Source organism: Halomonas sp. ISL-56, from assembly GCF_018612805.1.
Taxonomy (GTDB): Bacteria; Pseudomonadota; Gammaproteobacteria; order Pseudomonadales; family Halomonadaceae; genus Vreelandella.
In genome coordinates this window covers 398,852-455,107 of the sequence record NZ_JAGGRO010000011.1, presented here as the reverse complement: position 1 = coordinate 455,107, position 56,256 = coordinate 398,852, and the positions used below count along the sequence as shown (strand labels likewise).

Genomic DNA, 56,256 nt, shown 5'->3' with positions numbered 1-56,256 from the left:
GCGAGTGACAGCCCACGCAACCTTCGCGGCGATAGATGTCTCGTCCTTCCAATTCCAGCGCCGAAAGTGGCTCCAAACCTTCAACCGGCTCGGTAGTCTGCTTCTGGAAAAACAGTGGGACGACCTCAGCCAAGCCGCCGAAACTGATCGCAACCAGGATCAACACGGCAAGCAGGCCAACGTTCTTTTCGACAATCTCGTGTTTCATTGGTCTCAACTTCCCCGGTTTAGGCAGCTTGTGGCGCTGAATGGCTGATGGCCTCACGACGCTTAACGGTCATGTACACATTGAACGCCATGATCAGCATGCCGGTGACCCAGAAGAGGCCGCCGATTAAGCGAACAAAGTAGCCCGGTGCGCTGGCTTCAACGGATTCAACAAAAGTGTACATCAAGGTGCCGTCAGGGTTGATCGCACGCCACATCAGGCCCTGTAAAATACCGTTAACCCACATGGAGGCGATGTACAGCACGGTGCCGATCGTGGCTAGCCAGAAGTGCACGGCAATCAGGTTGACCGAGTACATTTCCGTGCGACCAAAGACGCGTGGGATCAAGTGATACATCGAGCCGATGGTGATCATCGCTACCCAGCCCAGCGCGCCGGAGTGAACGTGGCCAATCGTCCAGTCAGTGTAGTGCGACAGCGCGTTGACGGTCTTAATCGCCATCATCGGACCTTCAAAGGTGGACATGCCGTAGAACGACAGCGCCACCACCAAAAAGCGTAGCGTGGGATCCGTGCGCAGTTTATGCCAAGCCCCTGACAGGGTCATCATGCCGTTGATCATGCCGCCCCAGGAGGGTGCCAGCAGAATAATCGACATAATCATACCCAGCGACTGTGCCCAGTTAGGCAGCGCGGTGTAGTGCAGGTGGTGAGGGCCTGCCCACATGTAGATCATGATCAATGCCCAGAAATGGACGATTGAGAGGCGGTAAGAGTAGATCGGACGCTCAGCCTGCTTCGGCACGAAGTAGTACATCATGCCCAGGAAGCCTGCGGTCAGGAAGAAGCCCACCGCGTTGTGTCCATACCACCACTGCACCATCGCATCCACCGCACCGGCGTAGATCGAGGTGGAGTACATCGGGGTCACAGGGATCGCCGCGTTGTTGACGATATGCAGCACCGCAACGGTCAAAATAAACGCTGCAAAGAACCAGTTCGCCACATAAATGTGCGGCGTAGTGCGTTTTTTGATCGTCATTAGGAACACGATGGCATAGCTGATCCATACGACCGCGATCAAAATGTTGATCGGCCACTCCAGCTCAGCGTACTCCTTAGTCGTGGTGTAGCCCATTGGCAGCGACACGACTGCTGAAATGATGACCGCCTGCCAGCCCCAGAACGTAAAGGCCGCTAACTTGTCAGAGAAAAGCCGTGTCTGACAGGTGCGCTGGACAACGTAGTACGACGTGGCAAAGAGCGCCGAACCGCCAAAGGCGAAAATTACGGCGTTAGTGTGCAACGGACGCAGGCGCCCAAAGCTAGTCCAAGGTAGGCCAAGGTTTAGTTGCGGCCAAACCAGTTGCGAGGCGAGGATGACACCCACTGTCATTCCCACAATGCCCCACACAACGGTCATAATCGCGAACTGCCGAACTACCTTGTAGTTGTAGGTCGGGTGTTCAAATGCTGTGCTCATGTCATGTTCCCATCGAACGCGGTTAGGGGGTAACCCGTGGCATTTTGCACGGGTGCGGCCACCCGCTTGATGATGCAGGTCAAGATCCGGTCAAGATTCTAGCGCAGCAGAGGCTTAACCTGAACACACCAATTGGTTAAAGACTGAATTATTAGGAGCGGTGGGTGTCACATTACGCTTTGTCTGGATATATCGAAGTGCCTCCCCAGGCATTAAAAGAGGCCCTTAAGCGCCAGCCAAATGGCGCTTTCCTGGTGCAGGGCATGGGGCCGTTGGCCGTCCATGGTCAAGCCAGGCTAGGGCGATTGCTGTTTGCCCATGGCGCAGGGGCGGGTCAGCAGTCTCCCTTCATGCGTCAATTTGTCACCTCGCTGGCTGGTCGGGGTGTTCAGGTTTTATGTGTTGATTTGCCCTATATGCAACAAATGCAGGAAACCGGCAAACGCCGACCACCGCCTCCTATCGCCCAGACCCTTGACCAGTTTTCTCAGTGGTACGCACTGCTGAATTCTCTGTTTGAAGGGCCGTTATGGGTTGGTGGCAAATCGATGGGTGGCCGCGTGGCGACCCTATTGGCCAGTCAACCGCTAGCCAGTCAGCAGTTAGCGAGTCAACAACTAGCCAATCAACAGCGAGCCAGCAAAGAGCCATGCCCGGGTGGAGTGCCCGGCGTAGTCGTCGCTGGTTACCCGTTTCATCCCACCAAAGCGCCGGACAAGCTGCGCCTGGATCACTGGCCTGCGATTGCTTGCCCTATGCTGATTTTACAAGGCGAGCGTGACCCCTTTGGTACCCGGGAAGAGGTGGCTGGCTATGCGTTGCCGCCAAACGCACAGCTCAGTTGGTTAAAAGATGGTGACCACGATTTTAAGCCGCGGCGCTCTTCTGGACTAAATCAAACGGTTTTGATTGACGAAGCTACCCAGATTGCGGCATCCTTCGTCCGCGCTCAAACGCCAGACGCTGAGTGAAGAGCTTCGCAACTTGGATTAAAGCAACACACTGGTTTAAATAGCTGATTTTAGAAGTAGTTCTTAAAACCAGTTTTAAACACAGTTTTTGATCCAAGCAGGTTGACTTCCCTCAAGTATTCGGTAGAATGCAGCGCCACGTGACCAGCGGGTGGTTAGCTCAGTTGGGAGAGCACCAGCCTTACAAGCTGGGGGTCACTGGTTCGAACCCAGTACCACCCACCATGTTTAGTAATGACTAAAATGGGTTGGAAGCGTGTAGTGGAAAGTATGATTAAGCTTTGATGTGCATAACGGACCGGTAGTTCAGTCGGTTAGAATGCCGGCCTGTCACGCCGGAGGTCGCGAGTTCGAGTCTCGTCCGGTCCGCCAACATCAATTCATATCTGCTTAAGCTAGCTGTTTAAATGCGGTTGTTTGAAAAAGCTGTTATCGCAATTCGGACCGGTAGTTCAGTCGGTTAGAATGCCGGCCTGTCACGCCGGAGGTCGCGAGTTCGAGTCTCGTCCGGTCCGCCACGATAACTGCTAAGTTAGATTAACAAGTGCCAGCAGGCACATGTTAATAGATGGGTGGTTAGCTCAGTTGGGAGAGCACCAGCCTTACAAGCTGGGGGTCACTGGTTCGAACCCAGTACCACCCACCATCACCTACCTTTAGAAGCGCCTCTGAACCGCTTATAAATGTTAGCCTTGATGGTTGTTGTAGAAGTGCTTTTAAGTGGACCGGTAGTTCAGTCGGTTAGAATGCCGGCCTGTCACGCCGGAGGTCGCGAGTTCGAGTCTCGTCCGGTCCGCCATTAAGCATCTGGGTTGTTAGCTATTCTTATCGTTAGCAACTTATCGGCATTAGCCGAACGAATCCTAAAAAGCCCGGATCATTGATCCGGGTTTTTTCGTATGTCTGCGCTTTAATTTGCCGCTTTTAGCCGGTGATAGCGGCAACGCCTGCTTTAGCAACCTGCACATCCTGGTCGGGCTTTACGCCGGAAATGCCCACCGCGCCGACCACATGGCCGTCAACAGTGATCGGGACGCCGCCAGAAAGCAGGCCTTGCAGCGGTGCGGTTACAAACGCCGTGCGTCCGCCATTGATCATCTCTTCAAATACCTGGGTTTCCTTACGACCTAGCGCTGCACTGCGCGCCTTGTGCGTCGCGACTTCGGCACTGAAAGGGGCGGCGCCATCCAAACGACGAAGCGCCAGCAGATGACCGCCATCGTCGGTCACTGCGATGGTCACCGGCCAGCTATTGCTGTCAGCCTCTTTCTGCGCAGCGTCTAGAACGTTGATCACATCGGCTTGAGCAAGAATAGCTTTTGTTTGCATGTTTAATTCCTTGTTAAGGGGGGAGTAAAGTGGCCGCGCTATTAAAAGTCAGCGTGGCCTAGCGTTAAATTTCAATGCTAAGTGAGCGCTGCATCGACGATCTCTACCCAGTGACGTACCGGCGTGCGATGGGCGCCTGCCAAGTGGGTCTGGCAACCGATATTTGCCGTTACGATCACCTCGGGGTCACCGGCTTCCAGTGCATTGAGCTTATTGTCACGTAGTTGGGTGGCCAGTTCAGGCTGGGTGATCGAGTAGGTGCCCGCCGAGCCGCAGCATAGATGAGCATCTTGCACCGGGGTTAATGAAAAACCAAGCTTGCTCAGGACGCCTTCAACCGCTCCGTTAAGCTTTTGAGCGTGCTGCAGCGTACAAGGGCAGTGGAACGCCAGGCGTTGTGAGGCGGTGACATTCAATGTGTCTAGCGGCTCATCGCGCAAAATCTCGACAATATCTTTGGCCAGAGCGCTAACTTTCTGCGCTTTTGCGGCGTAAGCGGGATCATCTTTGAGCATGTCGCCATACTCTTTGACAAAAGCGCCGCAGCCGCTGGCGGTTTGAACAATGGCTTCGGTGCCTTGTTCGACATACGGCCACCAGGCATCAATATTGGCGCGCATACGCGCCCGCCCATCGTCCTGGGCGTTAAGGTGGAAGTCAACGGCGCCGCAGCAGCCCGCTTCAGCCACTGGTGTTACGCTAATACCGAGCCGGTCAAGAATCCGTGCGGTGGCAGCATTGGTATTGGGTGAGAGGCCCGGCTGTACGCAGCCTTCCAAAATTAACACTTGCCGGGTATGGCGGTTGGTGTCAGGGCGCTTGCCTGCATCCACAGGAGCGGCAGGCATTTTGCTGCGCAGCTTGTCAGGCACCAGCGGCTTAAAGGTTTGCCCTAACGTTAGCAGCGCCTTAAAGCGTTTGGGGTCGACCAGCATCTTGCGTAGCGCATAGCGCTGGGCCCGTTCGCCAGCCGGGCGGGGCACGCGGCGCTCTATTTCGGCGCGGCCAATGTTGAGCAGCTTGTGGTACTCCACGCCCGAGGGGCAGGTGGTTTCACAGTTAAGGCAGGTCAAGCAACGATCAAGATGCAGGCGCGTCTCGTCGGTGACCTGATCGTCATCGTCGCGGCTCTCCAGCAGCTCCTTCATTAGATAGATACGCCCGCGGGGGCCATCGCGCTCATCGCCCAATAGCTGGTAAGTCGGGCAGGTGGCATTACAGAATCCGCAGTGAACGCAGGTGCGCAAAATGCGCTCCGCTTCCTGGATATGCGGCTTCTGAAGGTCGGCATCGGTAAAGTGCGTCTGCATGTCAGCTCTCCTGATTAAAACGCCGCATAAAGACGACCGGGGTTAAAAATGCCATGGGCATCCAGCTCCGCCTTTAGATTTCGATGATATTTTTCCACCACGGCATTGAGCGGTGTGAACGGCTCTATGGCGCCCCCTTGCGCCTGTGGGGTATAGCAAGTGGCATGACCACCCACTGCAGCACAGGCGGCGCGGAGAGTGTCGGCATCCAGGACTGTTTTCACCCAGCGCTGACTGCCCGCCCAATCGTAAAAAATATCGGTTTCGGGAATATCCAGCGCCAGCGGTGCGGTGTTAGGCGGTAGTGACAACCGCCACAGCGCTTGACCGTCGTTACAGGCAAAGAAAGCGTGAGAATGGTCGCGCAGCTCGCGCCAGAAATCGGCGCTAAGCGGTTCGCCGCCTAGGCTTGCCTGAGTCGCGCTGACAGAGCTTTTGCCGCCTTCCAAGCGCAAAAACAGTTCACCGTGGTGCCAAGCGGCAGCGGTAATCGGTAGCGGCTTTCTACCCAGCTCGGCGAGTTTTTTGAGTGCCTCATCCAGCCCCACGGCTAAGCGAAGGCTGTGAGTCGCGGTGGGAATAGGCAGCACTTTAAACGAGATGTCGGTCAATACGCCGAGCGTGCCCTGGGCGCCTGCCATCAGACGCGACAGGTCGTAACCGGCGACATTTTTCATTACTTCGCCGCCAAAGCGGAGCAGCTTGCCCTCTTGGGTGATGATTCGCGTGCCCAGCACAAAGTCACGCGCAGCACCTGCCCAGGGGCGGCGTGGGCCGGAGAGGCCGGTGGCCACAGCGCCGCCAATGGTAGACGCTTCACCAAACATGGGCGGCTCAAAGCCCAGCATTTGGTGCTTCTCCGCCAGTACTTCCTGCAAGTCACTAAGCCGCGTGCCAGCGCGCACGGTGACCACCAGCTCCACCGGGTCGTAGCTGACAATGCCACTGTGTCCGGCCATCTGTAGTGCTTGACCTTCTACCGGTCGGCCATAAAAGGCGCGGGTATCGCCACCTACAATGCGTAGCGGTGTGCGTGCGTCATAGGCGCTGCGGACCTGTTCACACAAGGCGTCAGCGATATCGCGGTCGGCAATCGCTCGTTCGGTCATGGTCTTTCCCACTATTGGTCTTTTCCATTATTCGTTTTGGCTAATTATTATCTTGGCTAGGCTGACTGCTAGAAGCGCGGCAGCTCTGGGTGCGGTAGTTCGTTGTTATGCACATGCATAGCGCCAAACTCGGCGCAGCGCGCCAGCGTCGGGATATTTTTGCCGGGGTTGAGCAGTCGCTGTGGATCAAAGGCGGCTTTCAAAGCATGAAAAACGCTGATTTCATCCGCCTGGAATTGGCTGCACATTTGATTGATCTTTTCGCGCCCAACGCCATGCTCGCCGGTGATCGAGCCGCCCGCGGCCACGCAGAGCTCTAGAATCTTGCCGCCCACCTCTTCGGCAAGCGCCAGCTGACCCTCTTTGTTGGCATCAAAAAGAATTAGCGGGTGCATATTGCCATCGCCGGCGTGGAACACGTTGGCTACCGACAGACCGCTCTCCTCGGAAAGCGCAGCAATGCCTTTAAGCACGCGGGGCAGCTCGCGGCGGGGGATGGTGCCATCCATACAGTAGTAATCTGGCGACATACGACCCACCGCAGGGAAGGCGTTCTTACGCCCGGCCCAGAACTTGGCGCGCTCGGCTTCATCGCGAGCCTGCTGAATATCGGTGGCGCCCGCGGCTTCCAGTACGCGGCGTACGGTAGCGCAGTCATCATCCACGTCGGCTTCAACGCCGTCTAACTCGCAAAGCAGAATTGCTTCGGCTTCCACTGGGTAGCCTGCTTTGATGAAATCTTCTGCAGCTTTGATAGCGAGTTTGTCCATCATCTCCAGGCCACCGGGAATAATGCCTGCGGCAATAATATCGCCGACCGCACGCCCGGCTTTCTCTATATCGTCGAAGCTCGCCATCAATACTTTGGCAGTTTCCGGCTTGGGCAGCAGCTTGACGGTAATTTCGGTGACCACGCCGAGCATACCCTCCGAGCCGTTCATCAAGGCCAGCAGGTCAAAGCCAGGCGCATCAAAAGACTCAGCGCCCAGCGTCATGTGCTCACCCTCAATCGTGAGCACATCGACGCGCATCACGTTGTGAACGGTTAGCCCGTATTTTAAGCAGTGTACGCCGCCAGCATTCTCGGCCACGTTACCGCCAATGGAGCAGGCAATTTGCGACGAAGGATCCGGTGCGTAGTAAAGCCCATAAGGCGCAGCGGCTTCGGAAATCGCTAAGTTACGCACGCCCGGTTGAACCCGCGCCAGGCGGGCATCCGGGTCGACTTTGAGAATTTGATTAAAGCGCGACATGACCAGCAGCACGCCCTGTTCCAGCGGCAGCGCACCGCCGGAAAGCCCGGTGCCTGCGCCACGGGTGACCACAGGCACGCTAAGCGCATGGCAGCGCTTGAGCAGCGCTTGAACCTGGTCAAAGGTTTCAGGCAGCGCTACCAGCATCGGTAGCACGCGATAGGCCGCCAGCCCATCGCACTCGAAGGGGCGCAGGTCTTCTTCGCGATGCAGTAGCGTCATCTCAGGGATGGCTTGCTGCAGGTCGGTTAAGACCTCGTTTTTATCGCGCTGAACCAGTTTGCCGTCCAGGCGCTCATCAAAGAGGATATTCATTACGACATCCCATGCTTATTATCATTAAGGGTAAAGGCTGAAACGGTCTATGTGCCTGTGCTTCACGCGTCAATTCTTTCCACGTGTTTATTTTTCGCAACGTTAGCTCAATTTGGGCTTTTTTTGCTCGCCTGTCTAGATCGTGGTGCATTGGTCTGACCAGTAATTAGTCGACTCCGTACGTTGGGAGCGAAACATAGATGTCTTCTACTGTGAGTAGTGGCAAGCTGTTAAAACAGTTTAACGAGAGTGATTGTCATGCCAGCGGAGAATCAAGCGTTGACACCCGGCCAGCGAATGCCTGAACACGTGGCCACCCGGCTTGAGCAACTGATTCTTGATGGGGTTTTTCGCCCAGGCCAATTGCTGCCTTCTGAGCGGCGACTGTGTGACCGGCTGGGCGTCTCCCGCGCGTCGCTGCGTGAGGGGTTAAGAATCCTGCGCAGCAAGGGCATTATCGATACCCGCCAGGGCCACGGCTCGACGGTCGCCACGCTTTTGCCGGTAGGCAACCAGAGCCCGTTGATGCATCTGTTTAAAGACCATCCACGCACGCTGTTTGATCTGTTAGAGGTACGCGCCCTGCTGGAGGGGGAGTCGGCGCGGTTGGCGGCAAGCCGTGGCACCTCCGCTGACCGGGTGCTGATCACCCGGCGCTATCGCGAAATGGCCGACTATGCGGAAAGCACTGAAACCATTGATGTCGAACGTCTAGCGCGACTGGATCACGCCTTCCACCTGGCGGTTTCCCAGGCGTCCCATAATCCAGTGCTGGTGCACACGCTGCAGAGCCTTACCGATTTACTGCTGAGCTCGGTATTTGCCTCGGTCAAACACCTCTATCACTTGCCAGCACCCAGGGCGATGATCAACCAGCAGCATGCGCAATTGCATGCTGCGGTCGTCAGTGGCGACACCGCGCAGGCGGAGCAGGTGGCGCTGGAGCACCTCACCAGTATTACTCAACTGCTGCGCGATTTAGAGGAGGAGCACGAACGGCTAGAGCGTTCATCCATGCGCCTTGAAGAGTGGCAGTAGTTCAAGCACTAATACATCAACAACGACCATTAATGCACCAACAACAACCATTAACCAACAACAACCATTAATAGTTCAACAACAACCCAGGAGATCAGCGTGGCCATTTACCAATACGGCGAGTACCAGCCCAACATCCATAGCGATGTCTATATTGCCGAAACCGCGGATGTGATCGGCCAGGTAACGTTACAAGCGCGCTCAAGCGTCTGGTATCAAGCGGTACTGCGCGGTGATACCGATCACTTGGAAATTGGCGAAGAGAGCAACATTCAGGATGGCGCGGTACTGCATGCCGACCCCGGTTTTCCGCTCAAAGTCGGTAAAGGCGTGACGGTCGGGCATCAAGCCATGTTGCATGGCTGCACCGTTGGTGATGGCTGCTTAATCGGTATTCAAGCGGTGGTGCTTAACGGTGCGGTGATCGGCGAAAACAGCTTAGTGGGCGCGGGGGCTTTTATTAAGGAGGGTGCGGTATTTCCGCCCAATTCGTTAATTGTTGGTTCTCCTGCCCGCGTGGTACGTGAACTTTCCGAAGACGCGGTGGCGGGTTTGAAGCAGAACGCCCAAAGCTACGTAGAGCGCGGCAAGCTCCACAGCCAAGAACTTAAACGCATCGGCTAATGCTTAAACAATCAATAAGCAGGGCTTGAACATTGAGCTAAAAGCACAAACCCCCGGGCTAACAGCCTGGGGGTTTGCGTTTGAACACTCGCTAACGAGCTTTACGGCTACATCAATGGATCCGTTACGCCAATCACGTAGAACGCCACCAGCGCGATAATGCCGGTAAAGACGAGATAGTAGATCGTCGGCAGGATCGTTTTCCGGATTGTCGCCCCTTCACGACCCAGCAGACCCACCGTGGCGGAGGCCGCGACCACGTTGTGAATGGCGATCATGTTACCCGCCGCCGCACCGACTGCCTGGAGTGCAATCATCATGGCCGTTGATAGGCCGAGCGTTTCCGCAACGCTGAACTGGAACTCTGCCAGCATCAGGTTAGAAACCGTGTTCGAGCCTGCAATAAAGGCACCCATCGCGCCAACTGCAGGAGCAAAGAACGGATAGATGCCGCCCACGCTATCAGCTACCGCCTGCGCCATCATCACCGGCATTGAGACCAGGTCAGCACCGTTAACGCCGGAGTTGATCAGTATGCGTACCATCGGCACGGTAAAGATCAACACAAAGCCAGCGCCAAAGATCGTTTTGGTCGATTCTGAAACGGCCGCGCTGATTTTTTGTGGGTTCATGCGGTGCAGGAAGTAGGTGACGATGACCACGGCAATGATAATACCGCCCGGCAGATAGAGCGGCTGAACGCCACCGCTGACGCCCGCTTCGCCAAGAATATTATTCCAACTCAGGTTAATCGAAGTAAGCGCTGCTTTAAGAGGCTCTATAGTGCGAGAAGCCACCAAGAACAGGGCGAGCAGCACATAGGGTACCCAGCCTTTAAAGGTCGACATTGGGGCTCTGCCCACCACGTCATCAAGTTTGATCTGCAGGTTGCCGATCCACTCGTCGGGCCAAGCGCTCTCTGCTGGAAAATCCCAGGTGTCTTTAGGCATGAGGAAGCCACGTTTGGCGGCAGGAACAACAATCGCCAGACCCACCATAGCGCCGATCATAGACGGGAACTCTGGCCCCAGCAGCACGCCGACCAGCATGTAAGGCACGACGAAGCAGATACCGGTAAAGATGGCGAAAGGAGTAATCGACAGCCCTTCTTTCCAAGACTTATTGGCACCGAAGAAGCGCACCATAACGGTCACCAAAATCAGCGGCATTAAAATACCCACGATGCCATGAGTAATCGCCACTTCGCTGGTGACTAGCTGGAAGAACACGTCCCAGCTTGAACCGACTGAATCAAGCTGAGCAGTGATGCCTGCGCGATCCACGCCGCTCCCGACGCCAACCACAATAGGCGTACCCACGGCGCCGAAGGAGACCGGTGTAGATTGAATCATCATGCCCACGACCACCGCCGCAAGCGCTGGGAAGCCAAGCGCCACCATTAGCGGTGCAGCAACTGCGGCTGGCGTACCGAAGCCTGACGCGCCTTCGATAAAGCAACCGAACAGCCAGGCAACAATCAATGCCTGTACGCGGCGGTCAGGGCTAATGCCTGAAAAGCCGTTACGAATAGCGGTAATACCACCGGAGTGCTTGAGCGTGTTAAGCAACAGGATGGCGCCAAAGATGATCCATAAAAGACCGGCGGTCTGGATCAAGCCCTGAATAGTCGACGCCGCTACGCGACTAAATGACATGTCCCAAGCGGTTAAGCCAATAATAGCGGCGGTCAGGAAGACAATCGGCATCGCTATCTTGGCCGGTATTTTAAACCCTATGAGCAAAATACCGGCCAGCAACAGCGGCAAAAAGGCCAGAAGTGCAAGTGTCGTTTCGTTCATGGAAGGAACTGCCCCTTGTTATTGATTTGGTATGCTCCGCAATAACCGTCTGACAGTCGTACCGCCAGTCGGGTGTAGGTGAAAGATACGATTAGGCTAACCATATGACTACATTGGAAAATTGGTCTTACCAGTGTAACGCTTGTTTGGCGTATCGACTTATGCCGATTTTGTTTTGGTAGGTATTTGTTTTTTAAAAAATTTCATGCGGTTTTGTAAAAGAGCTAGCAAGCAGTGCCATTAGACTAATAGACAGTACAGATGCCATTGGAAGGATAAGTACAGCGCTGGCTAGTTGCGTCGTAGCTGGCTTACGCTCATTGTTAGCGGCAGAAGTATTTTTTTACTCACTATGCTCAACCACACGGAGGTTATGACAGTGGCAATGACTCTTTATGATCTGTGCGGCCGGGATGAACGGCTACGCTTCTCACCCTACTGCTGGCGCGTGCGCATGGCGCTTGCCCATAAAGGTTTGGAATTCACCACCGTGGCATGGCGATTCCTCGATAAGAAAGCGCTTGAATTTGCCGACTACGACAAAGTACCGGTGCTGTGCGATGGGGATCAGGTGGTTACCGATAGTTTCGAGATTCTGCGCTACTTGGATAAGGCGTACCCCGAGGCCCCCGTATTGGGCGAAGGCATCAGCTATCAACGGGCATTGTTGTTCAAATACTACGTCGAGCGAAGCGTAAATCCGGCGCTATTCCGCATTATCGCCATGGATTTATTCGCGGCCGTGCACCCAGACGACCGTGCCTATTTCCGTGAAACTCGTGAGGCGCGGTTTGGTTGCACGCTGGAAGAGTTCCACCAACCCGAACAGGGTATGCAGCAGCTTAAACAGGCGCTGGCGCCAGTGCGTGATTTACTGCGTGACAGCCGCTTTTTAGATGGTGACTCTCCCAGCGGCTCAGATTACCTGCTGTTCGGCAGTATGATGTGGGTTCATGTTGTATCTACTCAGGCAGTGGTCGACCCCGGCGACCCGGTAGATGAGTGGTTTAAGCGTATGCTGAACGTCCACAATGGTGCTGCAAGCAGTGCGCTGACTGTGCGCGATATATAGTATTTAGTGATAGTAATTAGTGATAGTAATTTGTGATAGGTACGTAGTGCTAGAAGACAGTGTTAGTACATAGTGTTAATAGCTAGTGTTAATAGAAAGTGGCGGCACAACGATGTGCCGCCTGATGTAATGCGAAAACATTGATAAGCTCACGAGTGAATCAACGTTTTCCTAAAGGAGATGGCAATGATTGACCTGTATTACTGGACAACCCCCAACGGCCATAAAATCTCCATCATGCTCGAAGAAGCCAACCTGGCGTACCGAGTGAAGCCGATTAACATTGGCCGAGGCGAGCAGTTTGACCCTGAGTTTCTCACTATCGCCCCCAATAACCGTATTCCCGCCATTGTCGACCACGCCCCGCAAGACGGCGGCCAGCCGCTGTCGATGTTTGAGTCGGGTGCGATCCTGGAGTATCTGGCCGATAAGAGCGGGCTATTTTTGCCTTCAGCAGGACGCGAACGCTATATCGTATTGCAGTGGCTGCACTGGCAAATGGGCGGGCTAGGGCCGATGGCAGGTCAGAACCACCACTTTTGCCACTATGCGCCGCAAAAGATTGAGTATGCCATTGAGCGCTACGTGCGCGAAACAAATCGGCTTTACAGCGTCTTGGATCAACGTTTGGCCCATCATACTTATGTGGGTGGCGATGACTACTCGATTGCCGATATGGCGATCTACCCCTGGATTGTGCCTTGGGAAAAGCAGCGTCAAACGTTAGAAGAGTTCCCAGACCTAGAGCGCTGGTTTGACATGATCAAAGCACGCCCTGCGGTGCGCCGAGCTTACGCATTGGTCGAAGATGTTAATCCCCAGGCGGGCGTAGAAATGGACGAACAGGCGCGTAAGCACTTGTTCGGTAACCGCTAATAATTGGTGGCGATTGGCCGTTCTAACGACCTGCGAGTGAGCATGCGCAGCATGAGAAAAAATCATGTTGCGCTGCACAAAAAGCACTGCTAGCTTTAAGTACAGCAGAGGTAAAAGCCTGACTAAGAACCGCCTAACCGAGGCGCGTTTATGTACTAGCTCACACCTGGAGATATACTGATGAACAGCAGTGCTAACAAAGCCAGTACCGAAAAAACCAAGCAACAGCTTGAGTCCGTTTTTGTATCACCCATGCGTTCCTACACGCTTACCGCGCTTGATTACTACGACCAGATGTTCAGTGCTCAACTGGATGCTTTCCGTGCCTACTCGGACATGGCGATTGCACAAGCGCGTACTTGGCTTGACGTAAAAGACGCCGACAGCTTCAAAAAAGCCATGGATAGTCAGCAAAAAACGGCTAGTGAATTTATGGAGCGAGTGAAGGGCGACACAGAAAAAGTCACCTCCATCAGCAAAAGCTTTGCTGAAGAGAGCCAGCAGCAAGTAGAAGAAACCACTAAGAAAGCGGTAGAGACTGCCAAGCAGTAATCGAGCAGGCCGTCATCGAAAAGTAATACCGCTTAACAGCGCCGCGCTCCCAAGGACGCGGCGTTTTTGTATACAAAAATAGTGTTTTATAGTGTGTTGTTTTAAAGCTAGGATTTTGTCGCCCGGTCAATTAAACGAAAGCGCGCAATGCGAATAATTTGTTCAATGGCCGTTTGCCGTTCGATGGCTGCGTCGTTGTTCAGGCGCTCCTCGAAGGCGGCTAATATGGCATGGCGATCCAGCCCTTTAACGGCAATGACAAAGGGAAAGCCAAATTTCCCCTTGTACGCCGTATTAAGCGTCTCAAAACGCGCAAACTCCTCGGGGCTGCACTGATCAAGCCCAGCGCCTGCCTGTTCGCTGGTTGAATCTTGCGTAAGTTCACCCGCCATAGCCGCTTTACCCGCCAGATCTGGGTGCGCTTGGATCACCTTGATTTGCTGTTCGCTGCTTGCCTGCTGCAGCATAAGCCCCATAAGCTCGGCAAGTGCCTCCGGGGTATCGTGAATTTCAGTTAGGCCGTGCTGCCAAGCGGCTTCGGCCACCCAGGGCGAATGTTCATACACATCCCCATAGTGATGGGTAAGCATTTCCAGGCTGCACTTGCTAGGCGCGGGTGAAAGCAGTAACGGATTAGATGTGGGCACTGAAATCTCTCCAAAGCGTAAGGCGAGTTAAAGCCTACTATGCTGGATTTGGTGTATACAATAAATAGCATCAAAGGTACTCTTTGACCAATCGGTCAAGCAATATGACAACTTGAGGAGTGGCTATGGGACGTTTAACCACCCACGTACTGGATACCGCCAAAGGCCAGCCCGGTCATGGTATTACCATTGAGGTGTTTCGCCTTTCAGGCAGCGAACGCCAGCATCTAACCACTGTAACCACCAACAGCGACGGACGTTGCGATGCGCCCATTCTAGACGGTGATGCGTTTACAGCCGGCGAGTACGAGCTGGTGTTCCATGCCGGTGACTATCTGCGTGCCCAGGGCGTTGAAGCGGCTGAGCCACGCTTTTTAGACGTTATCCCGTTGCGCTTTGGCGTCGCTGATGCCAGCCAGCACTATCATGTGCCGTTGCTCCTCTCTCCTTACGGCTATTCCACCTATCGCGGTAGCTAAGAGGGCTCGGTATGCAGGCTTATATTATTGATTTTGTTAACTTGCTGCTGCGCTGGCTGCATGTGATTGCGGCTATCGCCTGGATCGGCGAGTCGATCTATTTTGTCATGCTGGATAATAGCCTGCGCTCGCCGAAGGCTGCAGAAGACCGCGAGAAGGGCGTATTTGGCGAAATGTGGTCGGTGCATGGCGGTGGCTTTTACCACAATCAGAAGTACGCCACGGCACCTGCCAAACTACCCAATGATCTGCACTGGTCATTCTGGAAAGCCTATACCACCTGGCTTTCCGGTTTTGCGCTGTTCGTTATTTTGTACATGGTCAATCCGGGCTTCTATCTGGTAAATCCCAATAGCCCCTGGCAGTGGGCCGCCAATATGACGGGCTGGCAGGCTAACCTGCTGGCGCTGGCTTTTTTGCTGGGCGGCTGGGTGGTTTACAACGAACTGTGTAAACGCATTAGCCCCAATATGGATCGCGATGGGCTGCTTAGCGTCGCGGTTGCCGTGATGATGATCGTGGTGGCCTACCTAAGCACGCAAATGTTCACCGGCCGTGCCGCTTTTTTGCTCACCGGTGCCGTCATGGCGACGGCTATGTCGGCTAACGTCTTCTTCTGGATTATTCCTGGCCAGCGCCGCATGGTAAAAGCCATGAAAGCCGGTGATGCGCCAAACCCACTGGATGGCAAACGCGGTAAGCAGCGCTCGGTACACAACACCTACTTCACGCTGCCGGTTGTTTTGCTGATGGTGAGTAATCACTACTCGTTTATCTACTCCCATGAACTCGCCTGGGTCGTCATGGTGCTGTTTATTTTTGCCGGCGCTTTGATACGGCAATTCTTTGTTCTGATGCATGCAGGTAAAACCCAGCCAGCCTATCCCGCCTTTGGGGTAGGGCTTATTCTGTTGGCGTTTTGGGTGGCCGCACCGAGTGCTTCGTCAACGGGTGGTGATGCCGACGCACAAGGGCCTGATCAGGCACAAATCACCGGTTTGATTGAGCAGCACTGTGTGCAGTGCCACGCTCGCAACCCGGAACATGCCGGTTTCTCTGCCCCGCCCGCAGGGTTTGCGTTTGAAAACTGGGATGAGATTCTGGGCCAGAAGACGCAAATTCAGCAGGTCGTGGCCAGCCGCTATATGCCGTTAGGCAATATGACCAACATGAGCGATGAAGAGCGCGATATCATTGCCGCTTGGGAGTAGTGATCAGAGAGGCTAGCTATGAGTGATGCGCAGGCGCCGGAAAATCGGCGCGCTTCTGCCAAAGTGGGCAAAGAAAGCAAAGAAGGTAAAGACAGCAAAGAGGGCGACGAGCGCCACGAGGCGATCTATCGCGCCGTGAGCGATGCGATTGTTGAGCAGCGCTTAAAGCCAGGCGCACGGCTGCGCGAAGATGCGCTGGCAGAGGTATTCGGCATTAGCCGCACCGGCATCCGTAAAATCTTGCAGCGCTTGGCGCTAGAGCAGCTAGTCACCCTAACGCCACGCCGTGGTGCCAGCGTCACTCGACCCACCGCCGACGAAGCTAAAGACGTGTTCGATGCCCGCCAGTTAATCGAGTGCGGGTTAATGCCCGATGTGGCGCGGCGTATGGGCGAAAAAGAAGCCGCGGAGCTGCGCGAAATGGCCAGGCGTGAACGCCAGGCGCTGCGCAGCGGTCAACAGAGCGTGGCTATTCGGCTGTCGGCAGATTTTCATGTGCGTCTAGCCCAGCTCTCAGGCAACGCCACCCTGGCAGAGTTTGTCGAACGGCTCTGCTCGCGCTCATCGCTGATTCTTGCCGTCTACGGCCATCGCGGCCACCTGGGCTGCGAATCCCACGACCACGACGACCTGATCGGCTACCTGGAAGCAGGCAATGGCGAACGTGCCAAAGCTTTTATGAGCCGCCACCTAAAAGCCATCGAAGCCTCGCTCTCCATGGTCGAAGAAGAAGAGAACGTGCCGGATTTGCAGCAGATATTTGGTGGGTAAGGGCGGTTGTCGCTTACATCAAGCTCCAAAATGCCTCGACCAGTGGGTTTTTTAGGTTCTTCTTTAAGGTAAACAAACCAATATCGTAGGGTTCAAGCCCCGGTGTCACGTCGAGCACGCGAATGCGATCCACCAAGGGGCTGTTGTCGAGGACAATTTTTGGCACCACGCCAATCCCAAAGCCCAGGCTCACCATGCTCACAATCGCCTCATTACCTGTGACCTGCGCATAGATGCGCGGGGAGATGTCCTGCTGACGAAACCATTCATCCACGCGGGCTCTAGAGACACCACTTTCCGATAGAATCATGGGAATGTTCGCCCACTCTTCCGGCGTGGTGGGAGTGTGGGTAGGCACGTTCGGCACTTGCTGCTCAATCGGCGCAATAAACAGCAACGGCGATGTAGCAATCGACTTAAACGCTAGGCCACGGGGTAAGTTGGCTGGCTGAGCCGCAATGCTAAGCTCCTCTTTACCGTCCAGAACATGGGCAATAGCGTGTTCTGGGTCACCCGTGCGCAACTTAATTTCAATCACCGGGTAGGCAATACGAAAACGGCGCAGCAGCTCGTGCAAAAAGCTGTAGCTGGCAGTCACGGAGCCATACAAGCTGATTTCACCGCTCAATTGGTCAGGATTGTCGGTTAATTCATGACGAATCAAATGCCATTGGCTACTGGCATCGCGGGCGTACTTGAGAAATTTTTGCCCTGCTTGGGTCAGTACCACGGTACGGTTGTCGCGATTAAACAGCGACACGCCCAGCTCGTCTTCTAAATGACGGATGTTGCGCGACAAAGCAGAGATGCTGATATAGCACTCATCGCTAGCACGCCCGAAATGCAGTGTTTCTGCCAGGGCGAGGAACTGTTTTAACGTTTTAAAATTCATAAATGCCATACTAATTGAGTTTTTCAAAAAAAGGGACATGCTGTTGCAAATATATCAATTTAAGAAATAGTCGTTTTTGGTTAGATTGGCCCTACTCGCATACCGCTGGATCTCGCATCTAGCGGCTATGCCACTCTTTTAAGTACCGGTTTTAGCATCGATGTGCCTTACATCGATGTTGTGCTCATAACATATTAGGATGCTAACGATGGCTAACTACTTCAATACGCTGCCGCTCCGCGAGCAATTAGCTCAGCTCGCTAAGTGTCGCTTTATGTACAGCTCTGAGTTTGCCGATGGCGTAGAAGCGCTTAAAGGCAAAAAAATGGTCGTGATCGGCTGTGGTGCCCAAGGCCTTAACCAAGGTTTGAACCTACGCGACAGCGGCTTAGACGTCGCTTACGCATTGCGTCCTGATGCCATTGAACAAAAGCGTCAGTCGTGGAAAAACGCCACCGAGAATGGTTTCGTGGTAGGCACTTACGAAGAGTTGATCCCTACGGCAGACGTGGTTTTGAACCTGACGCCCGATAAACAGCACACTGCTGTTGTAACGGCGGTAATGCCGCTGATGAAAGAGGGTGCCTGCCTATCCTACTCTCACGGTTTCAACATCGTGGAAGAGGGCATGAAGATCCGTGAGGACTTAACCGTCATCATGGTGGCGCCTAAGTGCCCAGGTTCCGAAGTACGTGCTGAATACGTGCGTGGTTTCGGCGTTCCTACCTTGATCGCTGTTCACGAAGCCAATGACCCCAAAGGCGAAGGCCTTGCCCTGGCAAAAGCCTACGCAGTAGGTACTGGCGGCCACAAAGCCGGTGTTTTGATGTCTTCCTTCATCGCCGAAGTTAAATCCGACCTGATGGGTGAGCAGACGATCCTTTGCGGCATGCTGCAAACCGGTTCTATCCTGTGCTTCGACAAGATGATCGAAGAAGGCATCGAGCCTGGCTACGCCTCTAAGCTGATCCAATACGGCTGGGAAAACGTCACGGAAGCACTGAAGTACGGCGGCGTGACTAACATGCTGGATCGTCTCTCTAACCCAGCGAAGATCAAAGCCTTTGATCTAGCTGAAGAGCTAAAAGACATCATGCGTCCGCTCTACAACAAGCACCAAGACGACATCATGAGCGGCCACTTCTCTAAAACAATGATGGAAGACTGGGCGAACGATGACGTTAACCTGCACAAATGGCGTGCAGAAACAGCAGAAACCAACTTCGAGAAAACCCCTGCGGGTGATGTAGAAATCACCGAACAGGAATACTTCGACAACGGCATCTTGATGGTAGCGATGGTTAAAGCGGGCGTGGAGCTTGCTTTCGAAACCATGACCGCGGCTGGCATCATCGCTGAGTCTGCGTACTACGAGTCGCTCCACGAAACGCCGCTGATCGCCAACACCATCGCGCGTAAGAAGTTGTATGAGATGAACGCGACTATCTCCGACACAGCGGAATACGGTTGCTACCTCTACAACCACGCCTGTGTGCCGCTATTGGCTGACTTTATGAAAGGCATCAAATCCGATGTTATCGGTAAAGGCCTGGATCTGGATGACAACGGCGTTGATAACGCGCGGTTGATCGAAGTCAATGATGCCCTGCGCGCTCACCCGGTTGAAGCCGTTGGCTCAGTGCTACGTGGCCACATGGCGGATATGAAAAGAATCATTTAATCGGCTGATTAAATGATAGACCGTTAAGTCATCTAAAAAGCCGAGATATCGCCACGATATTCTCGGCTTTTTTGTCTCATCTCATGCGAACACTGACTTTTTCCCAACAATAAGGAACACATTGATGGAGCCTTCAAGCCGCTTAGCGCGTATTCAGCTAAACAACGCGACGATCAGTTTTGATGATCGCTTCACCCTAAGCGAGATTGATTGGATCATCGAACCCCACCAACACTGGGTCATTACCGGCACCAATGGCTCAGGCAAATCGGCCCTGGCGGCGGCGCTTGCGGGCGTCGGCAAAGTTGAAGCGGGCACTGTTCAAGGGCTGCCCAAAAACGTCGGGTTGGTCTCTTTCGAAGCGCAAGCCGAACTCATCGCCAAAGAGCTGAAAAAAGACGATGCCGATATCATGGATGTCATTTCACTCGGCACACCCGTCAGTGAAATGATTTTCGAGCAGTGCCAAGACCCTGAACTCGCCAGCGTACTGGTCGAAAAGTTCGGGCTGATGAAACTCCTCGACCGTGCCTTTCGTAAACTCTCCACCGGCGAAACCCGCAAAGTCATGCTGATTCGCGCGCTGGCGAGCAAGCCGGACTTGCTTATTTTAGACGAGCCGTTTGATGGTTTGGACGTCGACACCCTCGCCATGCTGCAAGCCCATCTCGCTTCCATCATCGACACCGTTCCCATGGTGATGGTGCTGAACCGCTTCGATGAGATGCCGGACTTCATTACGCATGTGGCATACCTAGATAAGGAGCGTGGGGATAAAGGCCGTTTAGAAAAAAACAGAGGGGATAAGAAGCGTGGAGATAGCGGACGCTTAGTGCTCACGGTAGACCGTCAGGATGAAGCCGCCTTCAATGAGCTGTACCAACTGCTGCATTTAAAAACCACCGACCTAAGCGTGCCTGAAGCCGACCCAGCCAGCAAATTACCCGCTCTTGACCCCAGCCAGCCGTTAGTAAAACTCAAGCAAGCGACGATCCAATACGGCGATACCGTGATTGTCGATAAACTTGATTGGACGATAGAGCAGGGCCAGCACTGGCAGCTAAGTGGCCCCAACGGTAGCGGCAAAACCTGCGTGTTGTCGTTGATCACCGGCGATCACCCGCAGTGCTACACCAACGATATTTTCGTGTTTGGTTTCCAGCGCGGTAACGGTGAAAGTATCTGGCAGATCAAACAGTTTATTGGCTATGTCTCCACCGCCTTGCAGTGGGAATACCGCGTCAGCACCAGCTGTAAAAACGTGATTATTTCCGGCTTCTACGACAGTATCGGCGTGTACACAAAAGCCACCGATAACCAGAAACACATTGCTGACCAATGGCTCGAACTACTGGGCATGCAAGACCGCGCCGATCAGCCTTTTAACAAGCTCTCCTATGGCGACCAGCGTTTGCTGCTTATCGCCCGCGCCATGGTGAAACACCCGCCGCTGCTGATCCTAGATGAGCCCTGCCTGGGCCTGGACGATATGAACCGCCAACTGGTGCTAGCGCTTATTGAGAAAATCTGTGCAGGGAAAGAAACCACGGTGCTCTACGTTAATCACCACACGGAAGACAAGATAAAGGAAATAGACAATCATTTGGCGCTGGAGAAGAATCACTAGTTGTAACCTCCGCTCGCGATATGAACCGAAAGGAGAGGGCTGTTTATGAGCAAGCTAAAAAAGATGCCTGAGTTTAAAACTGAGGCGGAAGAACGAGAATTCTGGGAAACTCATGATTCCTCTGACTACTTGGACTGGAGCCAAGCACAATTGGCCTCTTTCTCGAAGCTGAAGCCCTCAACCAAGACTATTTCACTCCGCCTGCCGGAAAATTAGGAGCGTAGCGATTAATTTTTCCGAATGCAGCTACTTGTTGGGGGCAAGGGCACGGGGCTTGATGGAGATATTGAAGCAGCGCCGAAAATATAGCTCCCACTACTCCAGAAGCCTGTCCGGTGCATCCATGTCCTCGTGAAGCACACGAACAACGAGTACTTTCGATTTATACAGTTGATAAAAAACAGCGTGGTGCTCGACCTGTAATCTTCGATACCCAGAAAAAACATGGTCGTAGTTCGCGCCAAGTGATGGATGATCAATCAGCCGTTTCATGCCGGTCTCAAGCCGATCCAGGTAATTATCCGCCTGATCAACGCCCCATTCCTCACAGGTATACACCCAAATTCCGATGAGATCTGATTCCACCTTTGGCGTGACATTCAACTCAAGCACTAATCAACCGCCTTGATCCGCTTACGGCCAGCCGCCTTAATAGCCGATATATCCAGGGGGTTCGGATTCCCGCTTGACTCACCCTCAACGAGGGCTTGCCTCAGCATGGCAAGACGTTGTTTGGCCTGCTGATCCCTTCGGATGAGATCGCGGATGTATTCACTGTCGTTGCCAAAGTGGCCGCTTTCAATCTGGGCTTTCACCCAGCCGTTTTGCTGTTCAGTCAACGTGATGGTTTTCCGGTGCATGCTCATGGCTGATGCTCCAAACATGGGAGGGTATGACACTATCATACTTCTCCTGCCCCCTGAATCAATGATGCTCTTAACGCCGCCCACAGCGGCGAGAGTAGCGAGTCAACTGCGGTTCACGGTCAAATCACATTGGCGCGATGGTTTGAAAAGCTTTGCGTAATTCATCAATATCCTTAAACCTAACAGCCTTATCGCTACTAAGACCTTTATAAATAAAGGCACTCACATTCTCCGGTGGTTTTTCAGTCTTACTCTTTCCGGTTAACACGTAATATAAAATGCGAGTCAACGCGTATGTTTCATGCAAGATGCTATAGCTATCAAAGCCTTCAGTAACTAGGCTTGGATCATTATAGTAGCCCTTAAAATTTGTATTGGTCGAAGTTAGTTCACTCTCAACGATTTTCACTAGTCCAAAATCTGCTATTTTGATTACTGCTACATCATCATATTCTTTGAGTAGGATATTCTTAGGGCTAATATCTCTATGTAAAATGTTTTTGGAGTGTATGTACGAGAAAGCTTTGAGGATTTGTAGCCCCAATTTAACGCGATCTTGAAACGACAACTTGGAGTTATTTTTTAACATGTATTTATCCAAAGAACTGTCCATAAACTCCATAACATACTCATTGTTTTTTTCATTGTAACCATAAACTTCGAGAACGTATGGTGAACTTAGCATGCTCATTTGTTCGTATTCTCGCCTAAACCTTTGAATTTCCTTTTTATTTAGATCTTTCTTTGCTCGTTTTAAAGCAAAATTTTTAAGATAGAAACTGTCGAAATATTTATAGACGTTTGCATAAGATCCGCTACCGAGTGCCTTTAGGTCAGCGGTATTATTTTTATTTTCAATTTTTATTGAGCTTTGAGGAAAAAATATTGGGATAGTGTAGTAAAGCTCCAACTTTTCAGTATAAGGGGGAATTGCACTCCCACCACTCTTGCTTAGAAAACTCTTACAAAAGTTAAGCCTGTCTCGATGGTACTCCTCAATATAGAATGCATGTTCAGAGTTCTTTAAGGATCTCTCTAAAGCTTCAATCGTCTCTATGGATATAATGAGCTCTCTACTCGGTTCTGCCCAGAAATGAGCCGAGTCTTCATCTGTTGGAAGTCTATTATTCATCGAATCAAAAAGACTAGTGACGCTAGAGTGAAGAGTAGAGAATAAAATTCTTAACTTGTCATTCTTTATTGATTCGTAAAGATCTTCGAATTCATTGTTCAAGATATCAGAGAGCTTTCTGTAGTGGCTCTCTATGGCATTTTCAGCATTCATTGGTATTGGAAAGCCTGTCTTTGATTGAACCATAACGCCCGGCTTTGCGGTGTGCCGGAGCGCAGCGTAGGAACGTCCGACAATAGCCGATTGTTATGTGATTTTCGACAACGTTACTTTATTTTCATGGCTATTTCCGGTCAAAGAATTTAGTAAATAGCTGGTATCAATCGCATCGAAAAGTCGATTTTGAAAATGGTTTTTGATGTCTTGGATTTGACCCTCAAGCATATTGGCAATACTGTCGCGATTGAGATCTGTACTACCTTTACCTTGATGCTGGTACGGCGTTTGAATGCGGAATACGGTATAGCCTTTACTTTGCACCATGGAATCACGAAGTTTGTCTTTTCTCACTTGCTCGTCACCAAGGTGTGTTGGACCATCAAATTCAATTACAACACTACCTACAGGAATAGTTTCATTTATTCTCTTTTGTTGCTCTTTATTTTGTCTAGGGCAATCAGCAAAGACAGTTATAAACATATCTATCTTCAAATCTAGATCGAACGAGCCATTGAGTTTCGGCTTTTCTCGTAACCCCAACTTTGGAACTCTATTTTCTGGCGTAAACTTAAAGCCAACACTTGCATGGTTTCGCTCGCCTAATGCCTCATTAATAGGCTCAAATTCATCATTGAGGAAACCATTGGTTACCAATGTGAAATTAAAGGGTCTCGTTTGGACAAGACCATAATCTAACTCACTGACAACGACAGGTTGATTTTCAGCGATACCTGCGAACACTTCGATTAGGCACTTAACACCAAACACACTGCTATTAGGCTGGCTAGCCAACATTGCGCAAAGTAGTAGACTCGGTTTCTCACCTATACGTTTAGATAACTCTTGAATATCGAGAGGTCGTTTAGTTTCAATATCAACATGATAGAGTTCTTTTATTGTTTTTTCTAAAGGCGGTAGGTTGAAAATATTACTCCGATCAGCCCCTTTGATAAAAGTTGCAAACATACACCCATCCTATGTATTTAATGGTACCTATTTAAATATAAAAACCGCCTAAAATAGTAGACCCGATCGGGTATAACTATTCAATACGAAGCTTCATTCTTTCTTGCCACATAACAGTTTATTCATGCGCATGCGCGCTTTCCTGGAAACTCAAAACGCACCATTTATTCTCAAATATCTGATATAAAATGAAAAAGTAACTTTATCCTGCTTAGGGCCGCCAGAAAATTGCGCATGCGTATAAACATCTCAGATCACTTTTTTAACTTGCGCATAAACGCATGCAGCATTTTAATAAATCGTTGTTTTTGAATGCTTTAATGAAATTTTTTTCAGAAAAATAAGCACATGTCCCCTTGAACCTACCATAAAAACGCGCACGACAGATCTAAAATATCTCATTCCGCTGAGTTTTGATACCACAAAATACGTTGCTTGGTAGCGCCATGGGAGGGTGCAGGCAGGTTCCCAATTGGCTACGCCAGACCGAGATCCAAAAAAAGCGCCATCGGCAAAACCGATGGCACTTGTATTTGCTTCTAATAAGCTAGTTATGACCCGCTTGTCTACTGCGCCGCCAACTCAGGCGCAGCCTTAAACGGCTTCATTAAGCCGTAGTAGAACAGCCCACCTAACCCTGCGCCGATCAGCCAGCCGTAGCCGCCCAGGCTGGAGAGCGCGGGTACTAACACGGTAGAGAGCGAGAACAGCGCCGCGACGCCAAAGGCGATAAGGGCGCGGGTGTTCCAGCCGTTTACGTAGTAGTAGGCGCCGCCCGGTGCTGATGAGAACAGCTCCTGCATGTTTAGGTGCTGACGCTTAATCAGGTAGTAGTCGACGACGATAATGCCGTAGAAGGGCGCCACGACTGCCCCTAGCGCATTCACAAAGCCGGGTACGCCAATCTGGCTGATCACCGAAAGCCATAGCGCACCGACAAAGAACGCGATTACCGCGGTAATCAGGCCGCCCATCTTAAAGCTGATTTTGCTGGGGAATAGGTTGGCGAGATCATAGGCGGGGGGAATAAAGTTGGCGACCAGGTTAATACCCACCGTGGCGGCAAAGAAGGTGAGTGCAGCGACAATGGTTAGCGGTAGCGAATCCACTCGCTCAACGATATCGGCGGGGTTGGTCAGCGCTTCGCCAAACAGCACCAGGGTACCGGCGGTAATAATCAGCGCGATAAACGAGAAGAACGCGACATTGAGCGGCAAGCCCAGCAGGTTGCCGAGCTTCATCTGGCGTTCGGTTTTTACAAAGCGGGTGAAGTCGCCGAAGTTGATCACCACCGCCGCAAAATACGCCACCATGGTGCCGACAATCGCCATAAAGGCGGCGATTGAGCTGCCGCTGGTTTCACTGCCACCGCTAAAAATAGTGCCAATGGCGGGGATTAGCTCGCTTCCTGCCTGGAACCAGACAATGATCATCAGCACCAGCATCACCACGTAGACCAGCGGGCCCGCCCAGTTAAGGAAGTGCTTAATACGCTCGATGCCTTGCCAGAAAATCGCGATCTGGAACAGCCATACAATTACAAACGACACCCAGGCCACGCCGGAAAGCCCCAGGAAAGTGCCGCCATCGCCTGCACCAACGAAGGCAGTAATCAGCAGGGTGACGGCGGTGGAGGCGAAGTAGGTCTGCACGCCGTACCAAAAAATCCCCACAATGGCGCGCAGCATGGCGGGCAGGTTAGCGCCGCGCACGCCCATGCTGGCGCGCACCATCACCGGAAACGGAATGCCGTATTTAACGCTGGGTTTACCGGTCAGGTTAACCAAGAACATCACGATCACACCGGCCAGAATAATCGCCGCCATCACGGCCCAGCCGTTGAGGCCGTAGGTTAAAAACAGCGAGGCGGCCAGGGTGTAGCCGAACAGGCTCTGGATGTCGTTCGACCAGACGTTAAAAATTTCAAACGCGCCCCAGTTACGATCCTGGGGTTTCAGTGGTGCCAGATCCTCGTTATATAGGGTGGGATCGATGTGCTTGATATCTAGGTCGCTCACGTCGTTGCTCTCTTTCATTGTATTGGCTCGCAGGTTGGCTAAAAGGGATTACTGGCTAAAGCGCTGGCAGGGTGCCCAGTACTTCATTAGCAGGTAGTAGCTAACGCCTGCGGGAATCAGGCTGGCGTACCACGAGATCGCCGAGAAAGAGAGCGCCGCCGCAATACCGATCGCGGTGGCGATAAACGCAGCGAGGTTGACGCCTTGGTAGGGGCCGTTGGCGTCGTATAGCTTGTCGATATCCAGCGTGCGGCGGCGAATAACGTAATAGTCCACCACCAGAATGGCGAAGATCGGGCCTAGAAAGGCGGAATAGGTCTGCACAAACAGTTGCAGGCCCGCCGCAGAGCCGGGCTGCACCAGCTTCCAGGGGAAGGTGGCGAAGGCCAGTAGCCCCACGATCACCGTGGCAACCGAAAACTTGATCTTAAATACGTCCATCAACACATAGGTAGGCGGCACCACGTTGTTGAGTACGTTGGTGGTGACCTGGGCAAAGGCGATGAACAGCAGAGTGGTCATCAGCAGCGGGGTGTTATCCACCGCGTTGGCAAACACCTGGATAGGATCAGCGGTACCGGTGGCCTGGGAGACCATATAGCCGATCAAGCCCATAAACAGCGTGCAGGGCAGAATCGACATGGCGTAAATGGTGGTCAGCAGGCTCTGGGCGGTGCCCTTTTTATGCTCGCGGGAGTAGTCGCTAACGTTGAGCATCATGGTGCTGTAGATGCCTAGAAACAGCATGGTCGCGCCCCAGAACGGCATACCCCAGGAGCCTTCCATGGTTAGCAGGCTGGCGGAAAGCTCATCGCCGTAGCGCTGCACCGTGGCGTAGAACATATACATCAACGAGACGAGGATAAAGGCGCTGCCGATATTCTCTAACCACTTGATGCCCTGAAAGCCCATTACCGACAGGCCGATTTGCAGAAACTGGAAGGTAATAAAGTAGAAGATAAGGTTGTCGAAACCGAACAGGGTGGCCGACACCATGTTAAGTGCCCCGGCGCCAATCCAGCTTTGAAAGCCGTACCACACCACAGCCGGCACCGCGCGGACTAAGCCGGGTAGCCGCGTGCCGGTAAAGCCAAAGGCGCTGCGCGCCTGCACCATAAACGGGATGCCGTACTTGTAGCCCGCCGCCCCGTTAATGGCCAGCGCTATCCCTATCACAAAGCAACCAATGGCGATGGCCAGCGTCGCTTGCAACAGGTTCAGGGTGCCGACCACGCTTGAACCCATGGCGAAAGTGCCAATGGAAACACAGCCGCCGAACCAGGCCAGAAAATAGGAGCTGCGGCCCATAATTCGGGTCTGTTGAGGGGCTAGGCTCTCCGCCCCTAGTGCTTTTGATCCGACATCGGATCGGTCTTCTGACGCAAGAGCGGAGGTTGAAGCGCTCATGGTGTCGTCCTCGCAAGATTATCGGTTTTATTAATCCCCGATTTAACATCGGGAAACGCTTGCGGCGTGGCGTGCTACTGGACGTTCGTGTTTCTTAATCTATTGTTATTAAATGTTTTTTCTAGTCATGCTTTTTTGGACATGGTTTTTTGAGACATTGCTTTTAGGCTTTATGACTTAAGCGGTAGCGCAAGATCAGAAAGCCCGGAAAACTTACCGGTGAAGGTTTTTGGCCGGGGATAGTCAAGATCACCGTGCTTGCTGGTATAAAGCCCTAAACTAACCAATGATTCCGCCAGTTTGAGCGCCGCGGTGACACCTTCTATTACCGGCAGGCCAACTTCGCGGCTGATCTCCTGGGTCAAATTCGCCATACCGCCGCAGCCTAAAACGATGGCGCCAATACCATCTTCATCTCGGGCGCGGCAGCACTCTTCCACAATGCGGGTAAACGCGGCTTCAGGGTGGTGTTCAAGATCCAATACCGGGATTTCCGCAGCGCGAATTCGGCGGCAGTGGTGGCTAAAGCCGTACTGCTGAAGCAAATGCTCGGCGATAATGCCGGTGCGGCCCAGAGTCGTGACAATGGAAAAGCGGGTGCTCACCAGCGTGGCAAGATGAAAGGCCGCTTCAGCAATGCCAATTACTGGCGCGCGGGTGAGTTCGCGGGCAGCGAGCAAACCGGGGTCGCCGAAACAGGCCACTATATAAGCATCAATGCCGCCCTCGCGTTCACCTTTAAGCACCTCTTCGGCAACCCCCACAGCACTGATCGCTTCATCAAAATGGCTTTCAATGGAAACCGGGCCCGCATCAGGCTGTGAGGCGCTAACGGTTGTTCCCGCGGCCGCCTGCTGCTGCGCTGCCTGACCCATCGCAGCGGTCATGGAAGCCGTGGTGTTCGGGTTAATAAGGCGTATATGCACGTTAAGAAATCCGTATGTAAACAATATAAATTTTCTTGTATACAAAAATAGGGCGGTTTCTAACCTTGCGCAAGCCTCTGGGCGTGAATAGACGATAAAAATGTCGCTATAAAAGTTTGACCAATCGTTCAGGATTCAACGACTTAACGGCATTTAAACTAAAAAACGCTATGAGTGTCAGGGGATTAGCGTCTGGCCGCGTTGCGGTTCGTTATTAATCTCGCTATTTTGTATACAAATGATTTTATGTATCGCTGGGCTGCTTATTCGCCAGTGACGAGCCGGAAATAGGCATACGGGAATAGGCATACTGGAAATAGACGTAAAGGGAGCTAGCTATGTCGTCATCCTCTAAGGGCCACTACCCACGCGACTTAATCGGTTACGGGCGCAACCCGCCCCACGCCAACTGGCCCGGCAAGGCCAAAATTGCCGTTCAGTTCGTGCTCAACTACGAGGAGGGCGGCGAGAACTGCGTGCTGCATGGCGACTCGGGCTCCGAGCAGTTTCTATCGGAAATTATTGGCGCACCGGCTTATCCAGATCGCCACTTGAGCATGGAGTCGATCTACGAATACGGCTCCCGCGCGGGGGTATGGCGCATTCTGCGCGAATTCGAGAAGCGCGATTTGCCGCTCACAGTGTTTGGCGTGGCCATGGCGCTGGAACGCAACCCGGATGTTGCCATGGCGTTTAAAGAGCTCGGCCACGAGATCGCCTGCCACGGCTACCGCTGGATTCACTATCAGGAAGTTTCTGAGCACGTTGAGCGGCAGCATCTTCAGCAGGCCATGGATATTTTTCAGCGCCTTTATGGTGAGAAACCTCAAGGCTGGTATACCGGTCGCGATAGCCCCAATACCCGGCGTTTAGTGTTGGACGAGGGTGGTTTCCTTTACGATAGCGACTACTACGGCGACGACTTGCCTTTCTGGACGCAGGTAACGGATAGTCAGGGCAGTGAGCATAATCACCTGATCGTGCCTTATACGTTAGATAGCAACGATATGCGCTTTGCCGCGCCGCAAGGTTTTAATACGGCGGATCACTTCTTTACCTACCTGCGTGACGCCTTTGATGTGCTCTACGCGGAAGGGGAGGAGGCGCCCAAAATGCTCTCTATCGGTATGCACTGCCGTTTATTGGGGCGGCCTGGGCGTTTTCGCGCGCTACAGCGCTTTTTGGATTACATCGAAACCCACGACCGGGTGTGGGTGGCCCGGCGGGTTGATATCGCCCGTCACTGGGCGGAGCACCACCCGGCCTCAACCCGCTAATTAAGCAGCTCAATAGGATGTTATGACGCCGCATATCGGACAGCGTATTACCGCCCAGTTTGACGCGCTAAGTGCCCAGGAGCAGCGGGTGGCAAGCTTTATCCTCGATCACTTTGATGATCTGGCGGTGTACAGCGCCGCCGATCTAGCGCGTTTGACCGGGGTATCCAAATCGACGGTCAGCCGCCTGTTCAAGCGGTTGGGGTTTGAGAGCTATCGCACGGTTAAAGACCACGCCCGACAGCTGCGTAATCTGGGCGTGCCGTTGGTGATCGATGCCAACGCAATGCAGGATGAGGCAGGGGCGCCGTTTCAGCGTCATTTACAGCGCGAGCAGGAAAACCTGCAGCGCTGCTTAAACGGTATTGCCGCAGATCAGTTTGCTGCGTTGGTAGAGCGCTTGGATAGTGCGCGCCATGTGGTGGTGATCGGGTTTCGTAATAGCTACCCGTTAGCGCTGCATTTTCGTCAGCAGGTGATTCAGGCGCGCACCCAAGTGCGGGTGGTTCCTCACCCAAACCAGTCGTTAGCGGAAGAAATTGTCGATTTAACCGAGCAGGATGTGGTGGTGCTTTTTGGTTTTCGCCGCCGCCCAGCGGCCTTTGCTTCGCTAATCGATGCACTTGAGCGCTCACCTGCCAAGGTAGCCTTACTGGCTGACCCCACCGCGGTTAATTTCGCCTCAAAGGTAACGTGGTTTTTTGAAACGCCGCTGGAAAGCCTCTCCGCCTTCGATAGCTACGCCGCTGCCAATAGCCTGATCTGCCTGATTGCCAACGGCGTTCTGCATCGGCGTCTGGCAGAAGGTCGAGAGCGCATCAGCGCGATCAGCGATGTTTACGCTGAGCTTAGTGAGCTGGAAGCGCCGACCATGAGCGTTGATTGGAATGCGCAGTAGGTTTTGCCGCCTAATATGGTGCATTTCTTCGTCCTGATGGGTTAAAGCTGCACCAATACATTGCACTTATGTTTATTCAAACTCTCCTCCCGATGCGGTTTCCACTGCGTTGCGGCTACCTGTGCTCGCTAAGCTGCTGTTATAAAAAATCTTAGTGACTTCTGGTATCGCGATTGCTCTTAGGTGATTAAGTGAAACGAAAGTTTCTTTGTTAGATTTTATGCAACAAAGCTTTCATTCGCTTTGCTTCCACTGCCAAGACCACCACTGATAATTAGCCAGCCAATTGTTTCTAGCAAAACCAAGAGTTTGCAGAACATGCGTCTGCCAGGAGAGTTTTATGAAATCGTTATCGCACCGCGTCAGTCACTCCCTTACCCGCCGCTTCAAGTGTCTGCAGTCCAGCGTTTTAGCCACGGGGCTGAGTGCCGCCGTCGCACTGGGGGCATTCGCCACCAGCCCCAGCGTTCAGGCGGATGCCCTTGCGGATATCGAGTCTCGCGGCACTATTCGGATTGCCGTGCCCCAGGATTTTCCGCCCTTTGGCTCGGTGGGTACCGACCTGCAGCCGCGCGGCTACGATATTGATATGGCCCAATACCTTGCTGATGAAATGGGCGTTACGTTAGAGCTGATTCCGGTAACTAGTGCCAACCGGATTCCCTATTTACAGACCGGCCAGGCGGATTTGGTGATTTCCAGCCTGGGTAAAAATCCTGAGCGCGAAGCGGCAATCGACTTTTCTGATGCCTATGCGCCGTTCTTTTTAGGGGTGTTCAGCGCTGATGCCGATGAAAGCGTGGATGGCCCGGAAGGCTTAGCCGATAAAACCATCGGTGTTACTCGCGGTGCGGTAGAAGATATGGAGCTTTCTGAGATTGCCCCCGACTCCACTACGGTGCAGCGCTTTGAAGACAATGCCACCACCATTTCTGCGTTTCTGTCTGGTCAGGTTGATTACGTGGCTACTGGGAACGTGGTTGCCGCCGAGATCGCCGAGCGCAATAGCAGCCGTGCGCCCTCGTTGGTGTACCAGCTTAAAGATTCGCCCTGCTACGTGGGCATGAACAAAAATGAGCCCGCGCTGTTGGAAGAAGTAAATCGCCTGATCGCTCAAGGTCTGGAAGATGGCACTCTGAATGAGCTGTCCCAGCGTTGGTTTAGCGCTGACCTACCTGAAAACTTCGGTAGCTGAGGTTCATTATGGGGCCAACACTCGACTTTCTTACCCTGTTGCCCTACGTCAGTGAACTCCTGAAAGGTCTTACCACCACGGTCATTTTGACCGTGGTGACCACCTTAACGGGATTGGCGCTGGCAGTGGCGGTGGCGTATCTACGTGTGAACGCGCAGCCATGGGTGCGCTGGGGGCTAGGCGGTTACGTCGAAGTGATCCGTAATACGCCCTTTATCGTGCAGTTGTTCTTTATCTTCTTCGGGCTACCGGGGCTGGGTATCAAAATTGATGCTATTACCGCGGCGTTTATTGCCATGACCCTTAACCTGGCCGCCTACAGCGCCGAGATTTTACGCGCAGGTATTAGCGCCACGGCAAAAGGCCAGCTGGAGGCCGGACGGGCGCTGGGCATGACCACGCTGCAAAGCTACCGCCATGTGGTGCTGGTGCCCGCTTTTGCGCGGGTTTATCCCGCGCTCATCAGCCAGTCGATTATCGTCATGCTGGGTTCGGCGGTGGTATCTCAGATTTCGGTGTTTGATCTGACCTACGCCGCGAACTTTATCCAGTCGCGCAACTTCCGCAGCTTTGAAGTTTATCTACTGATCACGCTGGTCTATCTGCTTCTCGCCTTTGGTATGCGGCGCAGCTTTATGCTGGTGGGCAAGCGCGTATTCGCCTATCAGCAAGGAGAGCAACGATGATTGAGTTCACCTTCTGGGACATTCTGCGCAACCTGCTACTGGCGGCTCGCTGGACGGTGGTGCTGTCGCTAATTGCTTTTGTAGGCGGGGCGACGGTGGGGCTGCTGTTGACCTTTATGCGTCTCTCCAGCAACCGCTGGCTGCAGCGATTAACGTCTCTTTATGTTGACCTGTTCCAAGGTACGCCACTGTTGATGCAGCTGTTTCTGATTTTCTTTGGCGCTGCTGCCATGGGGCATCCGATCTCTGCCTGGCTGGCCGCTTCCATTGCACTCACCCTGTTTACCAGCGCCTTTCTGTGTGACATCTGGCGCGGCTGCTTGGAAGCAGTGGCTAAAGGGCAGTGGCACGCGGCGCGGGTGCTGGGCATGAATTATTTCCAGACCATGCGCCATGTGATTCTGCCCCAGGCGCTGCGGCTGTCGATTCCGCCCACGGTGGGTTTTTCGGTACAGGTCATTAAAGGCACGGCGCTTGCCTCCATCATTGGCTTTGTCGAGCTGACCAAAGCGGGCACCATGCTTAATAACGCCACCTTTGAACCTTTCACCATCTTTGCCCTTGTGGCCCTGCTTTACTTCGCGCTGTGCTTCCCCCTTTCCTGCTACGCGCGCTATCTGGAGAAAAAGCTCTATGACGCTGGTTTACGTTGATAACGTGCATAAAGCCTTTGGCGACCTGGAAGTGCTTAAAGGTATTAACCTTTCGGTCGCACAGGGCGAAGTCGTAGCGATTATTGGTCGCAGCGGTTCGGGTAAAAGTACCCTACTGCGCTGCCTGAATCAGCTGGAAAAACACGACAGCGGCGAGATTACCATTGCCGATAAACAGCTCGATGCGGCTTCCATGTCGCCCAAAGAGCTGAGCGAAAACGTGGGTATGGTGTTTCAAAGCTTCAACCTGTTTCCCCATAAAACCGTGGGCGAAAACGTCTGTTTAGCGCCTCTGGTGGTGCGCGGCGAAGCCAAAGCGGAGGTTGAAAAAATCGCTCGGGAAGTGCTTGAGAAAGTCGGCCTATCTGACAAGTACGATGCCTACCCGGCCCAGCTCTCCGGCGGCCAGCAGCAGCGCGTGGCGATAGCCAGGGCGCTGGCGATGCAGCCCAAAGTGATGCTTTGCGATGAGGTGACTTCAGCGCTCGACCCCGAGCTGGTCGGGGAAGTGCTGCGGGTGCTGGAAGCCTTGGCAAAAGAGGGTATGACGCTGATTCTGGTCACCCACGAGATGAGCTTTGCCCGCGATGTGGCCGACCGGGTGGTGTTTATGCACCAAGGGCGCATCCACGAAGAGGGCGCCCCCAGCGAGCTATTTAGCAATCCACAAACGCCTGAACTGAAGCAGTTTATTTCTGCGGTTCTTTAGCTTGGCACCGCCTCACAGAGGCGAGGCGGTGGTCTAGTCAACTACCCGATCCATTGCGTTGCTTGAGCAAAAATAAGGAAGCCCAGGGCGATCAATATCCATACGCAAAAAAGTGGGAAGAAGAACTTGACCCATTTTTGCCATGGGACACCAGCGAGCGCTAGGGTAGCCATAAAGTAGCCCGAGGTTGGGTATAAGATATTGCCAATGCCATCGCCAAGTTGGAAAGCCAATACCGCCGTTTGTCGCGTCACGCCAATGATGTCGGAGAGCGGCGCCATCAGGGGCATGGTGACCAGGGCCTGGCCGCTACCGGAAGGCACAATAAAATTGAAACCGAGTTGGGCAAAGAACATGCCAATAGCCGATAGCAGGGTGGGTAACTCCCCAACGAGATTGCCAAGCCCAAATACCAGCGTATCCATGATCTGGCCATCTTCCAGCATTACGGCTACGCCCCGTGCGACGCCTGCGATCATGGCCCCGACCAATACATCGCGGAAACCCTGGTTGAAGCCTGCACATATTTCGTCAGTGTCGAGGCCTGCGATAAGGCCCACAACTATCCCCATGATGATAAATAGTCCCGCCATTTCCATCATGAACCAGCCTTGTTGCAGCACGCCATAGACGAGTACCGCGAAGAAGGCGAACGTTGCGATGGCGGCGAGCTTCTGGCGAGTAGTAGCGATTAATGCAGGGCTATTGTCAGCGTGTTGGTAAAGCGTGCGTTTTTCGGTTTCCCCTGTGTCGTTGCTCAGTAGGCTAAGCGAGGGTGTCTGGCGCACCACGCGTGCGTACCGCATGACGAAGAAAATGGCCGCAGCTAACATGACAATAAACGCCATGACGCGCAGGCCGTAACCGGAGTAGAGAGGTAGGTCTGAGAGTTGCTGTGCAAGGCCGGTGTTGATGGGGTTGAGCACACCCGTTGTGAAGCCAACCGTGGTGGCGCAAAGTGCCACCGCGGCTGCAGTGACGGAATCAAAGCGCAAGGCAATCATTAACGGCAAGATAACCGGCACATAGACCAGCGCCAACTCTTGGGTACCGATCACGGTTGCTATCAAGGCAAATACGGTCATCAACACCGGAATAGTGAGAAGGCTTTGCCGCGCAAAGCGCCGCGTCAGCTTATCAACACCTATTTCTATAATGCCGGTGCGCCTTAGCACCATAAACATACCGCCAATCATAAAGGTGAAAAAGACAACTTCACCAGCACTCATCAAGCCATTAGGAATCGCCAGCATAAAGTCAACGATACCAATCGGGGTGGAGGCGATCTGTTCATAAGAGGTTGGGTCAATAGTGATACGCCCGTTCGGGCCCGGAACGCGCTCGAACTGACCAGCAGGCACAAAATGCGTTGCTATCGCTGCCAAGGCGATAAAAACGAACAAAACCGCGTATATATCTGGTATCCGGCACCAGCTTTTCTTGGGTGTGGGGCTATCTGGGGAAGACGAAGAGGGGGTGTGTTGGGACATGCTAAGCCTCGCGTTATAGAGCTGCCATGCAGGATGGCTGTTGTTATAAATTGCTGACCCAGGCAACGATAGGGTTCTTGAGCGCAACGGTTTGCGGAAGCCAATTCGTGTTGAGGGTGCTGTTTGTGGACATGTTCGTATGGTTTTAGAATTATGAAACGAAAGTTTCTAAAGAAGTTACTATTGGGAGGAGTGTTTCACAAGCGTTTTGCTTAAGCGATCCGCCAAAGATCGCTTTAATATGGTTCGCTAATATTGTATACAAGATAAATGTCTCTTGTTTTTACTAAGTCAAATAGGTTTAAAAGATGTCAGCTACTTACTACGCCCCCACCGGCGGGCACCCGCCGCAAACACAGATCACTGCCGATCGTGCGGTATTTACCGAAGCCTATGCGCTGATCCCTAAAGGCGTCATGCGCGATATCGTTACCAGCAATCTGCCGTTCTGGGAAGGCACCCGGCTATGGGTGCTGGCGCGTCCGTTGTCGGGGTTTGCCGAGACGTTTTCGCAATACATTATGGAAGTACAGCCCCAGGGCGGTAGCGATAAGCCCGAGCCAGATTCCCAGGCGGAAGGCGTGCTGTTTATTGTTGAGGGTGAGGTAACGCTGACATTGGCTGGTGAGCGCCATACGATGATGCCTGGTGGCTATGCGTTTATTCCCCCTGGCAGCAACTGGCAGGTGCGTAACGAATCTAGCGCGCCAGTGCGTTTCCATTGGGTGCGCAAGGCCTATGAGTTTGTCGAAGGGCTTGAGGTGCCGCAGGCGTTCGTGACTAACGAACAAGATATCGCGCCTATCGAAATGCCCGGCACCGAAGGGCGCTGGGCCACCACGCGCTTTGTCGACCCTGCGGACGTTCGCCACGATATGCATGTCAATATCGTGACCTTTCAACCCGGCGGCGTGATTCCCTTTGATGAAACCCATGTGATGGAACACGGTTTGTACGTGCTTGAAGGCAAAGCCGTTTATCACTTAAATCAAAACTGGGTGGAAGTAGAAGCCGGAGACTTTATGTGGCTGCGCGCCTTCTGCCCCCAAGCCTGCTACGCCGCTGGCCCTGGGCCGTTTCGGTATTTGTTGTATAAAGACGTTAATCGCCATGCGTCTCTTAAACTGTCATCTCGCTAAGGAGCTGCAATGCTTGAGCTTAAAGCCGAACTGTTAACAGCAGAAGCCTTTGCCCCTTTTGGCGATGTAATTGATGCGCGTAACTCTGAATCGTTTCCTATCAACGCCGGGCGCACCCAGCGCCATCACGATCTGGCGAAGGTGGAAACCCTGGGCGAAAACGCCCACACGCTGATAAATATCTTCGTCAGTCAGCCGGTCACGCTGCCGCTAGAGTTTACCTTTTTAGAGCGCCACCCCCAGGGCAGCCAGGCGTTTATGCCGCTGCATCAAGAGCGCTTTATTGTGGTGGTGGCCCCGCCGGGGGAACATATAAACCCTGCAGATGTACGTGCTTTTGTCACCGATGGCCGCCAGGGGGTGAACTACCGCGCAGGCACCTGGCACGCGATTCAGTCGGTGCTGGAGCGCGAAGGCGAGTTTTTGGTGGTGGATCGGGGCGGCGATGGCAATAACTGCGATGAGTTTCCCCTGGCGATTACCGTGACATTAGCGTAATCCCACCCGATACGTTGCACCGCTGTCATATAGAGCGCGTTAAACTGATAAGCTAGGGTTACTGAATAGAGTGACTAAACAGAGTCACTACACGTTAATTCGCATGGTTGGAATATTATGAACGCACTGCACTTCTCTTCGATCCGTCGTACCAAAATTGTCGCCACCCTTGGCCCCGCCAGCGACCGGGAAGGCGTATTGGAAGCCATGCTTAAAGCGGGTGTGGATGTGGTGCGTCTAAATTTCTCCCATGGCATCGCTGATGATCACCGCCGCCGGTTAACCGAAGTACGTGAAATCGCTGCCAAGCTAGGCCGCAGCGTCGCTGTTTTGGGGGATCTGCAGGGCCCAAAAATTCGAATTGCGCGGTTTAGAGACGGTGCCGTGGTACTCAAAGAGGGCCAGCCGTTTATTCTCGATATGGCGCTGGATGGCGATGCGGGTGATATCCACCAAGTGGGCTGTGATTATACAACGCTGTCTCAAGATGTCGCCGCGGGCGACCGCCTGCTGCTAGACGACGGCCGTGTGGTGCTTGACGTGACCCGCGTTGAAGGTCAACAGGTGCATACCACTGTGGTCGTGGGCGGTAAGCTCTCCAACCATAAAGGCATCAACAAGCAGGGCGGCGGACTCTCTGCGCCGGCATTGACCGAGAAAGATAAAGAAGACCTCAAAACCGCCGTTGAAATTGGCGTCGACTACTTAGCCATTTCCTTCCCGCGCCATGCCGAAGATATGCTTGAAGCGCGCCGCCTGTTGGGCGAGGCGGGCAAAGAGATTGGCTTGGTGGCTAAAGTTGAGCGCGCCGAAGCTGTTGCTGATGACGCTACTCTGGACGGCATTATCGAAGCCTCTGAGGCGGTAATGGTCGCGCGGGGCGATCTTGGCGTTGAAATTGGTGATGCCAAACTGGTCGGCGTGCAAAAGCGCATGATCAAGCGCGCTCGTTCGCTGAATCGCGCGGTGATTACCGCCACGCAAATGATGGAGAGCATGATCTCGGCGCCGCTGCCTACCCGTGCGGAAGTGTTTGATGTGGCCAACGCGGTACTGGATGGCAGCGACGCGGTTATGCTTTCGGCGGAAACCGCGGCGGGTGATTACCCGTTGGAAACCGTAGAAGCGATGTCACGTGTTTGCTTGGGGGCCGAGCGTGAAAAGTCTGCCCAGGAGTCTGGTCACCGTATTCATGAAGGCTTTACCCGTCCGGACGAAACCATCGCGCTCTCCGCCATGTACGCGGCCAACCACATGGCCGGTGTTACCGCGATTGCCTGTATGACGTCGTCGGGCTATACGCCGCTGATCGCTTCGCGCATTCGTTCAGGCCTGCCGATTGTTGGCTTGGCGCATAACCCTATCGCCCAGCGGCGTATGGCACTTTACCGGGGTGTTGTTTCACTGCCGTTTGACACCTCTGAAATGAGCGCCACGGAGCTAAATGATCGCGCCCTTGAGCTACTCGTGAAGATGGGTATCTCTAAAGCAGGTGACCATGTAATCCTTACCCGCGGTGACCATATGAATGCTCACGGCGGTACCAACACCATGAAGGTAATGGAGATTACTGACGAGCATGCTAAAAGCTAAATTAGCGCATGGGTGGCTACTAGCCTGCTCGCTTCTAATAGGCGCCCCCGCACAAGCGGGGGCGCCTATTGTGGCAGCTGCGTCTGATCTGCAGTTTGCCCTCACTGACGCCGCCGAGCAGTTTCAGCAGCAAACCGGCCACGCCCTGCGGCTAAGCTTTGGTTCGTCGGGCAACTTTCGTCGCCAAATCGCCCAGGGCGCACCTTTTGAGCTCTATCTCTCTGCTGACGAGCGCTATGTTCAGGCGCTGTATGAAGAAGGCTACACACAAGATGAAGGCGTGATCTACGCTATTGGTCGTTTGGTGTGGCTGCAGCGCAGCGGGCGCGATGATTTGCCTAGCGAGGATGCTCCGCTGGCGGCAGTACAGGATGCGCTGACAGCTCACGTAAGTGGCACCACTCAACGCATCGCCCTGGCTAATCCAGAGCATGCGCCTTATGGCGTGGCAGCGCAGCAGGTGCTCGAACATGCCGGGCTTTGGGAGCAAACCGAGCCGCTGCGGATACTGGGTGAAAACGTCTCCCAGGCGGCGCAGTTTGCCCTCTCTGACGATGCGCGTGGGGGCTTAGTGGCTTACTCCTTGGCGCTTGCCCCTGCTTTAAGTGAGCGAAGTGAGTACGTACTTATTCCTGAAGCATGGCACGGCGAGCTACGCCAACGCATGGTACTGACCAACCAAGCGGGAGAGGTCGCCAGTGATTTCTATCAGTGGCTACAGCAAGACGAAGGGCAAGCCATTCTGCGCCGCTACGGCTTTAGCGCCGAATAATGGCGGGTTCATAATGGATGATTCGTAGTGGATAATTCTTAATGGCGGGGTCTTAATGGATTGGTCAGCGCTTTCGGTCTCGCTTCGCCTTGCCGGGTTTACCTGCCTGATTCTTATCCCTATCGCTATCTGGCTAGGCCGTGCTCTGGCCTACGCGTGTTTCCGTGGCAAAGGGCTATGCGAAGCGCTGATCGCATTACCGTTGGTGTTACCGCCTACCGTACTGGGCTTTTATCTACTGCTTAGCTTTGGTCGCGAGGCGCCGGTGGGCGCTTTTTGGGCACAAATGACCGGTAGCGGGCTGAATTTCACCTTTACGGGCATCCTGCTGGCCTCTCTTATCGCCAACCTGCCGTTTGCCGTTCAGCCGATTCAGCGCGCCTTTGAGCACGTTCCTCATAATCTACGCGAGGCGGCCTGGTGCAGCGGTTTAAGCCCCTGGCAAACGTTGCTGCGCATTGAGCTGCCGCTGGTATGGCCAGGGATTATGTCAGCGGCTGCGCTCACCTTTGCCCATACGTTGGGGGAGTTCGGGGTGATTTTAATGGTGGGCGGCGCCATTGATGGTGAAACCCGCACCCTCGCCATTGCGATTTATGATCGCGTTCAAGCCTTCGACGAACAGGGCGCGGCGCAGATGTCGGCGCTGCTGCTGTTGGTATCCTTTATTACCCTGGGACTCGTCTATGGGCTGGCTGGGCGCCGGTGGGCACGTGGCTGATTCTCGGGTGGCAGGATCAGTTGCAGAGCCGTTTCAAGGGCTATGCGTGGCGGTCGATCAAACGGGGCCGATTCCCCTGGCCGCCGAGTTTGCTTGCCACCCCGGTGAACTGCTGGCGCTAGTCGGGCCATCGGGCAGCGGAAAAACCACGCTGCTGCGCACCATCGCCGGGCTTTATCGCCCTCACAGTGGGCGAGTGGCGTGCGCGGGCGACGTTTGGTTCGACGCTGAAGGTAAGCATTCACTCTCGCCGCAGAGACGTCAGGTCGGCATGGTGTTTCAGGACTATGCGCTGTTTCCCCACCTAACCGCCGCGCAAAATATTCAGCTCCCCCTGCGCCATTTAGCGCAACCGCAGCGCCGGGAGCAAGCGGAACAGTGGCTTGCCAAGGTGCGCTTGGAAGGGCTGGGTGAGCGCTACCCGAATGCGCTTTCTGGTGGTCAGCGTCAGCGAGTGGCGTTGGCCCGCGCTTTAGCCCGTGAGCCCAAAGTGTTGTTGCTGGATGAGCCGTTTTCGGCGGTGGATCAGGTTACCCGGCGGCGCCTGCAGCGCGAACTGGCGCTACTCCGCCAGCAAATCGACATTCCGATTGTGCTGGTCACCCACGACCTGGAAGAAGCCTCCGCGCTAGCCGACCAAATTTGTGTGTTGCATAACGGGACAAGCCTTCAGCAGGGCACCCCCGAAGCGCTATTTAATCGCCCTTCGTCGCCGTTAGTCGCGCGTTTGTTGGATCGTCACAATTTGTTTGAAGGCGTTATTGTGGAGTTTGAGGGTGAGCGACGGTTGCAGTGGGGTGAAACCAGCCTGGAAGTCGCCGATGGGCTCAATGATTTATCTTTGGGCGAAAGCGTCACCTGGTATCTGCCGCCGTCAGATATTGTGCTTCACCGCCGCGATCGCCCCTCCCAGGGGGAACGGGAAAACCCGATCACGGCCACGGTCAGCGAGTTGGTGGCATTGGGCGGCATTACGTCAGTTTCATTGCGCGCAAGCCATGGTGATATGTTACGTTTCGATATCGCCACCCATGCCGCACGGCGCAATCAGTTAACCTGCGGCGCTGTGGTCAACGTTTCATTACTGGCGGCAGGCATTCACCTGATGCGAGGCCACCGAGTTCGCGCAGATGCGCATGATAAAAGGAAGTAAGCATGGATCCCACGCGTCGCACGCTGCTTAAAGCATCGTTACTATTACCGCTGGCGGCGCTGCTGCCGATGTCGCTACTTGGTTCATTTGCTTGGGGGCAGGCATCGGCGCAAAAGATGCAGACGCTGGCGCTGGCGATTCACAGCGAAGGCGGCCCGCACCGTTTAGATGTCGAAGTGGCAGAGACGATGTCTCAGCGACAGCGCGGCTTGATGGGGCGCGAGAGCTTGCCCGAAGAGCACGGCATGCTGTTTCGCTTTGAGAGCGAGCAGTCGGCCAACAACGCTTTTTGGATGTACCGCACGCTGATCCCCCTCGATATTGCCTTTATCGATGGTGACGGGCGCATCGTGGCGATTAATACCATGCAGCCCTGCGAGTCCTCGTCGCCAAGTGACTGCCCTTCTTATCCGGCGGGTGCGGCTTACCATTCAGCGCTAGAGGTCAATGGCGGCTATTTTGCCGAGCGCGGCATCACCGTGGGTGACTGCGTGTCGATCCCTGATGAGGCCGGTTTCTGCCAGCCTGCCGATTAAGCAGGCTGTGGACGGCGGCGAAATCTAATCACAATCAGCGCAATACCCGCGACCACTAAGCCGCCGCCCACCAGTTTATGCACGCCTAGGCTGTCCCCCATTAACAGTGCGCCCAGACCGACTGCCAGTACCGGTACGAGTAGCGTCATGGGCACCACGCGATTAACCGGGTGGCGGCGCAACAGCGCGTACCAAATCCCGTAAGCAACAATCGATGACATCACGGCGGTGTAAATCATCGCCCCCCAGCCTAACCACGTTGCCTGCTGCATCGCCTGCCACTGACCGCTCTCAAACAGCCATGAGCCTAGCGCTACCTGGGGCACTGCAAACAGGGCCATCCAGCCTGCCAGCGCCATCGGCGCAATCGGCGGGCCACGCTTGATCAATAGCTGCGATACCGCCCAGCCCATGGCACTGCACAAAAGAATCGCCAGCGGCAGCGGAGAGGGTAACGTTGGCCCACCCGCCAGCACGACGACCCCGGCAAACGACAGCAGCAGCCCGGCGATACGCTTGGGCCCCAGCTTCTCTTTCAGAAAAATTACCGCCAATAGCGTTGCAAAAGGCGTCCCCATTTGTACCAGTAGCGCGCCGGTACCCGCCTCAGCGTGCTCCAGGCCAATAAACAGCAGAGCAAAGTGCAGGCTGCCAAACGTCACTGAGAGCAGCAGCAAAAAGGGCAGCTGTATCCGCGCCACTGGGTAGAAAGGCACCAGCAGTGCCGCCACTAACATAAAGCGCAGCGTGGTCATCAGCAGCGGTGGTAACTCCGCCACGCCGACCTTAATCACAATGATATTTAGCGCCCAAATGGCGATCACAAACAGGCCGAGCAGTAAATCGCGTAATGGCACGTTGATGTCCGTAGGTAGAAGGAAATGATAGCCATTGTACCAGCTTGGCTGATGGCAAAAATAATAGTGCGACGAACGACTGTTTAGCATCGCAGCTGTGTGATACCAAAGTATTAAGTTTTTCTTTAATAGTCTATAAGTTGTTTATAACCAACTGGTTGTGAATTGATTTATGAGGGTGTTAAGTTTTTTTTGGCATCTTTTAAGCAGTAGAGCAGGCGGCTGGCTTGCACATTTAACTAAGATGATCTAAAAAAATGTAACCGATTACATTTTTGCATCGGCGCTTTCACAACCTATAACAATTCAACAACAACGAGGTGGATATGGATACCCCGCGACGTTTAAAACGCATGAGTTCACATGCTCTATTGGCTGCCAGCGCTGTGGCGCTGTCAGCGCTAAGTGCACCTGGCTTTGCCCAAGCACAAGGCAATTCAGCCGAGCTACCCATCGCCGTTCAAATGTACACGCTGCGTGATTTTGGCAGTTTGGAGGAGCAGTTAGCCGCCGTGCATAGGGCGGGCATTTCGGCGATTGAAACGGTGGGCACCCAGCAAGTAACGGCCGAAGAACTTAACGCGTTGTTAGAAGAGCATGCGCTTGAAGTGATCTCAAGCCATGTGCAGTTGGATGACCTGCGCAATCGTTTAGATGAAACGGTGGCCTTTAATCAGGCGGTAGGTAACGACACCCTGACGATGCCTTATTTAGCCGAGGACGCACGCCCTAGCGATGCAGAAGGCTGGCAAGCGCTGGGAGAAGAGCTTGGTGAGATTGCTGCTGAACTAGATGCCGAAGGTTTTCGGTTGGCGTATCACAACCATGATTTCGAGATGGAAGTGTATGACGGTAAAACCGCCTTGGAGCATCTGTTTGATGCGGCCGGATCTGACCTATTGGCGGAATTAGATATCGCCTGGGTAGCGCGGGGTGGGTTTGACCCGGTCGAGTACGTAACGCGTTTTGATGGGCAACTGTTTGCCGTACACGCCAAGGATAACGCGCCAGAAGGCACCGCTGAAGATGAGGGTGGGTTCGCCACGCTCGGCAAAGGGGTGCTGGATTGGGACGCGATACTACCTGCTATCGAAGCCACTGATGTGGAGTGGTACATCATAGAACACGATATGCCGCTAGACGCTGAAGCGGTGATTACAGAAGGAAATAGCTTCCTAGCGGAGAAATTGGCAGCGCTTCGAGAAGAGTAAGGCACGCATTGGCCATCATCATTTAGATGACAAACGCGAGGATGCTTTATGAAGCGCTACCTTATTGATCGGCGCAGCCTGCTGCGCCACTGCGTTACAGGTGCTATCGGCCTAGCTGCACTACCGCATCTTGGGTCTAAAGCCCTAGCTGACGACACGCCTGAACTGCGGGCTTTAAAGGGCAATATCCACCATTCTGTCGCCCGTTGGACATTCGATTTTCTTTCGCTAGAGGAGCTTTGCCAGCTTTCAAATGAGTTAGGTATTAAGGCGATTGATCTGGTGGGCCCCGAGGAGTGGCCCGTGCTTCAGCGCTATGGGCTCGACTCCTCCATGTGTAATGGCGCCGAGCTGAGTCTTGAAGATGGCTGGGGCGATAGCCGTTTTCATGCCGAGCTGATTGATCGCTATCGCAGCCATATCGATCGGGTCAGCCAAGCGGGTTACACCAACTTAATCTGCTTTAGCGGTAATGCCCGGGGTATGACCCCCGATCAAGGTCTGGATAATGCTGAAGTGGGTTTAAAGCAGGTGATCGCCCATGCGGAGTCAAAGGGCGTGGTGCTGCAAATGGAGCTGTTCAACAGCAAAATCGACCACCCCGATTACCTTTGCGATAACTCTGCCTGGGGCATTGAGCTCTGCCGCCGCCTTGACTCACCCAACTTCAAACTGCTCTACGACATCTACCACATGCAGATTAGTGAAGGTGATGTCATTCGCACTATTCGAGAAAACCATCACTTTTTCGGCCATTACCATACGGCCGGTGTGCCTGGGCGGCATGAAATAGATGACACCCAAGAGCTCAACTATCCCGCGATTTGTCGCGCCATTCGGGATACCGGCTTTAAGGGCTATATCGCCCAAGAGTTTCTCCCTGACCGGACTAGCCAACAGGCAAAGATAGCATCACTGCAGGCGGCTATTCAGCTCTGTGATGTGTGATTCGACGCCAACATAAAATCCCAATAACAACACAGTAAGGAAGATGACAATGCCAGATAATCACTACGATGCCATCGTGGTTGGTTCAGGTATTAGCGGCGGTTGGGCTGCTAAAGAACTCACCGAGAAAGGCTTAAAAGTATTACTGCTTGAGCGTGGGCGCAATATTGAGCACGTGAAGGATTACCACAATGCCCATAAAGAAGCGTGGGATTATCCTCACCGCAATGAGCCAACCCAGGAGATGATCGCCAAGCACCCGGTGCTCAGGCGCGACTATCCCCTCAATGAAGCCACCATGGGCATGTGGGCGGATGAACAGGCCAATCCCTACGTTGAAGAGAAACGCTTCGACTGGTTTCGTGGCTATCACGTAGGCGGGCGCTCACTACTGTGGGGGCGGCAAAGCTACCGGCTAAGCCCAATGGATTTTGAGGCCAACCAGCGTGAAGGCATTGCTATTGACTGGCCGATTCGCTACGAAGATATTGCCCCGTGGTACGACTATGTGGAGCGCTTTGCCGGTATCGCGGGCACCCAGGAGGGGCTGGATATCCTTCCCGATGGCGAGTTTCTACCGCCGATACCGCTTAACTGTGTGGAAAAAGACGCCGCCAAGCGCATTAAAGAGGCGTTTGGCGGCCAGCGTCATCTTATCCACAGCCGGGTGGCCAATATTACCCAACCAAAACCGGAACAGAATCGCGTCAACTGCCAATACCGTAATAAGTGCTGGCTGGGCTGCCCCTATGGCGCCTATTTCAGCACCCAGTCCGCCACGCTGCCTGCGGCGGTAGCCACCGGTAATCTAACCTTGCGGCCCTTCTCGATTGTCAGCCAGGTGCTGTATGACAAAGACCGCCAGCGGGCGCGAGGCGTTGAGGTGATTGATGCCGAAACCCATGAAACCCACGAGTACACCGCCGATGTAGTGTTTCTCAACGCCTCGACCTTCAACACCACCTGGATTCTGATGAACTCTGCCACCGATGTCTGGGAAGGTGGCTTGGGCAGTAGCAGCGGTGAACTGGGCCACAACGTGATGGATCACCACTTCCGCTGCGGTGCCAGCGGCGATGTGGAAGGCTATCTGGATAAATACTATTTTGGACGCCGCCCCGCAGGCTTTTACATCCCGCGTTTTCGCAATGTAGGCGATGAGCAGCGGAGCTATGTGCGGGGGTTTGGTTATCAGGGCGCGGCAAGCCGCCAGGGCTGGGATCGCGAAATTGCCGAGCTCAATATCGGCGCTGATTTAAAGCAAGCACTCACCCAGCCAGGCGGTTGGACGATCGGCATGACGGGCTTCGGCGAAATGCTGCCCGACCACGATAACCGTATTTCTCTGGATCATAGCGTTCGCGATAAGTGGGGGCTGCCGGTGCTGTCGATCAATGTGGAACTCAAGCAAAACGAGCGCGATATGCGCCGAGACATGGTTCAGGATGCGGTCGATCTGCTAGAAGCCGCTGGCGTAAAAAACGTCAAAGGCGACGTAGGTGATTACGCGCCGGGCATGGGCATTCATGAAATGGGCACTGCGCGGATGGGCCGTGACCCGAAAACATCCGTGCTCAATAGCCACAATCAGCTGTGGGACGCCCCCAATGTGTTTGTCACGGATGGCGCCTGCATGACGTCATCCTCTTGCGTGAATCCATCTTTAACCTACATGGCACTTACCGCTCGGGCGGTCGACTATGCCGTGGAAGAGCTTAAGCGGGGGAACCTGTCATGAATCGTCGCGAGCTACTCAAAATGATCGCGCTGACGACCGGTACAGCGATGATTGGGGGCAAGTCCCTGTTTGCCTTTAGCGATACTAGCCAGGCAGATCACTCCTTTAGCAGTCAGGATGTAGAGCGACTGGACGAACTTGCCGAAACCATTCTACCCAGAACCGATACCCCTGGCGCCAAAGATGCTGGCGTCGGGGAGTTTATGGCCGTGTTTGTTAGCGACTGCTACACGCCCTCTGAAAGAGAAGTGTTTTATTTTGGTTTAGCGCAGCTTGAGGCGCGTAGCCGCGCGGCCTATCAGCGTGATTTTATGGCGTTAAGCAATCAGCAGCGCTTAGAACTGGTAACGGAATTAGACCGGGAAGCGATGGCGCACACCGAGCAACAAGCCCACAAACAGCCAACTCCCGCTGAAGCACTGACGATAGAAACCCAGACCGCTCAAAATCAAACCGCAGAAACCCTTGCATCCCAGGAGCATGCGGAGAGCGAGGAAGCACTGCCACACTACTTCACCATGATGAAGCAGTTAACGCTGTTCGGCTTTTTCACTTCTGAAGTCGGCGCGACAGAAGTCTTGCGCTACGAAGCGGTGCCGGGAAGCTATGACGGCTGTGCGCCTTATAACGGCGAGCCCGCCTGGGCAACCTAATGGAGCGGAGAGCATTGATGAAAAATCAGCATACTTACGGTCAAAAACCGCGTTTCTGTGCCCCGACGCTTTGCTTATTGGCCTGTGGCAGTTTAATAGCCTTCGACAGCGTGGCACAGGAAGGCGCCTCACAAGAGGCACTAACACCCGAACAGCAATCTGCCAAAACCGAAGTGTGGGAACCTGTGCCCACTGCTGTTTCAGTGCCTGAGGCGGGCGCACCATCCGATGCGATCGTGCTGTTCGATGGCACCGATTTAGACGCCTGGGAAGGCGAAGAGAGTGGGCCGGCTGAGTGGCACGTGGAAGAGGGCACAATGACGGTGAACCGTGGCACGGGAGGCATTCGCACGCGTCAGGATTTCTGCGATGTGCAGCTCTACCTGGAGTGGCGTTCTCCAGAGGATCTTGAAGGCATGGATGGTCAAGATCGGGGCAATAGCGGTGTCTTCCTACAGGAACGCTATGAAGTCCAGGTGCTGGACTCCTACGAGAACCCGACTTATCCCAACGGCCAAGCGGCATCCATCTACAAGCAGCATATTCCGCTGGTCAATGCATCGCGCCCGCCGGGTGAGTGGCAGAGCTATAACATCCTCTACACCGCGCCACGCTTTGATGATGAGGGAGCTCTTGAATCTCCCGCCTACGTCACAGTTCTGCATAACGGGGTGGTGGTTCAGCACCATGCAGAAGTGCAAGGCACCACCGAATGGATTGGCGAACCCAACTACGACGAAGCCCACGGCTGCGCGCCCATTTACCTGCAGGATCACGATGCGGACGTTAGCTTTCGCAATATATGGGTAAGAGAGCTATAGCAGGGCGTTTATAAGCACCCTAAGCGAGCCAGCCCAGTCTTCTGATGCTAGATAGTATTTGGGGGCTGGGCTTTTTTGTATCGCTCTCATTGACTATGCTGTAATACATTGTAGTCGTCGGAAGTGAGGGTATCGATATGGGTGTCACTACAGTTCGTCTTCAGTCAGACGTTGAACAGCATCTGGAAGCTATCGCGAGCAGGCTCCACCGGAGCAAAGGCTGGGTGATCAATCAGGCGTTATCGGAATACATCGAGAAGCAACAGCTTGAGCAAGAGCGTTGGAAGCAAACGCTGGAGGCGATGGAGTCTGCAGCACAGGGGAAAGTTGTTGATAGCAGCGAGGTTCATCGTTGGCTCAATAGCTGGGGAGCCGAAAACGAGCAGGATGCACCGAGGTCGGGTAAGTGAAACTGGTTTACACGGATGAAGCCATTGAAGATTTGAAGCGCCTTAGAGAGTTTATCGCCATCCATAATCCTTCAGCAGCAGGCAGGATAGCTACAGAGCTAGTCGGCAAAATCGACTTACTGCCAGACTTTCCCAACATGGGAACGCCTGTTGAAATGGCACCGGATTCCGTTCATGACATGGTCTTTGGTAAATACGTTATTCGCTATTCAGTGCATACGAGCGTCATCATTATTCTGCGTGTATGGCACGAACTGGAAGGTGAGCGCTAGCCATTAAGCCAGCTGCGATTCCCGACTATGGAAAAATAGAAGTGAGAAGAAAGCAGATTTGGGTAGTGTATTTACTTGTTACGCTTAACCGAAAGGGATTTTATGGACGGCTTTTTTGAAGAGGTAGGCAAGGGGTTTTTTAGGGTAATAGGTTACATACTTGCAGAGATATTCTTTAGAATAATTTGTTACTGGGTTGGTTGGCCAATCTGTAAACTAGTTACTTTGGGTAAATATCCTTTGGTGACTAAAGTGATATATCTTGAACAGCATAGGCATCGAGATGACGGCGTTTGGTGTAGCGTCGTTGGCTTGATTACACTGATTGTGTTGGGGTTGTATTTGCTAGGGCAGTTTTCGTACAACGCATAATTAGCCGGGTGCTTTTAAAGCCCCGGCTAACTTAATGCTCTATCACCTTAAAGGTCAGGCTTAGCCGTTACGCTTTTATCGTCTTTAAAAGTGAGGAAGAACAGCACCAGCACTGCGATAGCAAATGCCGCTGGGAACATCCAAATACCCTGCCAGTCGTGGGCGCCGTTGGTGGAGAAGTGGTCGGTAATCTGACCCGCGACCCAGAAGCCTATCAGCATGCCTACACCGTAAGTGGCCAGTGTGATCATGCCTTGGGCAGAGCTTTTGAATTTTTCACCTGCGCGGGCATCGGTATAGATCTGGCCGGTTACGAAGAAGAAGTCATAGCACACCCCATGCAGGGCAATGCCGATCAGGAGCATAAACACCATCTCATCGGCGTTACCGAAGGCAAACAGCGCATAGCGCAGCGCCCAGGCCAACATGCCAATCAGCAAGGTTTTCTTGATACCAAAGCGGTGAATAAACACCGGTAGCAGCAGCATAAACAACACTTCTGATACCTGGCCCAGGGTCATTTTGCCGGTTGGGTTGGTAACGCCGATTTCGGCCAGGAAGGGGTTAGCGTTTTGGTAGTAAAACGCCAGCGGAATGCAGATCAATATCGAGGCAATAAAGAAGATGGCGTAGTTGCGGTCTTTCAGCAGGGCCAGCGCATCGAGCCCTAGCACTTCTTTTAAACCCACGGGGCCGTCTGCTTTAGGCGGTGTTGCGGGCAGGCTGAAGCTGTAAAGGCCAAGGGCTAATGACGCGATGGCGCACATCAGGAAGGTGTTACGCAGCATGCCGTCAGCAATGCCCTGGGATGAGTCCCAGGCGAACAAGTAGCTGATACCCAGGCCAGCGATAATCCAGCCAATGGTTCCCCACACGCGGATTTTGGCGAACTCTTGGCCTGGGTCGCTCATTTGGCGGAAGGAGACCGAGTTGACCAGCGCCAAGGTGGGCATATAGACAATCATGTACATCAGCACCAGCGGGTAAAAGGTGCTGAAATCGCTGGCCACATAGAGGCCGTACATTAGCCCTGCGCCTGCTAAGTGCAGCACAGCGAGAATGCGTTCGGCGTTAAAATAACGGTCAGCGATCAAGCCGATAATAAAGGGAGCGATGATGGCGCCCCAGGATTGGGTGGAGAAGGCCATGCCAATTTGGCCACCGCTGGCGCTGAGGTTATTGGCCAGGAAGGTACCCAAGGTGACAAACCAGCCTCCCCAGATAAAGAACTGCAAAAACATCATGATGCTTAGTCGTGTGCGTATCATAGCCATGACGTGATCCTTTGTTGTGGTTGTGGTTGAGACTGCGGTCGTGATTGCTGTCTTGATTTAAAACAATCAATTAGCGGTGTGGAGGAAGACCGAGAATTCGTCGGTTGCGAGAAGGGCTGGCAGCAACACCGGCAAAGTCGTCAAAGGCGCGACCGGTAGGTTGAATCAGGTGCGCCTCGATAAAAGCCGCGCCTTCTGCGGCGCCTTGGGCGGCGTCCTTAATACAGCACTCCCACTCAAGCACCGCCCAGCCATCGAACCCGTACTGGGTTAGCCGACTAAAAATCCCGCTGAAATCCACCTGCCCATCGCCTAACGAACGGAAGCGGCCGGGGCGTTCTACCCAGCCCTGGTAACCGCCATAAACGCCGCTGCGGCCATTGGGATTAAACTCAGCGTCTTTAACGTGGAACATGCCAATACGCGCGTGATAGCGGTCGATAAAATCGAGATAATCCAGCTGCTGGAGCAGTAAATGGCTGGGGTCAAAAAGAATTTTTGCCCGTGGATGGTTGTCCACTGCGGCCAGAAAGCGCTCGAAAGAGGCGCCGTCGTGTAGGTCTTCACCGGGGTGGATTTCAAAGCACAGGTCAACGCCTGCTTCGCCAAAGGCATCCAGAATGGGCCGCCATCGCCGGGCCAGCTCATTAAAACCTTCTTCGACTAGCCCCTCGGGACGCTGGGGCCAGGGATAAACGAAGGGCCATAGCAGCGCCCCGGAAAACGTCGCGTGGGCGGTTAAGCCCAGCCGTTGGCTGGCTTTGGCAGCGAGTATCAGCTGCTCAATAGCCCATTCGGTGCGCGCTTGAGGGTTGCCGTGCAGTTCGGCGGGGGCGAAATCATCGAATAAGTCGTCGCAGGCGGGATGTACGGCGACCAATTGGCCCTGTAAGTGGGTAGAGAGTTCGCTGATCACAACGCCAGCCTTTTCACAGCGGGCGTTTAGCTCGTCGCAGTAAGCCTGGCTTTCAGCTGCTTTATGCAAGTCGATAAAACGACTATCCACAGTGGGTAGCTGAATGGCGTGATAACCCTGTTCGGCCGCCCAGCTGGCGATGCTGTCTAGGCTATCGAAAGGCGCTTCGTCGCCGATAAATTGGGCCAGGAAAATGGCCGGCCCGCGGATGCCTTGAAGAGTGTTTTGCATGGTTAAGCTCCAGGCAGGTTAGTGGCGGGCAGTGGCGTCCATTTCTGTTCGCTTTTGGCGCTGCTGGTGACGGCTTCGATAAACGCCATACCGCGTAGCCCGGAGGCCATGCCGGAAACACCCTCAACGTCGCCTTGGTGGCCCTGATAAATCGCCTGGGCAAAGTCGCGGTAGAGGTTGCCGAGTGCTTCCAGATAGCCTTCGGGGTGGCCGCCGGGTAGGCGCAGTCGCTGCATCGCGCTGGGAAAAAGGTCGGGCTGGTCGATGCCCGCACGGAGCGTGCGCGTGGGGGCTTGAAGTGGGCGGTAGAGCAGGCTGTTGGGTTCCATCTGGTGCCACTCCAGCGCTCCTTTGTCGCCGTAGATGCGTATTTTGAGCGCGTTCTCTTCACCGCTGCAGACCTGGCTGGCCACCAGAGTGCCGCTGGCGCCTTGGTCGGTGCGCAGCAGTACGTCGCCATCATCGTCCAATTGGCGGCCGTCAGCGTGACTGGCCAGGGAGGCACATAGCTCACTAATACGATGCCCAGAGATAAACTCGGCGAGGCCGAAGGCGTGGGTGCCAATATCGGCCATGCAGCCGCTGATACCAGCGAGCGCAGGGTCGGTGCGCCAGGCGGCCTGTTTATTACCCTGCTGTTCTAAACGTTCGCCTAGCCAGCCCTGGGGGTACTCAACATGAATTTTGCGGATGCTACCTATTTGACCCTCGCTGACCATTTCCTTGGCTTGCCAGACCATGGGGTAACCTAAGTAGGTATGCGCCAGACCATAGAGGCAGCCGCTGGTTTGCCAGCATTCTGCTAAGCGCTGGGCTTCGCGTAACGACACGCCTGCCGGCTTTTCGCAAAAGACGTGAAAGCCTGCCTGCATCGCCGCCTCCGCGATGGGCACGTGGAGGTGATTAGGCGTCGCGATCACCAATAACTGCATGCGCTCCTCTGCGGGAAGCTGCTGCTCGCTTGCCAGTAACTGCTGCCAGTCGGCGTAAATACGCTCGTCGGGTAGATAACACTGTTCGCCAGTGAGTTGGTTGTTCTCTGATGAGCGGCTAAAGGCGCCGCATACCAGCTCGCAGGTGTCATCAAGGCGGGCGGCTAAGCGGTGAACCTGACCAATAAAGGCCCCTTGCCCGCCGCCGATCATGCCGATGCGGATCCGTGACTGCCTGGGTTGCGGCATAGGTAGGCTCCTGTTTTAAATATTACGTTTGTTTATATGCGCGGTTATTGAAACGGTTCTTAACAGGGTTGTTAAAACCGTTATTAAAGCTGTTCGTAAAACCGTTCTTAAAAAAAGCAATGTAACCGGTTACATCAAGGTTGAAATTAGGCCGCCACGCTTTAGTCGTCAATGCGACAAAGGTCTATCGGTGTTGGAGGAGTGTTGGAGGAGTGTTGGAAAATAGCGCGCTGAGTTTAACGCTGGGATGCGTTAAGCTGAGATAAATAATGCCGCGCAATCATCTGCTAACGGCGATTAGATAACGTTAAGAGAGACCATGACCAATATACGTAAGGTTGCCGAGTTGGCGGGGGTGTCGGTAGCAACCGTATCGCGGGCATTGAAGTCGCCAGACATTGTCTCGCCCGCCACCCGTGAAAAAGTGCTCAAGGCAGTTGATCAAGCGGGCTATAAGCCTAACTTGATGGCGGTACAGTTTCGTTCTCAGCGCACTTATAATTTGGTGGTTTTGGTACCCACCATTGCCAACACCTTCTTTGCGCGGGTCATTAGCGGCATCCAGGAAGCTGCCCAAGAGCGTGGCTACGGCGTACTGCTGTGTAATACCCTAGGCGATGAGGCGATGGAAACCCAATACGCCAGCTTAGTGACGACGCGCCAGGCGGATGGTGTGATTCAGTTGCGCGCTTTCAACCCGTTTTCTGACAATGCCTTTCCCGCTGGGGCAGCATTGCCCATGATCAATGCCTGCGAGGTGTTGGACGACGCGCCATGTCCTACCGTCAAACTGGATAACCGTGCGGCGGCGCGTGAGGTCACCGAGCACTTGATCGCGTTGGGGCATCGACGAATAGGCATGATAAAGGGCCCACGACGCAGCCCGTTAACCCGCGACCGCCAACTGGGGTATCAGGATGCGTTGAGCGCGGCGGGTATTGCCTTGGATGAGCGCTTGCTGTGTCCTGGCGATTTCACCCCTCTGGCAGGTTATCAGGCGGCTGAAACGCTGATCGCGTTAACAGAGCGGCCCACTGCTATTTTTTGTGAAAGTGATGAGATGGCGATAGGCGCCATGAGTCGCATCAAAGAAGCAGGACTACGCGTGCCGGACGATATTTCAGTGGCGGGATTTGATGATATAGCGTTCGCTTCTTACACGGACCCACCATTGACCACCATTGCTCAACCGGCGGAAGCGTTTGGGCGCGAAGCCGTCGCGATGTTGATTGACGTGCTGGAAGGCCAAAAGGTCGATAACCTGGTGATGCCTTACACCCTGCTAACCAGGGCGAGCACTGCACCATGCCGACCTTAGGTGTGTTTCTTTTGCGCACTAAGTGCATACAATAAGTTGGGTTTCTTCAAAAGCCCCCTCATAAAAATAGCTAAAAAAGGATCTACCATGACGCTGACACGCTCAATAGCTCACTTTACCGCCGGCTTGGCCGGTGCGGCACTGCTGACTGCTTCCCTTTCTGCCCAGGCACGCGAACTCTCGGTTTCCACCGTTCTGTCTGACGCTTTCCCCTGGGGGCAGGCGGCGGAGAAATGGGCTGAACTGGTGGAAGAACGTAGCGGCGGTGAGTTAACGCTGCGGGTTTATCCGAATTCTCAACTGGTTTCCGGCGACCAGACCCGGGAATTTTCCGCGATGCGCTCTGGGTTGATCGACGCCGCGGTAGGTTCGACTATCAACTGGTCGCCCCAGGTGCCGGAGCTTAATCTATTCTCTTTGCCGTTCTTTATTCCCGATGAAGCCGCCGTGGATGCGGTCACTGGTGGGGAAGCGGGTGAGTTGGTCTTTGAAGCGATTGAGTCCCGCGGCGTTATTCCGCTGGCGTGGGGGGAAAATGGTTTTCGTCAGGTCTCCAACTCCCGCGGGCCGATTAGTCAGCCGGATGACTTGGACGGCCTGAAAATTCGTGTGGTGGGCTCGCCGCTGTTCCAGGACACCTTCTCGGCACTCGGCGCTGACCCGACCCAAATGAGTTGGACGGATGCGCAGCCCGCGCTGACCACCGGCGCGGTAGACGGTCAGGAAAACCCACTTTCAGTGTTTGATGTGGCGAGGATCGACCAAGTAGGCCAAGAACATTTAACACTTTGGAACTACATGAATGACCCGCTGATTTTTGCGGTCAATCAGCAGGTATGGCAAACATTGAGCGAAGAGCAGCAAACCATGCTGCGCGAAACCGCCCAGGAAGCCGGTGAGTGGGAAGTCGCCATGACCCGCGAAGAAGAGGGCGCTCGCCTAGCGGCGATTAAAGAGCGCGGCGTGACCGTGACTGAATTGACTGATGAGCAGTATCAGGCATTTGTTGAAGCCACGCAGTCTGTCTATGAAAAATGGGCGCCGCGGATTGGTGATGAGGTGGTCAACGCCGCTCAATCCGCAATCGACGCGCGCTAATCACTCTTGATGTTCAAGCTCCCGGCCCTTGGGGCTGGGAGCTTTTGCTGTGAGGCTGCCATGAAAGGCTTTCCTGATGCGCGCCCTGAGCGCTGGCTGGGCGCGCTGGCGTTAATCATTATTTCTTTGATTAGTTTAGGCAATGTCATTACACGCTACTTAACCGGCGGCTCTTTTTCATTTACCGAAGAATTTTCCGTATTTCTGCTTGTGGTGCTGACTTTTGCTGGCGCTTCCGTGGCACTGCGGCGTAACCGGCATATTCGTATTGGCTTTCTGGAGCGGGCACTGCCGCCCAAGTACCGCCGTGCGTTGATTCTGTTTCAAGCGCTTTGCGGCGCCATCGTACTGGGATTGATTACTTGGTACGGCGGCAAGTTAGCCTGGCAAGAGTATCAGTGGGAGTCGCTTTCGCCAGGGCTTGGGCTGCCCCAGTGGTGGTATTTAGTCTGGCTGCCGGTACTTTCCGCGGCCATGTTCTGGCGCCTGTTCCAGCAAACCGTTGACCGTTTGACCGGGAGGCTCACCGATGAGCCCTGATATATGGATGATTCTGGCCTTTGCGGGGCTGCTGATAGCGGGCGTCCCAGTGGCGTTTTCATTGGCGCTTTCCGGGGCAGTTGGCATCGTGCTGGGGTTGTCGCCCGATATGCTGGCCACTATGGGTACCAACACCTACAACAGCATCGCCAAGTACCCGCTCATTGCGATTCCGCTGTTTATCTTAACGGGGCTGATTTTTGAGCGTTCCGGTGTGGCGCTGCGCTTGGTGCGTTTTGCTCAGGCCTTAATTGGTCCGCGCCATGGTGGTTTGGCGCTGGTCGCGGTGCTGGTGTGCATGATTATGGGTGGCATGAGTGGGTCAGGCCCCGCAGATGCGGCGGCGGTTGCTATGGTGATGCTGCCGAGTATGACCAAAGCGGGCTACCCCAAGCCGTTTTCCGCCACGCTAAT

General features: G+C 54.0%; 57 protein-coding genes and 5 tRNA genes (2 of these 62 only partly in view). 41 read left to right on the top strand and 21 right to left on the bottom strand.

The window, feature by feature from the left end; all coding sequences use genetic code 11:
- Together ccoO and ccoN are read right to left on the bottom strand one after the other, a co-directional pair.
- A protein-coding gene (gene ccoO / locus J7J49_RS10025; protein ID WP_064234194.1) for a cytochrome-c oxidase, cbb3-type subunit II crosses the window boundary here: on the bottom strand, positions 1-208 show its start. The gene continues 401 nt to the left of window position 1, outside the view; 208 of the gene's 609 nt are visible here — the first part of the coding sequence; it begins with the start codon at positions 206-208; its stop codon lies off the left edge, out of view.
- 19 nt (positions 209-227) lie between these two features.
- Complete coding sequence (ccoN, locus tag J7J49_RS10020; protein ID WP_064234195.1) at positions 228-1,652, bottom strand: cytochrome-c oxidase, cbb3-type subunit I; 1,425 nt, start codon at positions 1,650-1,652, stop codon at positions 228-230.
- A 164-nt stretch (positions 1,653-1,816) separates the two neighbouring features.
- Between ccoN and J7J49_RS10015 the strand changes: the two genes are divergently transcribed.
- The 6 genes from J7J49_RS10015 to J7J49_RS09990 all read left to right on the top strand — a co-directional run bounded on the left by J7J49_RS10015 (position 1,817) and on the right by J7J49_RS09990 (position 3,422).
- Complete coding sequence (locus J7J49_RS10015) at positions 1,817-2,623, top strand: alpha/beta fold hydrolase (RefSeq protein ID WP_215092226.1); 807 nt, start codon at positions 1,817-1,819, stop codon at positions 2,621-2,623.
- A gap of 149 nt (positions 2,624-2,772) precedes the next feature.
- Positions 2,773-2,848: transfer RNA gene (locus tag J7J49_RS10010), tRNA-Val, on the top strand.
- A gap of 70 nt (positions 2,849-2,918) precedes the next feature.
- Positions 2,919-2,995, top strand: a tRNA-Asp gene (locus J7J49_RS10005).
- A gap of 69 nt (positions 2,996-3,064) precedes the next feature.
- A tRNA-Asp gene (locus J7J49_RS10000) sits at positions 3,065-3,141 on the top strand.
- Positions 3,142-3,193: 52 nt separating this feature from the next.
- Positions 3,194-3,269 (top strand) — tRNA-Val (locus J7J49_RS09995).
- Between the two features lie 76 nt (positions 3,270-3,345).
- A tRNA-Asp gene (locus J7J49_RS09990) sits at positions 3,346-3,422 on the top strand.
- Positions 3,423-3,547: 125 nt separating this feature from the next.
- On the opposite strand, the gene J7J49_RS09985 is transcribed toward J7J49_RS09990, so the two are convergent.
- The 4 genes from J7J49_RS09985 to glcD form a co-directional block, all read right to left on the bottom strand.
- Positions 3,548-3,952, bottom strand: coding sequence for a heme-binding protein (locus tag J7J49_RS09985; RefSeq protein WP_064234197.1), 405 nt, complete (start codon positions 3,950-3,952; stop codon positions 3,548-3,550).
- 77 nt (positions 3,953-4,029) lie between these two features.
- Entirely contained in the window at positions 4,030-5,262 is a 1,233-nt protein-coding gene (glcF, locus tag J7J49_RS09980; protein ID WP_215092223.1) for a glycolate oxidase subunit GlcF, read from the bottom strand.
- A gap of 14 nt (positions 5,263-5,276) precedes the next feature.
- Positions 5,277-6,371 carry a glycolate oxidase subunit GlcE gene (gene glcE, locus J7J49_RS09975; protein WP_064234199.1) on the bottom strand — a complete coding sequence of 365 codons (1,095 nt, stop codon included), beginning with the start codon at positions 6,369-6,371 and terminating at the stop codon, positions 5,277-5,279.
- A 68-nt stretch (positions 6,372-6,439) separates the two neighbouring features.
- Positions 6,440-7,939 (bottom strand): glycolate oxidase subunit GlcD, encoded by a 1,500-nt coding sequence (gene glcD / locus J7J49_RS09970; RefSeq protein WP_215092221.1) that lies wholly within the window; start codon positions 7,937-7,939, stop codon positions 6,440-6,442.
- 258 nt (positions 7,940-8,197) lie between these two features.
- On the opposite strand from glcD, the gene glcC reads away from it, so the two are divergent.
- Complete coding sequence (gene glcC / locus J7J49_RS09965) at positions 8,198-8,977, top strand: transcriptional regulator GlcC (protein ID WP_064234201.1); 780 nt, start codon at positions 8,198-8,200, stop codon at positions 8,975-8,977.
- Positions 8,978-9,076: 99 nt separating this feature from the next.
- Positions 9,077-9,601, top strand: coding sequence for a gamma carbonic anhydrase family protein (locus J7J49_RS09960; protein WP_215092219.1), 525 nt, complete (start codon positions 9,077-9,079; stop codon positions 9,599-9,601).
- Positions 9,602-9,708: 107 nt separating this feature from the next.
- Here J7J49_RS09960 and J7J49_RS09955 read toward each other — a convergent pair whose 3' ends face one another.
- Positions 9,709-11,400 (bottom strand): L-lactate permease, encoded by a 1,692-nt coding sequence (locus tag J7J49_RS09955; RefSeq protein ID WP_064234203.1) that lies wholly within the window; start codon positions 11,398-11,400, stop codon positions 9,709-9,711.
- A 379-nt stretch (positions 11,401-11,779) separates the two neighbouring features.
- Between J7J49_RS09955 and J7J49_RS09950 the strand changes: the two genes are divergently transcribed.
- From J7J49_RS09950 to J7J49_RS09940, 3 genes are all read left to right on the top strand, one after another.
- Positions 11,780-12,472: a glutathione S-transferase family protein gene (locus J7J49_RS09950; protein WP_064234441.1), complete on the top strand. Its 693-nt coding sequence runs from the start codon at positions 11,780-11,782 to the stop codon at positions 12,470-12,472.
- Between the two features lie 186 nt (positions 12,473-12,658).
- Entirely contained in the window at positions 12,659-13,348 is a 690-nt protein-coding gene (locus J7J49_RS09945) for a glutathione binding-like protein (RefSeq protein ID WP_215092217.1), read from the top strand.
- 180 nt (positions 13,349-13,528) lie between these two features.
- Complete coding sequence (locus J7J49_RS09940; RefSeq protein WP_215092215.1) at positions 13,529-13,900, top strand: phasin family protein; 372 nt, start codon at positions 13,529-13,531, stop codon at positions 13,898-13,900.
- A 107-nt stretch (positions 13,901-14,007) separates the two neighbouring features.
- Here J7J49_RS09940 and uraD read toward each other — a convergent pair whose 3' ends face one another.
- Positions 14,008-14,547: a 2-oxo-4-hydroxy-4-carboxy-5-ureidoimidazoline decarboxylase gene (gene uraD / locus J7J49_RS09935; RefSeq protein WP_215092213.1), complete on the bottom strand. Its 540-nt coding sequence runs from the start codon at positions 14,545-14,547 to the stop codon at positions 14,008-14,010.
- A 125-nt stretch (positions 14,548-14,672) separates the two neighbouring features.
- Here uraD and uraH point away from each other — a divergent pair, with 125 nt between their 5' ends.
- The 3 genes from uraH to J7J49_RS09920 are packed head-to-tail and all read left to right on the top strand — an operon-like array spanning position 14,673 to position 17,008.
- A complete protein-coding gene (gene uraH, locus J7J49_RS09930) occupies positions 14,673-15,026 on the top strand; it encodes a hydroxyisourate hydrolase (protein ID WP_215092211.1) in 354 nt (117 codons plus the stop codon).
- Between the two features lie 11 nt (positions 15,027-15,037).
- Positions 15,038-16,237 carry a urate hydroxylase PuuD gene (locus J7J49_RS09925; protein WP_215092209.1) on the top strand — a complete coding sequence of 400 codons (1,200 nt, stop codon included), beginning with the start codon at positions 15,038-15,040 and terminating at the stop codon, positions 16,235-16,237.
- Between the two features lie 18 nt (positions 16,238-16,255).
- Entirely contained in the window at positions 16,256-17,008 is a 753-nt protein-coding gene (locus J7J49_RS09920; protein ID WP_215092207.1) for a GntR family transcriptional regulator, read from the top strand.
- Between the two features lie 13 nt (positions 17,009-17,021).
- Here the strand turns inward: J7J49_RS09920 and ilvY are convergent, their stop codons facing one another.
- On the bottom strand, positions 17,022-17,900 hold the full coding sequence (gene ilvY / locus J7J49_RS09915) for an HTH-type transcriptional activator IlvY (protein WP_215092205.1): 879 nt from the start codon (positions 17,898-17,900) through the stop codon (positions 17,022-17,024).
- Positions 17,901-18,108: 208 nt separating this feature from the next.
- On the opposite strand from ilvY, the gene ilvC reads away from it, so the two are divergent.
- The 3 genes from ilvC (at position 18,109) to J7J49_RS09900 (ending at position 21,424) form a co-directional block, all read left to right on the top strand.
- The gene (ilvC, locus tag J7J49_RS09910; protein ID WP_215092203.1) at positions 18,109-19,581 is read left to right on the top strand and encodes a ketol-acid reductoisomerase; all 1,473 of its coding nucleotides are present in this window, start codon (positions 18,109-18,111) and stop codon (positions 19,579-19,581) included.
- 124 nt (positions 19,582-19,705) lie between these two features.
- On the top strand, positions 19,706-21,208 hold the full coding sequence (modF, locus tag J7J49_RS09905) for a molybdate ABC transporter ATP-binding protein ModF (RefSeq protein WP_215092201.1): 1,503 nt from the start codon (positions 19,706-19,708) through the stop codon (positions 21,206-21,208).
- Positions 21,209-21,253: 45 nt separating this feature from the next.
- Positions 21,254-21,424 carry a CopG family antitoxin gene (locus J7J49_RS09900; protein WP_215092199.1) on the top strand — a complete coding sequence of 57 codons (171 nt, stop codon included), beginning with the start codon at positions 21,254-21,256 and terminating at the stop codon, positions 21,422-21,424.
- A 99-nt stretch (positions 21,425-21,523) separates the two neighbouring features.
- Here J7J49_RS09900 and J7J49_RS09895 read toward each other — a convergent pair whose 3' ends face one another.
- The 7 genes from J7J49_RS09895 to J7J49_RS09865 all read right to left on the bottom strand — a co-directional run bounded on the left by J7J49_RS09895 (position 21,524) and on the right by J7J49_RS09865 (position 28,682).
- On the bottom strand, positions 21,524-21,820 hold the full coding sequence (locus tag J7J49_RS09895) for a type II toxin-antitoxin system RelE/ParE family toxin (RefSeq protein WP_215092197.1): 297 nt from the start codon (positions 21,818-21,820) through the stop codon (positions 21,524-21,526).
- Positions 21,820-22,074: a type II toxin-antitoxin system ParD family antitoxin gene (locus tag J7J49_RS09890; RefSeq protein ID WP_022522247.1), complete on the bottom strand. Its 255-nt coding sequence runs from the start codon at positions 22,072-22,074 to the stop codon at positions 21,820-21,822. The genes J7J49_RS09895 and J7J49_RS09890 overlap by 1 nt, the downstream gene beginning before the upstream one ends.
- A 124-nt stretch (positions 22,075-22,198) precedes the next feature.
- A complete protein-coding gene (locus J7J49_RS09885) occupies positions 22,199-23,392 on the bottom strand; it encodes a protein kinase family protein (protein ID WP_215092195.1) in 1,194 nt (397 codons plus the stop codon).
- Between the two features lie 60 nt (positions 23,393-23,452).
- Positions 23,453-24,331 (bottom strand): DUF559 domain-containing protein, encoded by an 879-nt coding sequence (locus J7J49_RS09880; RefSeq protein ID WP_215092193.1) that lies wholly within the window; start codon positions 24,329-24,331, stop codon positions 23,453-23,455.
- A gap of 566 nt (positions 24,332-24,897) precedes the next feature.
- A complete protein-coding gene (locus tag J7J49_RS09875; protein WP_215092191.1) occupies positions 24,898-26,367 on the bottom strand; it encodes an NCS1 family nucleobase:cation symporter-1 in 1,470 nt (489 codons plus the stop codon).
- 30 nt (positions 26,368-26,397) lie between these two features.
- Positions 26,398-27,756 carry an NCS1 family transporter gene (locus J7J49_RS09870; RefSeq protein ID WP_215092189.1) on the bottom strand — a complete coding sequence of 453 codons (1,359 nt, stop codon included), beginning with the start codon at positions 27,754-27,756 and terminating at the stop codon, positions 26,398-26,400.
- Positions 27,757-27,926: 170 nt separating this feature from the next.
- Positions 27,927-28,682: an aspartate/glutamate racemase family protein gene (locus tag J7J49_RS09865; protein WP_215092187.1), complete on the bottom strand. Its 756-nt coding sequence runs from the start codon at positions 28,680-28,682 to the stop codon at positions 27,927-27,929.
- A 338-nt stretch (positions 28,683-29,020) separates the two neighbouring features.
- Between J7J49_RS09865 and puuE the strand changes: the two genes are divergently transcribed.
- The 6 genes from puuE (at position 29,021) to J7J49_RS09835 (ending at position 34,100) form a co-directional block, all read left to right on the top strand.
- Positions 29,021-29,959, top strand: coding sequence for an allantoinase PuuE (gene puuE, locus J7J49_RS09860; RefSeq protein ID WP_215092185.1), 939 nt, complete (start codon positions 29,021-29,023; stop codon positions 29,957-29,959).
- Positions 29,960-29,981: 22 nt separating this feature from the next.
- Positions 29,982-30,857, top strand: coding sequence for a MurR/RpiR family transcriptional regulator (locus tag J7J49_RS09855; protein WP_215092183.1), 876 nt, complete (start codon positions 29,982-29,984; stop codon positions 30,855-30,857).
- Between the two features lie 340 nt (positions 30,858-31,197).
- Positions 31,198-32,052, top strand: a complete 855-nt coding sequence (locus J7J49_RS09850; RefSeq protein WP_215092181.1) for a transporter substrate-binding domain-containing protein — start codon at positions 31,198-31,200, stop codon at positions 32,050-32,052.
- An 8-nt stretch (positions 32,053-32,060) separates the two neighbouring features.
- Positions 32,061-32,738 (top strand): amino acid ABC transporter permease, encoded by a 678-nt coding sequence (locus J7J49_RS09845; RefSeq protein ID WP_215092179.1) that lies wholly within the window; start codon positions 32,061-32,063, stop codon positions 32,736-32,738.
- The gene (locus tag J7J49_RS09840; protein WP_064234224.1) at positions 32,735-33,391 is read left to right on the top strand and encodes an amino acid ABC transporter permease; all 657 of its coding nucleotides are present in this window, start codon (positions 32,735-32,737) and stop codon (positions 33,389-33,391) included. Before J7J49_RS09845 ends, J7J49_RS09840 begins: the two co-directional genes overlap by 4 nt.
- On the top strand, positions 33,372-34,100 hold the full coding sequence (locus J7J49_RS09835) for an amino acid ABC transporter ATP-binding protein (protein ID WP_251048229.1): 729 nt from the start codon (positions 33,372-33,374) through the stop codon (positions 34,098-34,100). The genes J7J49_RS09840 and J7J49_RS09835 overlap by 20 nt, the downstream gene beginning before the upstream one ends.
- 41 nt (positions 34,101-34,141) lie before the next feature.
- On the opposite strand, the gene J7J49_RS09830 is transcribed toward J7J49_RS09835, so the two are convergent.
- Positions 34,142-35,590 carry a YfcC family protein gene (locus tag J7J49_RS09830; protein WP_215092177.1) on the bottom strand — a complete coding sequence of 483 codons (1,449 nt, stop codon included), beginning with the start codon at positions 35,588-35,590 and terminating at the stop codon, positions 34,142-34,144.
- A 308-nt stretch (positions 35,591-35,898) separates the two neighbouring features.
- Here J7J49_RS09830 and J7J49_RS09825 point away from each other — a divergent pair, with 308 nt between their 5' ends.
- The 7 genes from J7J49_RS09825 to J7J49_RS09795 all read left to right on the top strand — a co-directional run bounded on the left by J7J49_RS09825 (position 35,899) and on the right by J7J49_RS09795 (position 42,002).
- On the top strand, positions 35,899-36,729 hold the full coding sequence (locus J7J49_RS09825; RefSeq protein ID WP_215092175.1) for a bifunctional allantoicase/(S)-ureidoglycine aminohydrolase: 831 nt from the start codon (positions 35,899-35,901) through the stop codon (positions 36,727-36,729).
- 9 nt (positions 36,730-36,738) lie between these two features.
- Positions 36,739-37,227, top strand: a complete 489-nt coding sequence (locus tag J7J49_RS09820) for an ureidoglycolate lyase (RefSeq protein ID WP_215092173.1) — start codon at positions 36,739-36,741, stop codon at positions 37,225-37,227.
- A 117-nt stretch (positions 37,228-37,344) separates the two neighbouring features.
- Positions 37,345-38,820 carry a pyruvate kinase gene (gene pyk / locus J7J49_RS09815; protein WP_215092171.1) on the top strand — a complete coding sequence of 492 codons (1,476 nt, stop codon included), beginning with the start codon at positions 37,345-37,347 and terminating at the stop codon, positions 38,818-38,820.
- Positions 38,807-39,592 carry a molybdate ABC transporter substrate-binding protein gene (gene modA, locus J7J49_RS09810; protein ID WP_215092169.1) on the top strand — a complete coding sequence of 262 codons (786 nt, stop codon included), beginning with the start codon at positions 38,807-38,809 and terminating at the stop codon, positions 39,590-39,592. Before pyk ends, modA begins: the two co-directional genes overlap by 14 nt.
- Positions 39,593-39,647: 55 nt before the next feature.
- Complete coding sequence (modB, locus tag J7J49_RS09805) at positions 39,648-40,313, top strand: molybdate ABC transporter permease subunit (RefSeq protein WP_215092167.1); 666 nt, start codon at positions 39,648-39,650, stop codon at positions 40,311-40,313.
- Positions 40,279-41,466 (top strand): ABC transporter ATP-binding protein, encoded by a 1,188-nt coding sequence (locus J7J49_RS09800; RefSeq protein ID WP_215092165.1) that lies wholly within the window; start codon positions 40,279-40,281, stop codon positions 41,464-41,466. The genes modB and J7J49_RS09800 overlap by 35 nt, the downstream gene beginning before the upstream one ends.
- 2 nt (positions 41,467-41,468) lie before the next feature.
- Positions 41,469-42,002: a DUF192 domain-containing protein gene (locus tag J7J49_RS09795; RefSeq protein WP_215092164.1), complete on the top strand. Its 534-nt coding sequence runs from the start codon at positions 41,469-41,471 to the stop codon at positions 42,000-42,002.
- On the opposite strand, the gene J7J49_RS09790 is transcribed toward J7J49_RS09795, so the two are convergent.
- The gene (locus J7J49_RS09790; RefSeq protein WP_215092162.1) at positions 41,999-42,859 is read right to left on the bottom strand and encodes a DMT family transporter; all 861 of its coding nucleotides are present in this window, start codon (positions 42,857-42,859) and stop codon (positions 41,999-42,001) included. The genes J7J49_RS09795 and J7J49_RS09790 overlap by 4 nt on opposite strands.
- Positions 42,860-43,185: 326 nt before the next feature.
- On the opposite strand from J7J49_RS09790, the gene J7J49_RS09785 reads away from it, so the two are divergent.
- From J7J49_RS09785 to J7J49_RS09755, 7 genes are all read left to right on the top strand, one after another.
- Positions 43,186-44,070 (top strand): sugar phosphate isomerase/epimerase family protein, encoded by an 885-nt coding sequence (locus J7J49_RS09785; RefSeq protein WP_251048228.1) that lies wholly within the window; start codon positions 43,186-43,188, stop codon positions 44,068-44,070.
- A 48-nt stretch (positions 44,071-44,118) separates the two neighbouring features.
- Positions 44,119-45,018: a hydroxypyruvate isomerase family protein gene (locus J7J49_RS09780; protein WP_215092158.1), complete on the top strand. Its 900-nt coding sequence runs from the start codon at positions 44,119-44,121 to the stop codon at positions 45,016-45,018.
- 49 nt (positions 45,019-45,067) lie between these two features.
- Positions 45,068-46,756, top strand: a complete 1,689-nt coding sequence (locus J7J49_RS09775; protein WP_215092156.1) for a GMC oxidoreductase — start codon at positions 45,068-45,070, stop codon at positions 46,754-46,756.
- Positions 46,753-47,409, top strand: a complete 657-nt coding sequence (locus tag J7J49_RS09770) for a gluconate 2-dehydrogenase subunit 3 family protein (protein ID WP_215092154.1) — start codon at positions 46,753-46,755, stop codon at positions 47,407-47,409. Before J7J49_RS09775 ends, J7J49_RS09770 begins: the two co-directional genes overlap by 4 nt.
- Before the next feature lie 17 nt (positions 47,410-47,426).
- Complete coding sequence (locus J7J49_RS09765) at positions 47,427-48,230, top strand: 3-keto-disaccharide hydrolase (RefSeq protein ID WP_215092152.1); 804 nt, start codon at positions 47,427-47,429, stop codon at positions 48,228-48,230.
- 137 nt (positions 48,231-48,367) lie between these two features.
- Positions 48,368-48,640, top strand: a complete 273-nt coding sequence (locus J7J49_RS09760) for a CopG family ribbon-helix-helix protein (RefSeq protein ID WP_215092150.1) — start codon at positions 48,368-48,370, stop codon at positions 48,638-48,640.
- On the top strand, positions 48,637-48,912 hold the full coding sequence (locus tag J7J49_RS09755) for a type II toxin-antitoxin system RelE/ParE family toxin (RefSeq protein WP_215092148.1): 276 nt from the start codon (positions 48,637-48,639) through the stop codon (positions 48,910-48,912). Before J7J49_RS09760 ends, J7J49_RS09755 begins: the two co-directional genes overlap by 4 nt.
- A gap of 419 nt (positions 48,913-49,331) precedes the next feature.
- Here J7J49_RS09755 and J7J49_RS09750 read toward each other — a convergent pair whose 3' ends face one another.
- The 3 genes from J7J49_RS09750 to J7J49_RS09740 form a co-directional block, all read right to left on the bottom strand.
- Positions 49,332-50,558, bottom strand: coding sequence for a nucleoside permease (locus tag J7J49_RS09750; RefSeq protein ID WP_215092146.1), 1,227 nt, complete (start codon positions 50,556-50,558; stop codon positions 49,332-49,334).
- 70 nt (positions 50,559-50,628) lie between these two features.
- Positions 50,629-51,705, bottom strand: coding sequence for a sugar phosphate isomerase/epimerase family protein (locus J7J49_RS09745; protein WP_215092144.1), 1,077 nt, complete (start codon positions 51,703-51,705; stop codon positions 50,629-50,631).
- A 2-nt stretch (positions 51,706-51,707) separates the two neighbouring features.
- A complete protein-coding gene (locus tag J7J49_RS09740; protein WP_251048227.1) occupies positions 51,708-52,886 on the bottom strand; it encodes a Gfo/Idh/MocA family protein in 1,179 nt (392 codons plus the stop codon).
- 319 nt (positions 52,887-53,205) lie between these two features.
- On the opposite strand from J7J49_RS09740, the gene J7J49_RS09735 reads away from it, so the two are divergent.
- The 4 genes from J7J49_RS09735 to J7J49_RS09720 form a co-directional block, all read left to right on the top strand.
- Positions 53,206-54,204 carry a LacI family DNA-binding transcriptional regulator gene (locus J7J49_RS09735; RefSeq protein WP_215092142.1) on the top strand — a complete coding sequence of 333 codons (999 nt, stop codon included), beginning with the start codon at positions 53,206-53,208 and terminating at the stop codon, positions 54,202-54,204.
- An 87-nt stretch (positions 54,205-54,291) separates the two neighbouring features.
- Positions 54,292-55,302: a DctP family TRAP transporter solute-binding subunit gene (locus J7J49_RS09730; protein WP_215092140.1), complete on the top strand. Its 1,011-nt coding sequence runs from the start codon at positions 54,292-54,294 to the stop codon at positions 55,300-55,302.
- Between the two features lie 60 nt (positions 55,303-55,362).
- Positions 55,363-55,842: a TRAP transporter small permease gene (locus tag J7J49_RS09725; RefSeq protein ID WP_215092138.1), complete on the top strand. Its 480-nt coding sequence runs from the start codon at positions 55,363-55,365 to the stop codon at positions 55,840-55,842.
- Positions 55,832-56,256 carry the start of a TRAP transporter large permease gene (locus J7J49_RS09720; protein WP_064234248.1) on the top strand. Its footprint extends 880 nt past the window's final position, so only the first 425 of its 1,305 coding nucleotides appear in the window; the start codon lies at positions 55,832-55,834; its stop codon lies off the right edge, out of view. The genes J7J49_RS09725 and J7J49_RS09720 overlap by 11 nt, the downstream gene beginning before the upstream one ends.

Bases quoted from the DNA above. Each gene is read 5' to 3' on its own strand.
- ccoN (WP_064234195.1), bottom strand. From the start codon at position 1,652: ATGAGCACAGCATTTGAACACCCGACCTACAACTACAAGGTAGTTCGG.
- J7J49_RS09985 (WP_064234197.1), bottom strand. From the start codon at position 3,952: ATGCAAACAAAAGCTATTCTTGCTCAAGCCGATGTGATCAACGTTCTA.
- glcF (WP_215092223.1), bottom strand. From the start codon at position 5,262: ATGCAGACGCACTTTACCGATGCCGACCTTCAGAAGCCGCATATCCAG.
- glcE (WP_064234199.1), bottom strand. From the start codon at position 6,371: ATGACCGAACGAGCGATTGCCGACCGCGATATCGCTGACGCCTTGTGT.
- glcD (WP_215092221.1), bottom strand. From the start codon at position 7,939: ATGAATATCCTCTTTGATGAGCGCCTGGACGGCAAACTGGTTCAGCGC.
- glcC (WP_064234201.1), top strand. From the start codon at position 8,198: ATGCCAGCGGAGAATCAAGCGTTGACACCCGGCCAGCGAATGCCTGAA.
- J7J49_RS09955 (WP_064234203.1), bottom strand. From the start codon at position 11,400: ATGAACGAAACGACACTTGCACTTCTGGCCTTTTTGCCGCTGTTGCTG.
- J7J49_RS09945 (WP_215092217.1), top strand. From the start codon at position 12,659: ATGATTGACCTGTATTACTGGACAACCCCCAACGGCCATAAAATCTCC.
- J7J49_RS09940 (WP_215092215.1), top strand. From the start codon at position 13,529: ATGAACAGCAGTGCTAACAAAGCCAGTACCGAAAAAACCAAGCAACAG.
- uraH (WP_215092211.1), top strand. From the start codon at position 14,673: ATGGGACGTTTAACCACCCACGTACTGGATACCGCCAAAGGCCAGCCC.
- J7J49_RS09925 (WP_215092209.1), top strand. From the start codon at position 15,038: ATGCAGGCTTATATTATTGATTTTGTTAACTTGCTGCTGCGCTGGCTG.
- J7J49_RS09920 (WP_215092207.1), top strand. From the start codon at position 16,256: ATGAGTGATGCGCAGGCGCCGGAAAATCGGCGCGCTTCTGCCAAAGTG.
- ilvY (WP_215092205.1), bottom strand. From the start codon at position 17,900: ATGAATTTTAAAACGTTAAAACAGTTCCTCGCCCTGGCAGAAACACTG.
- ilvC (WP_215092203.1), top strand. From the start codon at position 18,109: ATGGCTAACTACTTCAATACGCTGCCGCTCCGCGAGCAATTAGCTCAG.
- modF (WP_215092201.1), top strand. From the start codon at position 19,706: ATGGAGCCTTCAAGCCGCTTAGCGCGTATTCAGCTAAACAACGCGACG.
- J7J49_RS09900 (WP_215092199.1), top strand. From the start codon at position 21,254: ATGAGCAAGCTAAAAAAGATGCCTGAGTTTAAAACTGAGGCGGAAGAA.
- J7J49_RS09890 (WP_022522247.1), bottom strand. From the start codon at position 22,074: ATGAGCATGCACCGGAAAACCATCACGTTGACTGAACAGCAAAACGGC.
- J7J49_RS09885 (WP_215092195.1), bottom strand. From the start codon at position 23,392: ATGGTTCAATCAAAGACAGGCTTTCCAATACCAATGAATGCTGAAAAT.
- J7J49_RS09880 (WP_215092193.1), bottom strand. From the start codon at position 24,331: ATGTTTGCAACTTTTATCAAAGGGGCTGATCGGAGTAATATTTTCAAC.
- J7J49_RS09875 (WP_215092191.1), bottom strand. From the start codon at position 26,367: ATGAAAGAGAGCAACGACGTGAGCGACCTAGATATCAAGCACATCGAT.
- J7J49_RS09870 (WP_215092189.1), bottom strand. From the start codon at position 27,756: ATGAGCGCTTCAACCTCCGCTCTTGCGTCAGAAGACCGATCCGATGTC.
- puuE (WP_215092185.1), top strand. From the start codon at position 29,021: ATGTCGTCATCCTCTAAGGGCCACTACCCACGCGACTTAATCGGTTAC.
- J7J49_RS09855 (WP_215092183.1), top strand. From the start codon at position 29,982: ATGACGCCGCATATCGGACAGCGTATTACCGCCCAGTTTGACGCGCTA.
- J7J49_RS09850 (WP_215092181.1), top strand. From the start codon at position 31,198: ATGAAATCGTTATCGCACCGCGTCAGTCACTCCCTTACCCGCCGCTTC.
- J7J49_RS09845 (WP_215092179.1), top strand. From the start codon at position 32,061: ATGGGGCCAACACTCGACTTTCTTACCCTGTTGCCCTACGTCAGTGAA.
- J7J49_RS09840 (WP_064234224.1), top strand. From the start codon at position 32,735: ATGATTGAGTTCACCTTCTGGGACATTCTGCGCAACCTGCTACTGGCG.
- J7J49_RS09835 (WP_251048229.1), top strand. From the start codon at position 33,372: ATGACGCTGGTTTACGTTGATAACGTGCATAAAGCCTTTGGCGACCTG.
- J7J49_RS09830 (WP_215092177.1), bottom strand. From the start codon at position 35,590: ATGTCCCAACACACCCCCTCTTCGTCTTCCCCAGATAGCCCCACACCC.
- J7J49_RS09825 (WP_215092175.1), top strand. From the start codon at position 35,899: ATGTCAGCTACTTACTACGCCCCCACCGGCGGGCACCCGCCGCAAACA.
- J7J49_RS09820 (WP_215092173.1), top strand. From the start codon at position 36,739: ATGCTTGAGCTTAAAGCCGAACTGTTAACAGCAGAAGCCTTTGCCCCT.
- pyk (WP_215092171.1), top strand. From the start codon at position 37,345: ATGAACGCACTGCACTTCTCTTCGATCCGTCGTACCAAAATTGTCGCC.
- modA (WP_215092169.1), top strand. From the start codon at position 38,807: ATGCTAAAAGCTAAATTAGCGCATGGGTGGCTACTAGCCTGCTCGCTT.
- modB (WP_215092167.1), top strand. From the start codon at position 39,648: ATGGATTGGTCAGCGCTTTCGGTCTCGCTTCGCCTTGCCGGGTTTACC.
- J7J49_RS09800 (WP_215092165.1), top strand. From the start codon at position 40,279: ATGGGCTGGCTGGGCGCCGGTGGGCACGTGGCTGATTCTCGGGTGGCA.
- J7J49_RS09795 (WP_215092164.1), top strand. From the start codon at position 41,469: ATGGATCCCACGCGTCGCACGCTGCTTAAAGCATCGTTACTATTACCG.
- J7J49_RS09785 (WP_251048228.1), top strand. From the start codon at position 43,186: ATGGATACCCCGCGACGTTTAAAACGCATGAGTTCACATGCTCTATTG.
- J7J49_RS09780 (WP_215092158.1), top strand. From the start codon at position 44,119: ATGAAGCGCTACCTTATTGATCGGCGCAGCCTGCTGCGCCACTGCGTT.
- J7J49_RS09775 (WP_215092156.1), top strand. From the start codon at position 45,068: ATGCCAGATAATCACTACGATGCCATCGTGGTTGGTTCAGGTATTAGC.
- J7J49_RS09770 (WP_215092154.1), top strand. From the start codon at position 46,753: ATGAATCGTCGCGAGCTACTCAAAATGATCGCGCTGACGACCGGTACA.
- J7J49_RS09765 (WP_215092152.1), top strand. From the start codon at position 47,427: ATGAAAAATCAGCATACTTACGGTCAAAAACCGCGTTTCTGTGCCCCG.
- J7J49_RS09760 (WP_215092150.1), top strand. From the start codon at position 48,368: ATGGGTGTCACTACAGTTCGTCTTCAGTCAGACGTTGAACAGCATCTG.
- J7J49_RS09750 (WP_215092146.1), bottom strand. From the start codon at position 50,558: ATGGCTATGATACGCACACGACTAAGCATCATGATGTTTTTGCAGTTC.
- J7J49_RS09745 (WP_215092144.1), bottom strand. From the start codon at position 51,705: ATGCAAAACACTCTTCAAGGCATCCGCGGGCCGGCCATTTTCCTGGCC.
- J7J49_RS09740 (WP_251048227.1), bottom strand. From the start codon at position 52,886: ATGCCGCAACCCAGGCAGTCACGGATCCGCATCGGCATGATCGGCGGC.
- J7J49_RS09735 (WP_215092142.1), top strand. From the start codon at position 53,206: ATGACCAATATACGTAAGGTTGCCGAGTTGGCGGGGGTGTCGGTAGCA.
- J7J49_RS09730 (WP_215092140.1), top strand. From the start codon at position 54,292: ATGACGCTGACACGCTCAATAGCTCACTTTACCGCCGGCTTGGCCGGT.
- J7J49_RS09725 (WP_215092138.1), top strand. From the start codon at position 55,363: ATGAAAGGCTTTCCTGATGCGCGCCCTGAGCGCTGGCTGGGCGCGCTG.